The 57671-nt window shown below is 42.9% G+C and carries 49 protein-coding genes, 1 tRNA gene and 1 pseudogene (2 of these 51 only partly in view); 31 read left to right on the top strand and 20 right to left on the bottom strand.

The genetic code is table 11. The features are described 5' to 3' along the window. A protein-coding gene (locus PPIS_RS07265) for a GIY-YIG nuclease family protein (RefSeq protein ID WP_010373817.1) crosses the window boundary here: on the top strand, positions 1-314 show its 3' portion. The gene continues 19 nt to the left of window position 1, outside the view; 314 of the gene's 333 nt are visible here — the last part of the coding sequence; the start codon falls outside the window, past its left edge; its stop codon occupies positions 312-314. Here the strand turns inward: PPIS_RS07265 and PPIS_RS07260 are convergent. The 4 genes from PPIS_RS07260 to ilvC form a co-directional block, all read right to left on the bottom strand. Next, positions 242-1177 (bottom strand): M20/M25/M40 family metallo-hydrolase, encoded by a 936-nt coding sequence (locus PPIS_RS07260; protein ID WP_010373819.1) that lies wholly within the window; start codon positions 1175-1177, stop codon positions 242-244. The two genes, PPIS_RS07265 and PPIS_RS07260, sit on opposite strands and share 73 nt — an antisense overlap. A gap of 8 nt (positions 1178-1185) precedes the next feature. Further along, the gene (locus PPIS_RS07255) at positions 1186-2385 is read right to left on the bottom strand and encodes a tetratricopeptide repeat protein (RefSeq protein WP_010373821.1); all 1200 of its coding nucleotides are present in this window, start codon (positions 2383-2385) and stop codon (positions 1186-1188) included. A 199-nt stretch (positions 2386-2584) separates the two neighbouring features. Continuing rightward, entirely contained in the window at positions 2585-4486 is a 1902-nt protein-coding gene (locus tag PPIS_RS07250; protein ID WP_010373823.1) for a methyl-accepting chemotaxis protein, read from the bottom strand. A gap of 270 nt (positions 4487-4756) precedes the next feature. After that, on the bottom strand, positions 4757-6229 hold the full coding sequence (ilvC, locus tag PPIS_RS07245; protein ID WP_010373825.1) for a ketol-acid reductoisomerase: 1473 nt from the start codon (positions 6227-6229) through the stop codon (positions 4757-4759). A gap of 105 nt (positions 6230-6334) precedes the next feature. On the opposite strand from ilvC, the gene ilvY reads away from it, so the two are divergent. From ilvY to PPIS_RS07215, 6 genes are all read left to right on the top strand, one after another. After that, complete coding sequence (ilvY, locus tag PPIS_RS07240) at positions 6335-7228, top strand: HTH-type transcriptional activator IlvY (protein ID WP_010373827.1); 894 nt, start codon at positions 6335-6337, stop codon at positions 7226-7228. Positions 7229-7291: 63 nt separating this feature from the next. Then, positions 7292-7987, top strand: coding sequence for a response regulator transcription factor (locus PPIS_RS07235; RefSeq protein ID WP_010373828.1), 696 nt, complete (start codon positions 7292-7294; stop codon positions 7985-7987). A gap of 308 nt (positions 7988-8295) precedes the next feature. Beyond that, positions 8296-10122, top strand: a complete 1827-nt coding sequence (locus PPIS_RS07230) for an Ig-like domain-containing protein (RefSeq protein ID WP_010373830.1) — start codon at positions 8296-8298, stop codon at positions 10120-10122. Between the two features lie 82 nt (positions 10123-10204). Next, a complete protein-coding gene (locus tag PPIS_RS07225) occupies positions 10205-11479 on the top strand; it encodes an imelysin family protein (RefSeq protein ID WP_010373832.1) in 1275 nt (424 codons plus the stop codon). Continuing rightward, positions 11472-13679, top strand: coding sequence for a TonB-dependent receptor family protein (locus PPIS_RS07220; protein WP_010373834.1), 2208 nt, complete (start codon positions 11472-11474; stop codon positions 13677-13679). Before PPIS_RS07225 ends, PPIS_RS07220 begins: the two co-directional genes overlap by 8 nt. A 117-nt stretch (positions 13680-13796) precedes the next feature. Further along, positions 13797-14783: a sterol desaturase family protein gene (locus PPIS_RS07215; protein WP_010373836.1), complete on the top strand. Its 987-nt coding sequence runs from the start codon at positions 13797-13799 to the stop codon at positions 14781-14783. Positions 14784-14971: 188 nt separating this feature from the next. On the opposite strand, the gene PPIS_RS07210 is transcribed toward PPIS_RS07215, so the two are convergent. Together PPIS_RS07210 and PPIS_RS07205 are read right to left on the bottom strand one after the other, a co-directional pair. After that, positions 14972-15259, bottom strand: a complete 288-nt coding sequence (locus PPIS_RS07210; protein ID WP_010373837.1) for a hypothetical protein — start codon at positions 15257-15259, stop codon at positions 14972-14974. A gap of 277 nt (positions 15260-15536) precedes the next feature. Continuing rightward, a complete protein-coding gene (locus PPIS_RS07205; protein ID WP_010373839.1) occupies positions 15537-17108 on the bottom strand; it encodes a cation:proton antiporter family protein in 1572 nt (523 codons plus the stop codon). A 131-nt stretch (positions 17109-17239) separates the two neighbouring features. Here PPIS_RS07205 and PPIS_RS07200 point away from each other — a divergent pair, with 131 nt between their 5' ends. Further along, positions 17240-17983, top strand: coding sequence for a sporulation protein (locus tag PPIS_RS07200; protein WP_010373841.1), 744 nt, complete (start codon positions 17240-17242; stop codon positions 17981-17983). A 107-nt stretch (positions 17984-18090) separates the two neighbouring features. Next, complete coding sequence (locus PPIS_RS07195) at positions 18091-18537, top strand: GNAT family N-acetyltransferase (RefSeq protein ID WP_010373843.1); 447 nt, start codon at positions 18091-18093, stop codon at positions 18535-18537. A gap of 35 nt (positions 18538-18572) precedes the next feature. Here PPIS_RS07195 and PPIS_RS07190 read toward each other — a convergent pair. The 4 genes and pseudogenes from PPIS_RS07190 to PPIS_RS07175 form a co-directional block, all read right to left on the bottom strand. Next, positions 18573-19919, bottom strand: a pseudogene (locus PPIS_RS07190) (sodium-dependent transporter). Positions 19920-20141: 222 nt separating this feature from the next. Then, positions 20142-21428, bottom strand: coding sequence for a sensor histidine kinase (locus PPIS_RS07185; RefSeq protein ID WP_010373847.1), 1287 nt, complete (start codon positions 21426-21428; stop codon positions 20142-20144). 21 nt (positions 21429-21449) lie between these two features. After that, positions 21450-22157, bottom strand: a complete 708-nt coding sequence (locus tag PPIS_RS07180) for a response regulator (RefSeq protein WP_010373849.1) — start codon at positions 22155-22157, stop codon at positions 21450-21452. Between the two features lie 119 nt (positions 22158-22276). Continuing rightward, positions 22277-23080, bottom strand: a complete 804-nt coding sequence (locus PPIS_RS07175) for a hypothetical protein (protein ID WP_010373851.1) — start codon at positions 23078-23080, stop codon at positions 22277-22279. Between the two features lie 98 nt (positions 23081-23178). Here PPIS_RS07175 and PPIS_RS07170 point away from each other — a divergent pair, with 98 nt between their 5' ends. Beyond that, complete coding sequence (locus PPIS_RS07170; RefSeq protein WP_010373853.1) at positions 23179-24426, top strand: serine hydrolase domain-containing protein; 1248 nt, start codon at positions 23179-23181, stop codon at positions 24424-24426. Here PPIS_RS07170 and yhbY read toward each other — a convergent pair. Further along, positions 24423-24719, bottom strand: a complete 297-nt coding sequence (yhbY, locus tag PPIS_RS07165; RefSeq protein ID WP_010373854.1) for a ribosome assembly RNA-binding protein YhbY — start codon at positions 24717-24719, stop codon at positions 24423-24425. The genes PPIS_RS07170 and yhbY overlap by 4 nt on opposite strands. 86 nt (positions 24720-24805) lie before the next feature. Here yhbY and rlmE point away from each other — a divergent pair, with 86 nt between their 5' ends. From rlmE to PPIS_RS07120, 9 genes are all read left to right on the top strand, one after another. Then, complete coding sequence (gene rlmE, locus PPIS_RS07160) at positions 24806-25435, top strand: 23S rRNA (uridine(2552)-2'-O)-methyltransferase RlmE (RefSeq protein ID WP_010373855.1); 630 nt, start codon at positions 24806-24808, stop codon at positions 25433-25435. Between the two features lie 67 nt (positions 25436-25502). Then, complete coding sequence (gene ftsH, locus PPIS_RS07155; protein WP_010373856.1) at positions 25503-27455, top strand: ATP-dependent zinc metalloprotease FtsH; 1953 nt, start codon at positions 25503-25505, stop codon at positions 27453-27455. A 147-nt stretch (positions 27456-27602) separates the two neighbouring features. Further along, positions 27603-28448, top strand: a complete 846-nt coding sequence (folP, locus tag PPIS_RS07150; protein ID WP_010373857.1) for a dihydropteroate synthase — start codon at positions 27603-27605, stop codon at positions 28446-28448. Further along, a complete protein-coding gene (gene glmM, locus PPIS_RS07145) occupies positions 28445-29785 on the top strand; it encodes a phosphoglucosamine mutase (protein WP_010373858.1) in 1341 nt (446 codons plus the stop codon). Before folP ends, glmM begins: the two co-directional genes overlap by 4 nt. A gap of 79 nt (positions 29786-29864) precedes the next feature. Further along, the gene (tpiA, locus tag PPIS_RS07140) at positions 29865-30605 is read left to right on the top strand and encodes a triose-phosphate isomerase (protein ID WP_010373859.1); all 741 of its coding nucleotides are present in this window, start codon (positions 29865-29867) and stop codon (positions 30603-30605) included. A gap of 4 nt (positions 30606-30609) precedes the next feature. Then, positions 30610-30957, top strand: a complete 348-nt coding sequence (gene secG, locus PPIS_RS07135) for a preprotein translocase subunit SecG (RefSeq protein ID WP_010373860.1) — start codon at positions 30610-30612, stop codon at positions 30955-30957. 23 nt (positions 30958-30980) lie between these two features. Further along, positions 30981-31065: transfer RNA gene (locus tag PPIS_RS07130), tRNA-Leu, on the top strand. A gap of 554 nt (positions 31066-31619) precedes the next feature. After that, on the top strand, positions 31620-33863 hold the full coding sequence (locus PPIS_RS07125; RefSeq protein WP_010373861.1) for a TonB-dependent receptor: 2244 nt from the start codon (positions 31620-31622) through the stop codon (positions 33861-33863). Between the two features lie 297 nt (positions 33864-34160). Further along, complete coding sequence (locus PPIS_RS07120; RefSeq protein WP_010373862.1) at positions 34161-34565, top strand: PaaI family thioesterase; 405 nt, start codon at positions 34161-34163, stop codon at positions 34563-34565. A gap of 122 nt (positions 34566-34687) precedes the next feature. Here the strand turns inward: PPIS_RS07120 and PPIS_RS07115 are convergent, their stop codons facing one another. Further along, on the bottom strand, positions 34688-36940 hold the full coding sequence (locus PPIS_RS07115) for a TonB-dependent receptor (protein ID WP_010373863.1): 2253 nt from the start codon (positions 36938-36940) through the stop codon (positions 34688-34690). A gap of 253 nt (positions 36941-37193) precedes the next feature. Between PPIS_RS07115 and PPIS_RS07110 the strand changes: the two genes are divergently transcribed. The 3 genes from PPIS_RS07110 to PPIS_RS07100 all read left to right on the top strand — a co-directional run bounded on the left by PPIS_RS07110 (position 37194) and on the right by PPIS_RS07100 (position 41113). Then, on the top strand, positions 37194-38195 hold the full coding sequence (locus PPIS_RS07110) for a LacI family DNA-binding transcriptional regulator (RefSeq protein WP_010373864.1): 1002 nt from the start codon (positions 37194-37196) through the stop codon (positions 38193-38195). 129 nt (positions 38196-38324) lie between these two features. Then, the gene (locus PPIS_RS07105; protein ID WP_010373865.1) at positions 38325-39587 is read left to right on the top strand and encodes an MFS transporter; all 1263 of its coding nucleotides are present in this window, start codon (positions 38325-38327) and stop codon (positions 39585-39587) included. 8 nt (positions 39588-39595) lie between these two features. Beyond that, a complete protein-coding gene (locus PPIS_RS07100; protein WP_010373866.1) occupies positions 39596-41113 on the top strand; it encodes a trehalase family glycosidase in 1518 nt (505 codons plus the stop codon). Here PPIS_RS07100 and PPIS_RS07095 read toward each other — a convergent pair. Further along, entirely contained in the window at positions 41049-41960 is a 912-nt protein-coding gene (locus tag PPIS_RS07095; protein WP_010373867.1) for a helix-turn-helix domain-containing protein, read from the bottom strand. The genes PPIS_RS07100 and PPIS_RS07095 overlap by 65 nt on opposite strands. Positions 41961-42118: 158 nt before the next feature. Between PPIS_RS07095 and exaC the strand changes: the two genes are divergently transcribed. After that, positions 42119-43639 carry an acetaldehyde dehydrogenase ExaC gene (exaC, locus tag PPIS_RS07090; protein WP_010373868.1) on the top strand — a complete coding sequence of 507 codons (1521 nt, stop codon included), beginning with the start codon at positions 42119-42121 and terminating at the stop codon, positions 43637-43639. 61 nt (positions 43640-43700) lie between these two features. Here exaC and PPIS_RS07085 read toward each other — a convergent pair whose 3' ends face one another. Then, entirely contained in the window at positions 43701-45344 is a 1644-nt protein-coding gene (locus PPIS_RS07085; protein ID WP_010373870.1) for an ATP-binding protein, read from the bottom strand. A 114-nt stretch (positions 45345-45458) separates the two neighbouring features. After that, the gene (locus PPIS_RS07080) at positions 45459-46175 is read right to left on the bottom strand and encodes a haloacid dehalogenase type II (RefSeq protein ID WP_010373873.1); all 717 of its coding nucleotides are present in this window, start codon (positions 46173-46175) and stop codon (positions 45459-45461) included. Positions 46176-46322: 147 nt separating this feature from the next. On the opposite strand from PPIS_RS07080, the gene PPIS_RS07075 reads away from it, so the two are divergent. The 4 genes from PPIS_RS07075 to PPIS_RS07060 all read left to right on the top strand — a co-directional run bounded on the left by PPIS_RS07075 (position 46323) and on the right by PPIS_RS07060 (position 49392). Then, positions 46323-47210 carry a LysR family transcriptional regulator gene (locus tag PPIS_RS07075; RefSeq protein ID WP_010373875.1) on the top strand — a complete coding sequence of 296 codons (888 nt, stop codon included), beginning with the start codon at positions 46323-46325 and terminating at the stop codon, positions 47208-47210. A 119-nt stretch (positions 47211-47329) separates the two neighbouring features. Further along, the gene (locus tag PPIS_RS07070; protein ID WP_010373877.1) at positions 47330-47614 is read left to right on the top strand and encodes a hypothetical protein; all 285 of its coding nucleotides are present in this window, start codon (positions 47330-47332) and stop codon (positions 47612-47614) included. A gap of 198 nt (positions 47615-47812) precedes the next feature. After that, positions 47813-48295: a YbaK/EbsC family protein gene (locus tag PPIS_RS07065; RefSeq protein WP_010373878.1), complete on the top strand. Its 483-nt coding sequence runs from the start codon at positions 47813-47815 to the stop codon at positions 48293-48295. A gap of 332 nt (positions 48296-48627) precedes the next feature. After that, positions 48628-49392, top strand: coding sequence for a class II glutamine amidotransferase (locus tag PPIS_RS07060; protein ID WP_010373880.1), 765 nt, complete (start codon positions 48628-48630; stop codon positions 49390-49392). A gap of 64 nt (positions 49393-49456) precedes the next feature. Here PPIS_RS07060 and PPIS_RS07055 read toward each other — a convergent pair whose 3' ends face one another. From PPIS_RS07055 to purM, 3 genes are read right to left on the bottom strand one after another with little or no spacing between them, the layout of a single operon-like run. Next, complete coding sequence (locus PPIS_RS07055; protein ID WP_019647394.1) at positions 49457-50152, bottom strand: DUF3108 domain-containing protein; 696 nt, start codon at positions 50150-50152, stop codon at positions 49457-49459. Between the two features lie 13 nt (positions 50153-50165). After that, positions 50166-50816: a phosphoribosylglycinamide formyltransferase gene (purN, locus tag PPIS_RS07050; protein ID WP_010373884.1), complete on the bottom strand. Its 651-nt coding sequence runs from the start codon at positions 50814-50816 to the stop codon at positions 50166-50168. After that, positions 50816-51868 carry a phosphoribosylformylglycinamidine cyclo-ligase gene (gene purM / locus PPIS_RS07045; protein ID WP_010373886.1) on the bottom strand — a complete coding sequence of 351 codons (1053 nt, stop codon included), beginning with the start codon at positions 51866-51868 and terminating at the stop codon, positions 50816-50818. The genes purN and purM overlap by 1 nt, the downstream gene beginning before the upstream one ends. A 386-nt stretch (positions 51869-52254) precedes the next feature. Between purM and PPIS_RS07040 the strand changes: the two genes are divergently transcribed. Both PPIS_RS07040 and PPIS_RS07035 read left to right on the top strand, forming a co-directional pair. After that, positions 52255-52497 (top strand): HP1242/YdcH family protein, encoded by a 243-nt coding sequence (locus PPIS_RS07040; protein ID WP_010373888.1) that lies wholly within the window; start codon positions 52255-52257, stop codon positions 52495-52497. A gap of 252 nt (positions 52498-52749) precedes the next feature. Then, positions 52750-54252, top strand: a complete 1503-nt coding sequence (locus PPIS_RS07035; protein WP_248694163.1) for a putative bifunctional diguanylate cyclase/phosphodiesterase — start codon at positions 52750-52752, stop codon at positions 54250-54252. Positions 54253-54313: 61 nt separating this feature from the next. Here PPIS_RS07035 and PPIS_RS07030 read toward each other — a convergent pair whose 3' ends face one another. Further along, complete coding sequence (locus tag PPIS_RS07030; RefSeq protein ID WP_010373891.1) at positions 54314-55285, bottom strand: LysR substrate-binding domain-containing protein; 972 nt, start codon at positions 55283-55285, stop codon at positions 54314-54316. A gap of 155 nt (positions 55286-55440) precedes the next feature. Here PPIS_RS07030 and PPIS_RS07025 point away from each other — a divergent pair, with 155 nt between their 5' ends. Further along, a complete protein-coding gene (locus PPIS_RS07025) occupies positions 55441-56421 on the top strand; it encodes a zinc-binding dehydrogenase (protein WP_248694162.1) in 981 nt (326 codons plus the stop codon). A 322-nt stretch (positions 56422-56743) separates the two neighbouring features. After that, a complete protein-coding gene (locus PPIS_RS07020; RefSeq protein WP_010373895.1) occupies positions 56744-57331 on the top strand; it encodes an MlaC/ttg2D family ABC transporter substrate-binding protein in 588 nt (195 codons plus the stop codon). Between the two features lie 78 nt (positions 57332-57409). On the opposite strand, the gene PPIS_RS07015 is transcribed toward PPIS_RS07020, so the two are convergent. Next, on the bottom strand, positions 57410-57671 hold the final stretch of the coding sequence (locus tag PPIS_RS07015) for a 2-hydroxyacid dehydrogenase (protein WP_010373897.1). It continues 719 nt past the right edge of the window; 262 of the gene's 981 nt are visible here — the last part of the coding sequence; its start codon lies off the right edge, out of view — the gene reads right to left on this strand; the stop codon is at positions 57410-57412.

Below are 57671 nucleotides of genomic sequence, written 5' to 3'. Positions count from 1 at the left end.
ATAAGACGGATCACCAAGCTACTTGGAGCTTATATATCCTAGAAACGCGCTTTGGTCATTGGTACACAGGAATAACAACCAATGTAGAGCGGCGCATAGAGCAGCATCAGGCTGGGAAGGGGGCAAAAAATTTAAAAGGTAAAGGGCCTTTAACGTTAAAATACCAATATCGAGTCGGTACTAAATCCCAAGCTGCAAAACTTGAGTGGCATGTTAAGCAGCTTACAAAAGCACAAAAAATTCAGCTAGTAGAGTCAAGTGGTGAGCGAGTTAATGACAAAATAAAGTCATTGATGAGATTTACCCCTGCCTGATACTTATTTAAATCCATATTGTCTAATGTATCTCTCGTAGCGTGATGATGTTTGTCTTCACCCATACCGAAATAAATATAGGGGATCCCTTGGCGATAAAAGGCGTAGTGATCGCTTGCTTTGTGCCAATCAATTCTTGGATTATTTGTATAACGCTCAATTTGTCGTTGTGACGATACTATAGTCAATTTGATTTGATATTTTGCCTTGTTCTGGAGCTCAGTTTTATATTCCTTAAAACCCGGTGAAAACAACGCAAATAAACGGTTGTTGTTATTTACCCCTAACATATCTAAATTAATATTGAGTTCAACTTCCTGAGTAAGGTGTTTGGCATAATATTTTGCACCATGTAAGCCGCGCTCTTCAGCATCGGTTGCGACAAACAATATATCGCGAGCGCGATTTGTTTTACTGAGTTGCCTAGCCATATGTAACATCGCTGCTACGCCAGATGCATTATCATTGGCGCCTGGATAATGTCTTTGTCCTGTAGTTCCTAAATGGTCGTAATGTGCACTGATAACAATGGCCTTGTCACAACGAGGTTGGGTGCAAGGTAAAGTCGCTGTGATGTTGTGACCTGCGTCTTTACTAAAAATGCCGGCTCTAAAGGTAAAGTGCTGATAGCTCGGATTTCCACCTAATTGCTCAAAAGCAGCAAAAATATATTGCGCACTGATGTTAGGCGATTGGGCTCCACTTTTACGGCCTTGGTGGCGAGCACTTGTGAGTGTTTGTAAATCCTGCACCAATATATTATCAACATGAACAATACTTGGATGTTGCGTTTGCGCTACTGCATTCGTGGTACATATCGCGGTTAGCATCATGCCAAGTAGTTGGAAAGGGAGCTTCTTCATTGTTATTGTTATCTCTCATCGTTGTCTGTGGAATTTAACTGGTTGCTTGCAACACCTCTCAACAAGGCCAACTTGCCTTCGTAGCGCGCTTTGTCGTGCTCGAAGACAGATGCTTTGTATGCTTTATTGAGGTAATACTCTGCTTTTTCTCTGTTCCCTTCTTCAAATGCAACTTTAGCTAACCCAAAGAAACTGCCATGAATACTATGGTCGAGTTGATAAGCTTTTTGATAAAAATGCTTAGCGCGACTTAAATTTCCATGCTTAAACGCTTCATTACCCAACACTAGCATATAATAGGGATTGCTCTTTCTTAAGTTGTGAATATTGGCTTCGATCACTTTCGCTTCGTGGTCACGTTCTGTGAGATGGTAAAGTTTTGCAAGATTGCCTAGTGCGTTTCGATTGTCATGATTAATGGCAAGTGCTTGGTTATATGCGCGCTCAGCAAGGTCGTACTGTTGAGTTAGGCGATATAGGATCCCAAGATTACCCCATGCGCCATCGTGATAGGGATCGCTCTCTACCGCTGCTTTGTAGTAACTGTAGGCCATGTCAAGGTCGCCATTAATCATTTCCATGGCGCCTTTGTTGTTATAAAACATGGATAAGATAGTGTTTGTATCTATTGCCGAGGTACTAAAATGTTGTGCTCTGCTATTAGGGTCAAAGTCTACGGTAACGGAAGCGGGTTTGACATACAGTGTCTTTACAGAATCTTGGGTATTATCCACTTCAAAGATTTTTATGTTTACGTGCCCTGTAAGCAAGCTGTAGCCTTGGCTCTCGTCCCAATATTCGGGTATGTGTACACGTTGAAATTGAGTTCTCAAACCCACTTGTCTCGCGATAGCATGGGTTAAAATTGAAAGCGAAAGACAATTGGCATTCATATTACTAAAAGCTTGGTTGGCAGTGAGATTTGCGCCAGATAAATATGACATTGAATCGTCGCCACTATTGACCAAAAACGCCATCAACATTTTTGCGCGTTTAACGCCAATTTCGTCGTGATGAAAATATTGAGCGAGTTTTGCTTTAATTTGATTGTTTAGCTGAAATACCTCTGAGTATGACTCTACAGGCTGGATATTAAATTGATGCTCTGAATTAAGAATTGACGTGTCTATCGTCGCTTTGGGAGTGCTATTACAGGCACTAAGTAAAACACTAAGCACAATAATAGAGAACTGAATTACTATCTTCATACAACCTCCAGATTGGGCATTCGGCTGGCTTTTAGTTATGGCTTAATTGCTTACCTTTGGCCCTTACTATTATTGAATTTAGACTATAATTGCAAAATTTGCGCGGTGTGATTGTTACACCATGTAACAAAGAGACAATTTGAAAGGGTAAGCCTACAAGACGAAACGTGCAGGCTTACTTTAGAGTTGAGCAGAGGTTTTAAAAGCTCGCGACGAGATCATCAAGCGCTTTTGCTGATGCAGCAAGACGCTGAATTGCTTGTTCCGTGTCAAGCTGCTCGTTCATCACTGCATCGCTTATTTCGCTAATTTGCTCGATGTTGCGGCCGACGTCCGCGACGACATTACTTTGCTCTTCTGTCGCTGTTGCGATAAGCGCGGTCATGTCATTTATTTGATTTGCGGTTTCCGAGATTTCCAACATTAACTCCACTGACGATTGCATCGTTTGAACACTTTGCTCTGCTTGTTCACTGGATTGTTGGATTTGGCTTACGACAGCACCAGACACCTGAGTTAATTCAGATATCGTTGCTTGGATCTCGTCAGTTGATTGTGATGTACGGCTCGCAAGCGCTCTCACCTCATCTGCAACGACGGCAAACCCACGACCATGCTCACCCGCACGGGCAGACTCAATCGCGGCATTAAGTGCAAGCAAGTTGGTTTGTTCAGATATGCCCCTGATCACATCAACGATGTTGGCAATGGACTGTGTTTTTTCGGCCAACGTAGCGACTTGACCTGCCATATTTTCGATGTCACCAGCAAGTAAGTGAAGTGTTTCTTGGCTCTCTTGCACACCTTGACGGCTGCGTTTGGTTGACGCTTTACTTTCTTCTGTTAATTTTGCCGTGTTTGTCGCGCTGCTCGCTATCTCTTGTACTGTCGCGCCCATCTCATTGATTGCCGCGGCAACAGACATAGTTTGAGACTTTTGTTCATCCAGAGACTGAGAGTTTTGTTGGCTTTGTTTAAACACGGCTTCGCTCGTCACGCGAATTGAACGGCTCTCTTGTGCAACCATGTGGATAGCTTCTTCGATCTTAGCCATAAACTGGTTGAAGCCGCCAGCCAAAGCATGAAGTTCAGGTTGTGCTGAGTCTGGTAAACGATAATTGAGTTTTGCGTCGCCGCTGCCAAGTTGTTCAAATAAATCCGCCATCTTTTTAAGTGGCGCGCTTAAGTTTTTAGCCAGTAGCATACTAAAAAAGCTCGCCACTAGCGCAATCACCAGCGAAAAACCAATGATTTGCCACTGCAAAGAAGTGATCCCACTATTGATTTCACTGGTTGGCACTTGGGCAATCACAAGCAAATCTGTGTTTGGAATTGGGCTCGCTGCAACTAAATTGGTTTCGCCATCCACTTCCAACTCTTTAACGATAAATCCACGTGTGGAGGTAAAATCGCGACTGTGCTGGCCGTAAAAGTCTTCAATTGAGGACTTTGCGACTTTGCTTGCATCTGGGTGCAATTGCACCGTACCTTGCCTGTTAATGACGAAAACAAAGCCACTTTGCTCGATTTTCATATTAGCAAGCATCGCCTGCATATCATCAATACTTTTCGCAAGTCCAGCTAAACCAACACCGTTTAGCTGTTGATGGTTTACAAACATTTTCACATCGCCCGGCGCTTCTTGATAGATACTAATAGAGTAAGCCGAGCCACTAGTGGTAAAGCCGAAAAACCAACCATCCTGCTCTCTATTTAGTACTCGCAGAAAGCCGTTTTGATTCCAACATTGCTTGGTTTCGCGGTTAGCCCAAGAAGCCGTAACTAAGTCATACTGCGCCGCAATACGCTTGAGTTCGTTGACAAGAAGTTTTTCATCCAAAGTATTTTGTTTGGCACTTTGGGTGATTAATAAATTGCTTGAAAGCTGCTCGGCTGCATTTTTCAACGTGTCTATCTGCTTGCTTAATGATTTATTGATACTTTCTATCTTGCTTGGCAATTCAGATTGCATCATGCGTTCATTAATGAGCGTTTTGGCGCTGTAAAGCGAGGTAAACCCGATTAAACAAGCGACAGCAATCGCAATGAGACTACCCAGAAGGGTAATTCTTTGAGTAATTGTTAAACCTGTGTTTTGCATTCGATTTGTGTGTGTAATCCCGTGGAACCGATTATTCTAGCATAGTAAATAACCAGCTCGGAACAAGTAACAATCCAAGTCACAAAAAAATAATTTTGGTTTATAAAATAAAGTTAACCTCAGTATTTAGTGTTAACTGTATTTGAGTTAAATGGGAAGTTATGTTGAGAAACAGAGATAAAAGGCCACAATCTCAGGGTGGAAAGTGGCCTTGGTTACTAACAAGCGAACTAGTTTGCTAATTTATTGACGCAAATTTATTTCTACTTACTAAACAATCTTTTTCATATCTGACATATAACCGCGAAGGATTTCACCTATTTTTTCTACCGGATGGTTACGGATCGCACGGTTTACAGCGATGAGCTTTTGGTTGTCAGCATAATTGTCACTGTCTAACAAGCCTTCACCAATCTCACGTTTTGTGATTGATTCCATAAATGGCTTCAACAGTGGCAAACATGCGTGATTATACAGGTAGCAACCATATTCTGCGGTGTCTGAAATCGTACGATTCATCTCGAACAGCTTCTTGCGCGCAATGGTGTTCGCGATTAGCGGCGTTTCGTGTAGTGATTCGTAGTACGCTGACTCATCAATAATACCAGCCGCCGTCATGGTTTCGAACGCTAGCTCTACACCAGCTTTAACCATAGCAACCATCAAAATACCTTGGTCGAAGAAAATCTGCTCTGAAATTTCAGCATCAGTATTCGATTGCTTTTCAAACGCAGTTTGTGCGGTTTCTGCACGCCATGTAAGCAATTTATTGTCGTTTTCAGCCCAATCAGCCATCATACCTTCTGAAAACTCACCACTGATGATGTCGTCCATATGCTTGTTATAAAGCGGGCGCATGATGTCTTTTAGTTGCTCGCTCAGTTCAAATGCGCGTAACTTGGCGGGGTTAGACAGTCTGTCCATCATATTAGTGATACCACCGTGTTTTAGCGCTTCGGTGATGATCTCCCAGCCATATTGTACGAGCTTTGATGCATATCCAGGCTCGATGCCTTCTTCTACCATTTTGTCAAAGCATAGTAATGAGCCAGTTTGCAACATACCGCATAGGATGGTTTGCTCACCCATTAGATCTGACTTTACCTCAGCAATAAATGATGACTGCAATACGCCTGCACGATGACCACCGGTTCCGGCAGCGTACGCCTTAGCTTGCGCAAGACCTTTACCCTCGGGGTCGTTTTCAGGGTGAACTGCAATCAGCGTAGGTACACCAAAGCCGCGTTTGTACTCTTCACGTACTTCTGTGCCAGGACATTTTGGTGCAACCATGATTACGGTAATATCTTCACGCACTTGCATACCTTCTTCTACGATGTTGAAGCCGTGAGAGTAAGCAAGTGTTGCGCCTTTTTTCATTAACGGCATGACTGCGTTTACAACAGAAGTATGTTGTTTGTCAGGCGTTAAGTTTAGAACCAAATCAGCTTCAGGAATGAGTTCTTCATAGGTGCCAACAATAAAGCCGTTTTCAGATGCATTAAGAAAAGATTGACGTTTTTCTTCAATTGCTGAAGGACGTAGTGCGTAACTGACGTTCAAGCCAGAATCTCTTAAGTTTAGACCTTGGTTCAAGCCTTGTGCGCCACAACCAACAATGACTAGTTTTTTACCAATCAGAACGTCGACACCTTGTTCGAATTCTTTTGGATCCATGAATTCACATTGAGAAAGCTGAGCTAATTGCTCACGTAAAGATAAAGTATTAAAGTAATTCGACATGATATTTCCTGATTCTGTAGAAATAGATTGAAGTCAGAGTAGGGCGAACTTTTGATTGCGTAAAATGATATATTTGAACTATAGTGTTTCAAAAGGTGAAATACTATGAATCACAAACAACTAAAATATTTTTTGGCACTTGCAGATACGCTGCATTTTTCCCGAGCGAGTGAGCGCTGTTTTGTTAGCCCTCCGACATTAAGTCGTCAAATCAAACAGTTAGAAGAGGAAGTCGGCGCAGCTTTATTTCTACGAGATAATCGCACCGTTGAGCTGACGCAACAAGGCAAAGCGTTTGTTCATTACGCGCAAGCGACATTAGCAAGCTGGCGGCAGTTTAAGAGCGAATGCGTTGATGATGATAAGCCTTTGACTGGTGAGTTGAGTTTATTTTGTTCAGTGACCGCGACTTACAGTTTTATTTATGATCTTTTTTCCAAGTTTCGCCATCTGTACCCGCAAGTAGAGTTAAATCTTATTACCGGCGACCCCGCGCATTCAATAGCAGAAGTTGCCAGTGGTAAAGAAGATGTCGCGGTAGCAGTGAAGCCAAAACATCTACCAAACGGTATAGAGTACTTGCCAATCGGCCGTTCGAGATTGGTGTTTATTGGCCCAACGATGGACTGTCCGCTTAAGTCTATTATTGATGAATATAGTCATAGTGAAATGCCGTGGCAGAGGCTGTCTTTTATTATGCCAGAGCAAGGCGTGTTAAAAGATCGAATCGATAACTTTTGCAAAAAACACAATTTTGTTCCTAAAGTTTATGCGCATGTTTCGGGTCATGAAGCTATGGTTGCGCTCGCGAGTTTAGGGTTTGGTATTGCGTGTGTCCCCGAGATAGTAATTAGTCAAAGTCCATTTAAGAATCAAGTTCAGCTTTTGCAGCTTAGATCGGATGAAATTGAAATTGGACTTGTAACTAAGAATAAACGGTTATATGACCCAGTTGTTAAAGCTCTTTGGGATACGGCAAAAGGATTATTTACGCTGTAAAGCATCCATTCAGGTTGCGTGACTACACTGTGTTCATCCATGTTGAATGAATGAGGTGCGTCCGTGTCCACTATCTTGGTTGCACAAAGCAATAACAATATATTGACATCACAACAAAAAATGCTTGAAGAGCAAGGCTATACTGTTGAGTTGTTGAGGGAATTAGGTCAATTGAATGGTTTTTCAGGGAAGTCTATTAACGGTATCGTGCTTGATCAAGCTATCGCATCCGTACCAACCTGCGATTCAATCAGCCAATTTAGACAAAGATTCAAAGCCCCTGTGATCGTCAGTCTTGACAGCGATGACGAGGATGTTCACAGCCTGTTTTTAGAGCTCGGTGCTGACGAAGTTATTTCCAAAGACGCAAAGCCTAGATTATGGCGAGCTCGACTCGATGCAGTGTTAAGAAGGCAAGCTGCAAACTCGCAGTTTGACGATGAGCCAGAGCAATTAACCTTTGGCCAGTTGCATATCGACAAAAACACCAGACGAGTGAGTTATGGGCAGGAGCGCATTGACCTCACAACCCATGAGTTTGAGTTGCTATGGTTACTTGCGAGCAATGGCGGCAAAGTAGTGAAGCGTGACTTTGTATACGAGCAGATCCTTGGCAAATACTATCGCCCAGATACGCGAACAATAGACGTCCGAATCTCTCGCTTGCGTAAAAAGCTACACGATAATCCAAGTCGACCAGAGAAGATCAAAACGATTTGGCGTCAAGGTTACTTATTTGTTACCGATGTTTGGAACTAAAAAGTAACAATTTGATTTAACGCAAAGATACTTCGAATTTTTCGAATGCTCAATTCGGAGAAATTTGTGAAACAGGTTTCTGATACAAAGGGATAATGCCATATTTATGGTTTTATCCCTTTGTTTTGTATGGAGTATTTATATTGTTTCTGACGCCTAATAGCTCCAGAGTAGTTAGCTGTTACGTAGCATTTTTTAAAAATTGTTATTTATACAATGCAAATAATATTGATTGCTATTTAGGTGTGTGTATACTTTACGCCTAGTTATGAAAATATAAACATAATTAGTCTCAAAGGAACAATTCAATGGCACTTAAAAAGTCTCTGTTAACGACTGCTATTCTCGCTGCAACTTTAGGCCTTACCGCATGTGGTGGCTCTAGCAGCAACTCAAATGACAACGATGATAACAACACAACACCACCTCCAGCCACCAATGCTGCACCTACTATTACTGTAGACAGTGCATCAGTATCTGAAGATACACTTGGTGCTGCTGTTGCAAATATTACTTTTGCTGACGACAACGATGAAGTAAGTGCATTAACACTCACCATCTCTGACAACCGTTTTGAAATTGTCGACGGTGCGGTTAAGCTCAAAGCTGCAAACGCACTAAACTTCGAACAGGTTGAAGGCGGTAAAGTATCGGTAACTATCACGGCAACTGATAGCAAAGGCGAAAAAACAGAAGTTGAAGCTGAAATTGCTGTTCAACAAATTGCTGAAGAAAACAAAGCGGGTGTAAACCGCTATGCTTTTGATAACGCCCAAGGTGAGTCTTCAGTTTCTTATTCTGGCCAAATCGCACGTCACGCAGCTATGGTGCATATTAAGAGCCTAATGGGTAAGCTTAATAATGAAACTGTGGGTAATGCGGCGGAGCAAAAAACAGCTGAAGCGGCAATCACTGAGATCAAAACCTTCTTGATGCCTACAGATACAGTGGTGTTGGACGAAACACTTGATTTCGCTGTTGCCGCAAACGCTGCACAAACCACACTAGGGCAAATTTCAAGCTCACTGAAAAACGTCGCTGGCGAAGGTGGTAAAATTGCAGGGCGTGACACTTCTAACATGCATAAAGCATGGGAAGAGGATGGTGTCATGGCTGGTTGGGTTAACCTTGGTACACAGCCAAAAACACCTGAAGGTTTAGCCCTACACTATTTAGACCTGCTACAAGCGCAACTTCAGCAGTTTGAAAATGGCTCAACAATCAAAGCAGAGCATAATGGCACAGCTATCACGCTGAACAAACTCTACGTAACACCGGAAGGCCTTGATCTTGCCCAGTTAATGCAAAAACATTTAAATGGTGCAGTGTCGCTTTCTCAAGGTGCGGACGATTATCTAGATGATTTACTCATTGGTGAAAAGTCAGCTGATAACGCGACATTAGCGGATGGCAAAAGCTACACAGAACTTGAACACAAGTTTGATGAAGGCTATGGCTATTTCGGTGCGGCTGTTGATTATCTAGACTATACAGATGATGAACTTTCAGCTAAAGGTGGCCGTGAAGCGTATGCAAATGGTTATCATGATTTGGATAATGATGGCAAAATCGATCTACTATCTGAATTTAACTTTGGTAACTCAACAAATGCAGCAAAGCGTGACCGTGGCACTAAATCTAACGCTAACCCAACGGACTTCAGCGCTGAAGCACAATTAGCGTTTATTGAAGCGCGTAAACTTATCAACGCTAATGTTGGTACTAATGTTGCGCAGTGGTCAGACGAGGATAAAGCGCGTTTAGAGACATTGCGTAATCAAGCGTTGTTAGCATGGGAAAAGTCTATCGCTGCAACCGTTGTGCATTATATCAATGATACAATCTCAAATGATGATGGTGATTTAGACGATATCGCATCAGGTGATTTTGATGCTGATCAATTCTATGCAGTAGCAAAGCACTGGTCTGAAATGAAAGGCTTCGCATTAAACTTCCAGTTTAATCCGTTTTCTCCTGTTACAGATGCAGACTTTGTTAAAATCCATGAATTAATGGGTGATAAGCCTGAATTCGCGGCAGATAAAGTGGAAGCTTATAAGACTGCTTTATTGGAAGCGCGAGAAATCATTGCAACTGCATATGATTTCGATGCTGATAATGTTGCCAACTGGTAATCTAAATTTTCGTTTATAACGTTAAAAGGTTAGCCGTTAATTCTGCTAACCTTTTGTTGTATATAGATAATAGAGAATACAAATGAGAGTATCTAAACGTTTAAGTGCCGCTGCCGCTGCCGTCGCTGTGGCTTTGGTATTGTCGGGTTGTGGTGAAAGTACTTCAAGTAGCCAAGGTCCTGGAGTGAAGGATAATAACTCTGGAACGGATAATCCAACTTTACCCACGCAATTTGATGAAGCAGCCTTGGTAAGTAACCTTGTGAATAATGTGCTTACCCCTGCAATTGAGCAATTCAATGAACTCGCTGTAACACAACAACTTGAAGTTGCGAGTTATTGTAGTGCTGAAAAAGTACTGGCTGAAAATACCGCCGGGTTAAAGCAAAATGCTCAACAAAGTTGGCGCAACGCTATGGTTGGGTGGCAGTATGTTGAATTGATGCAAATGGGTCCACTTATTGCCAATAGTAAAGAGCTTAAAAATAATATTTATGTTTGGCCCGCTACAGGCTCGTTATGTGATATCGACTTGGATGTAGTGTATTTTGAGGATGGCGTTATTAACGGTAATGCTAGCAATCCCTATAATATCTCTGAGCGTACTGCAAACCGTAAAGGCTTAACTGCCTTAGAGCACCTTCTATTCAATGCCAATCTTGACCACAACTGTTCGTCAGTGAATGATGCTTTGGCACCATGGAATAGCCGTTCAACTCAGGAAAGAGCGGTTGCGCGTTGTGAGTTTGCGACGGAAGTGGCTAAAGACATTGAAGCACAGAGTAACATACTCCTGTCTCAGTGGACTGGAGAAAATGGCTACGCAGCTAAACTTGTTAATGCAGGACAACCAGGCTCGCCGTTTGACACGCCCCACTTAGCGCTCAATGAAATATCAAAGGCGCTATTTTACATGACCGAAGAGTTAAAAGACGGCAAAATAGCGACGCCGTTAGGCCTAGGTTTTCCGAATGCGTGTGGTTTAGAGGCTTGCCCTAAAGCGGTGGAATCGCCAATTGCAGAACATTCGAAAGAGAATTTACTTGCTAACATCAGAGCATTTAGAAACATCTTCACCGGTAATGGCCAAGATGCTGAGAATACATTGGGCTTTGACGACTTTTTAGATGCTGAGAATGGTAGTGATGTAAAAGAGCGCATGCTTGCAGGACTAGCGGATGCAGAAGCTACACTGCTTGCGATGAATGCGAGCCTTAAAGCTGAGCTTGCAGGGTCTACAGAGCAAGTGACGCAAACACATACAGACGTTAAAAAAGTGACGGATGATTTAAAGACCGAGTTTATCGAAAAGCTCGCCCTAGAACTTCCACAAACTTCGGCAGGTGACAATGACTAAGCGCATGAACATGAAGAAATCTTTATTAACGGTAGCGGTAATCTTTGCACTACCTCAAGCGCAAGCTGCGGATGACAATCAAGATATTGAGCATATCTCTATTATCAGCCACCACGATAAATTGCGAAAAGAAGCTGGCTCTGCAACGTTGTTGTCAGAAGCGCAGTTGGCAGAATACGAATACGATGATATTCACCGTATTCTTTCCAATGTGCCTGGCGTTAATATTCGTGAAGAAGATGGTTATGGCCTGCGACCAAACATCGGTTTTCGTGGTGTAACACCTGAGCGAAGCAAGAAAATCACCATAATGGAAGACGGCGTGCTCATCGGTCCGGCTCCTTATTCTGCGCCAGCTGCTTATTATTTCCCGGTTACGACTCGTATGACTGCAGTTGAAGTGTTTAAAGGACCTGCGGCTATCAAGCATGGCCCGCAAACCGTTGCTGGTGCGCTTAACTTGGTGACTCGCCAAGTGCCAGAATTTACAGAAGGCGGTATTGATGTTGCGGCTGGCAGCGATGGTTATTCCAAAGCGCACGGCTACTACGGTTCAGTCGTAAATAATGTCGGCTTCTTATTCGAAGCGGTTAATCTACAAGCCGATGGTTTTAAAGAGCTTGATGGCGGTGGTGATACGGGGTTTGAGAAGAACGATATCTTAGCCAAGTTTAATTATAAACTTTCACAAGGTGATCTAAATCATACCTTTGGCTTAAAACTCAGCTACGCCGACGAGTTGTCTGACGAAACCTACCTTGGTTTAACGGAGGCAGATTTTGCTGAAAACCCGTATCGTCGATACGCAGCGTCTCAGCCGGCAGAGATGGATACCAAGCATACTCAGGTAATGTTATCCCATGTGCTTGATGGCAAAGACTTTAACGTTACAACAAGACTGTACCGTAATGACTATGAGCGAGCTTGGCTTAAGCTCAATAGTGTGGGTAGCAAAAGTGGACCATCTCTTTCAAAAATCATGGCAAACCCAGAGACTTTTGCAAATGAGTACGGTGTGATCACTGGGGCAAGGGACTCTGTCGTTGCAGGTTCAAATATCTTTTTGAATATGGGGACTAATGACCGTGAGTATTTCTCTCAAGGTCTTCAAGTCGATGCCAATACGAGCTTTAGTCTGTTTAACTTAACCCATGATATTGCTGTTGGCGTGCGTTTCCACGAAGATGAAATTGAGCGCAAACATTTTGAGCAAGCGTATGCAATGGAAGGTGGTTCACCTGTGTTGCTTGAGGGGTCAAAGCAGTTTATATCACTGAATACTGAAAATACCAAAGCGTGGTCGGTATATCTAGAAGATAAAGTACAACTTGATGCGTTGACACTAGGCCTTGGCCTTCGTGGCGAGCTGATGGACATGTCTTACCAAGATAATAAAGATGCCGATGTTTGGATTGATAAAACCACCCGTATTTGGCTACCTAGCCTAAGTGGTTTCTATCAGCTTTCTGATGATGCCGGTCTTTTATTTGGTGTGCACCAAGGTTTTGTGCCTTCTTCACCACAACAAGATCCGGATATAGAGCTTGAGAAGAGCGTTAACTACGAATTTGGTGGGCGCTTTAATGATGGTGTGACTCAGTTTGAGATTGTGAGCTTTTTCAACGATTATGAGAATCTGAACGAAAGCTGTGGTCAGTCTAATTGTGGTGTTAATGACCAACAAGACCAGCAATTCAGTGGTGGTGAGGTGGATGTTTACGGTCTCGAAATGCAGTTTGCACAACGTTACCCTTTGAGCCTTCAATTGGATATCCCTTATAGTCTCACCTACACCTATACGAAAGGTGAATTCCAGAATGAGCGTGCGACAACGTTCGCACAATGGGGTTATATTAAAAATGGTGATGAGCTTCCGTATTTACCATCTCATCAAGCCACTTTTAACATTGGCCTCGCAGCAAATGACTGGAAAGTTAACGTAGCCATCAAATACATCAGTGAGATGAACGAAGCTGCTGGCAGAAGCACTGAAGACTTTGAGCTTGTACTTGAAGGTGCCAAGGTGCCTAGCACAACCATCGTTGATGTATCCGCAAGTTACGAGCTAGGTCAGTATGGTCAAGTTTATGCTAAAATCGATAACTTGTTCGATGAAGCAGAAATTGTCAGTCGCCGCCCGTATGGCGCGCGCCCAGGCAAACCAAGACAATTTAGTTTAGGCTATAAATACCAGTTTTAATTGATTGTCTATGCGGCTCTTAAAATAAGGGCCGCAGCTTCATGGCGCCTGTCGTAAGGCCTATGGAGCTATTCCAAAAATATATGAACTCATTATTTCTTTTTGATGGAAATGACTATGTTAGAGCAATTATGGCAAAGCATTACTGAACTCCCAGGCTACTTGTTCGATGCCAATAAAAGAGTGTATTTGCCATACTTGTTTAGTGCCATTTTGATGGCTGTTCCTGTTTATATCGCCACAGAAAAAGCGCGCTCTGGTAAAGGTTTTTTAAAGTTTCTGTTTCCCAAGCAAGTGTGGTGGTGCAAAAGCGCCAAGCTCGATTACTGTTTATTGGTCACAAATCGATTGATAAAGGCGGCGACGTTCACGCCTATCGTGTTGACTATGGTACCGGTGGCGCTAGGGTTATCCGGTGGGCTTGAAGCGCTTTTTGGTCCAGCTTTACATCTTGAAGCGCCAGAATGGCTGGTGATTGGACTATTTACGTTATTTTTATTTATAGTCGATGACTTCACTCGGTTCTTGCTGCACCTGATCCTACATAAAATCCCATTCTTTTGGGAGTTTCACAAGGTGCACCATTCTGCAAAAGTCCTGACTCCCTTTACCATTTATCGCTCACATCCCGTTGAAAGCTACCTGTACGCCTGTCGTATGGCATTAACTCAAGGAATTGTAGTTGGAATAGGGTATTACGTATTTGGCAGCAGCTTGAGTATGTACGATATTCTTGGTGCGAATGCGTTTGTCTTTTTATTTAATATCTTTGGGGCTAATTTAAGGCATTCACATATATGGCTGAGTTGGGGTAATAGGCTAGAGAATTGGTTTATTAGTCCTGCACAACACCAAGTGCATCACAGTAGCAATCCAATCCATTTTGATACCAACTTAGGTTCAGCACTAGCCATTTGGGACCGTATGTATGGTTCGCTTATTAAGGCCTCGAGTGCGGGTAAAATTACCATTGGAGTTGGGCAATATGATGCAGGGCATGATTCACTGACCGCAATTTACTTGAAGCCATTCAAGCAGGCTTGGAAAACGTTATTACCGAAAAAGAAAAATAACCCGCCACTAAAATCTTCGCAGGGTGACTGATCTCGGTTACTCAGCTCCACTTCTTTGCAGGGAAAAATTGGTGTTGCTAATCACCGTAATAGCTTACGCTATTTATTACTTTATTAGGATGCTTGTGAAAGAGGTGAAAGCTTGTGCTCGGAAGAGGAAAATAGGCTGACGACGGGCATTGTCAGCCTATGTGGGAGAGTAGGCTCCCTAAATCTTTACTAGTGTAGTTGCGATGAAGGCTTGCTGCGGAAAAAGCCTAGCTCATTTAACTTCTCAATTAGTTTTGGATCGTCTAAACGGCTCGGAGTTTCTTCATCTCTTAAATAATGATCGTTTGGTACCGCATGCATATCGAGCATTTTATGAAAGAGGATATTGCGAATTGCCAGCGCTGTCATACCGCTGTCCTGAATTGCGTCTAGTCTTTCTTGGAGGTCTGAAAAAGGCGCAGCCTTGACGTCATCCACTACTGCAGAAAATTGACCATTAGATTTATTCTTAATCATAAAACCCCCAAAGGTATAGCTTGTTCACAATCCAGTGACACGATGTTCAAAGGGCATTCGGTATCAATTTATGTTCATAAAATAGATACTTACGCCATGTCCGATGTGATCAGTTTACTCTGAAGTGGGGGCAAATTACCATCTTGGATGTAAAGCTTTGTAAATCGAATAATGAGAGGAATGAAACAATAAAAATAGACGTCTAGACGTAACGCAATGATCTGAATATGAAAATAGTTCTCAGTACCAATTATGATACTGAGAACCAATATCTAATTTAAGTAAATAATTTCTCTTTTACGTGTTCTGCAAAACCACTACCTGCTTCAAGGTAGAAGTTATAGGTAGAATTCACGCCCATTTCTTCTAATTCCTTCTGTTGATCAGGGTAGTTCGCAATGGCGGTAACTTGGCCGTTATAACCCGATGCTTTGAGCTGCTCTAGTGCGTAAATGTTTTGCATATGCTTTGGCATTGCGAGCATTACCATTTCTACTTCAGAATGATTTACACGTTGCCAAAAGTCAGGATCGGTTGCGTCGGCGGTCAATACTCTGCGGCCTCTGGAAACATGTTTTTCAACCACCTCAGGTTTAATATCTACACCTGCAACGGTATCAGGGAAACTGGCTTGTATTGTTTCATAAGCACCGGTTCCAATTCTTCCCATGCCAAATATTACGATTTTTGTATCGGTCAGGTTTACGGGTAGTTCTTCTTCTAAGCGGTCTTGGCTCTCGAACTTTAATAACCAAGGCTCTAATTTAACGTAGATTTCGTTCGAGCGTTTGTTTAGCGGAGACGCAATCACAAAAGTAATAGAAACAGCAATAGCCACGACCGCTAACCAGTCAGGAGCAACCGCACCAGAAGCAGATGCAACGGCACAGACAATAAGACCAAACTCGCTATAGTTAGTGAGTGTAAAAGCGCTCAATAGTGGTGTACGAGCACGCAATTTGAACATATTGGTGAAGAGATAATAAAGAGAGACTTTAATCGGTAGAACAATTACCAGTAGAATTGCTATTAAAAGCGTGTCCAGTGTAATCGTGGCATTCAAACCAATATTCAAGAAAAACCCAACAAGCAAGATGTCTTTCACATTCAGTAGTGATTTTGATAACTCACCGGCTTTTTTATGTGGGGCAAAAATCATACCCATGATCAGCGCACCGAGATCACCTTTGAGACCCGCAAATTCAAAGGCATGATAACCTGCGACTAACGCAAAGAAGAAGCCAAAAAGAGGGAGTAACTCACCATGCTTTGAACGGCTTAATACCCAAAACATAACTGGACGTACAAGCGGTAGCACTACAAGCAGTGCCAGTGCCCAAATATTGGGTACTTTGCCTGTACTGACGGCGAGAAAGATAACCGCAAAGATATCTTGCATAACCAAAATACCGATTGAGATTTTACCGTGAAGACTTGCCATTTCACCGCGTTCTTCCAGCACTTTTACCGCAAAAACGGTACTGGAAAAGCTAAATGCAAAACCAACCAGTAAAGCGCTTTGCCAGTCTAGGTCGGTAAATAAAGGTAGGCTCATCGCCCCTAGCATCAACAACAGGCTAGCGAAAAACGCCGTACTGGTAATGATGTGCATACTCGCAGGTGCCCAAACCTGAGGCTTTATCAAGTTACCAACTCGCAATTTTAAGCCGATGCTGAAAAGCAGCAGTGTTACACCAAGATCTGCCAGTTGGGTAAGTAAGTCCGTGGTTTTATGGCCAAGTAGGTTTAAGACAAAGCCTGCCATCAAAAAACCAATCAAAGGAGGAAGCTTTAATTGATAAACAGAAAATCCGCATGCAAATGCGACAGCAAAATAGAGCAGTTCCATAACTTTAAATTTTTATCCAAGATATGAGCAGTGTACCAAAACCTCCTGATATATAAATTATAAATTTTCGCTGACAAGTTGGAAAAAATATGGTTATGATGCAGGTAAGGACATACCGGACAGGAGACGTAATGTTTAAGAAGATCCTAGCATCTGTCGGTATCGGTGCGGCAAAAGTAGACACTGTATTGGAAACAGAGCATTTGCACCCGGGACAGAAATTTCAAGCGCAAATTGTAATAAAAGGCGGTGACGTTAGCCAAGAAGTAACAGGTTTAGAGCTTGCGCTAATGACAAGAGTTAAGGTTGAAGGGGAAGACGGAGAATATTTTAGTAATCATGTTATTGACCGTTGGCGTGTAGGTAATAATTTCACGATAGGCCCAGGCGAAGAAAAAGTTATTCCTTTTGAAGCTCGACTTCATTCAGAAACACCAATCACAGAAATCAATGCGGGCTTCAACCGTTGTCATGTTTGGATTGAAACTGGTTTAGACATTGATTTGGCAATCGATCCGTCAGACAAAGATGCTTTACATATTTATCCAAATGAAGCTGTGAAAGCATGTATGACAGCGATGGAGCGTTTAGGCTTCCATTTAGTGAAAGCGGATGTAGAAAAGGGCTATTTACGAGCATCTGAGTTTCAGTCTGTTTCTGGTTGTTACCAAGAACTAGAATACCGACCAAACTCACGTGCATTATTTGGACTACAAGAAGTTGAGCTTTCGTTTGTACCTGAAGCGCATCGAACTCATGTACTGATAGAGTTGGACAGAGCGTTTAGAGGGGATGGTTACGTCGATCTAACAATTGAGCACGATCACGTCAATATCTCTCAATTGTGCGATCAGTTGGAGCGGCTGTTCTCATAATCACTTAATTTACTCTCAAACGCCCAGCTTTGTCTGGGCGTTTTTGTTTCAGGCATAAAGGATACCAATTAGTCTTAATAAAGCTATTTGGTATGACAGAGAAGAATATGAATTGGCAAATTAAAAGTTATGATGCGCTCACTAAAGATGAGCTTTTTGAGATTTTAAAGCTAAGGGTAGAGGTATTCGTTGTGGAACAAGCATGTCCCTATCCAGAAATTGATGATACCGATAGGGCGCCTGAAACTCGACACCTATTTTTAGTTAAAGATGAACAAATTTTAGCGTATGCACGTTGTTATAGAAAATCCGCAACTACTGCATCCATTGGCCGTGTTATCGTTTCGTCAATGCTGCGAGGGCAGGGCATTGCACATAACCTTATGCATCGCGCGATTGCTTGTTGTGAAACGGATATTACCCATGAGGCTTTAGTTATCTCTGCGCAGTGTTATTTAGATAAGTTTTATACGGGGCTCGGCTTTGTGAAGCAAGGTGAAGATTATCTAGAAGATGGGATCCTGCATCAGGATATGTTATTTGTGAAAAAGTAAAAGAGGCTATGCGTAGCCTCTTTTTATGAGCGAAATTATAGTGAGTTTAAAAATACCGCAGCAATGGCAATTGGACAAACAAAGCGGATGTACCAAGGCTATACTTTCCAGAAGAAACTACTACCAACTTCCGGGCATCCTGATTCAATTTCTTTAAGCAGTTTTGCTCTGTGCCAAATCCAACCGACAAATACACAGCACAGCATGCCAAGTAGTGGCTGACCAAACTTTGTTGTCAGGCTAACAGTAAAGCCGAACAGGGTTTCGATGTTTACCAAAATGGTGAAGCTTACGGCTGTTACCAAGGTACCGATGATCCAGGTGGCCTGCACTCTGCCCAGTGCAAAACGTTCAACAGCATAGGAGACGGGCGCTTCTAGCATCGAAATAGACGAGGTGAGTGCGGCAATACTCATCAGAGCAAAGAAAGCGAAGCTTACTAAAAGGCCAATACTACCCATGCTATCAAACAATGCTGGCAATACTTGAAACACTAAGGTGTCTTCGTTTAGTAGTGAGCCGTCAGCCGCAAAAATCTCTACGCCTTGCGCTTGTGCGACATACATGGCGGGAATGATAAGTAAGCCAGCAACGAATGCGATAAAGACGTCGATTAAGGTAACCATGGCACCAAGTGAAACTAAATTCTCTTTTTTACTAATGTATGAGCCGTAAATGATCATCACGCTGGTACCAAGTGAAAGCGAGAAAAATGCTTGTCCTAGGGCATCAACGAGCAACTGTGGATTAAGCACAGAAGAAAAGTCAGGAACAAGGTACACCTTAAGACCTTCAACGGCACCTTCTTGGGTTAATACATACGCAATTAACGAGAATAAAATACCGATAAGAGCAGGCATCAAACGTTTTGACCACTTCTCAATGCCGTTTTCTACGCCTTTACTAATTATAAGCACGGTGAGTGCAATAAAGGCCGCTGTAAAGACGATGTTGCGCGACATAGACGAATCAGCAAGCCAAGATTGCGCTTGAGTCATTGATGCAACTTCCGCGATGGGTTCAAGTGTTGCGCTAAACATCCACCCAGCCACGATTGCATAGAAACTTAAAATGAGACCCGCACAAATTATGCCGCCGAATCCGACAACAAAAGCAAGCTTACTTTGCCATGCTGTATTTGTTAGTTTGCGCAGTGAAGATACGGCATTTGCTTGGCCGTGACGACCAATGACGAGTTCTGCCATTAGTGCTGGATAAGCAAGACAAAAAGCCAAAACCAGATAAACTAAAACAAACGCAGCACCACCATTGGATGCCGTTTGTGTTGGAAACCCCCAAATGTTTCCCAAACCTACCGCCGACCCTGCGGCGGCCATAATAAAACCAAAGCGAGAGCTGAACTCTCCTCGGACATTGCTCATAATTATTATACTTCTCTAAAAATTTCTAACGGCGCTGACAATCTACTGTAATTAAAAAGAAATAAAAAGAGTAAATTACCTTGATTTAGCGCAAGTTTTAGCCTGATATTTAGCCGTAATTAAGTTGTTGCACTCAAAAAGCAAAGCTTAGCTTATAAGCTAATGTTTTCACGATTATTTCTATATGAGATAAGTCGACGTGTAGCGACTTATTTACAATAATTATTTTTCTTTACAGGGTAGCGAAAGCACAAATTTTGCGCCACCTAATCGTTCTGACTGGCTAACGGTGGCTGTACCATGATGCCAATCCATGACTTTTGCAACGATTGCAAGGCCTAAGCCATAGCTTTTACCTGCACGGTTACGGTGAGTTTGCTCTTGAAAGAAAGGACTAAAGACTTTATCCCAATTTTGTCTCGCGATCCCAGGGCCATCGTCTTCAACTGTAATAATGAGCCAATGCTCAGTGCGGTGTGCACTTAATAATACACTGGCAGTGGCAAAATCACAGGCATTGCTGATCAAATTACTTATCGCTCTTGCAAGCCAATGCAAGTCACCATGGATCATTAAGTGTTCCGGAATTTCTACCCGACCAGACAGCTGGTTATTTTGCAGCTTTGGTTGCATTTGCTGCATCAGATCTTGACCATAGCGAGATAGGGTCGTTACTTCATGTTTTAGTAAATGAGACTTTTGTTCAAGCGTCGCAAAAGATAGGTAGCTCGAGAGCATATCTTCCATTTGATCTAGATCTTTTTCCATGCGCGCTAAATAATCGCGAATGGCATCGATGTCACTTTCATCTAATGCTGCATCTAGGCCAAATCTTAAGCACGCAACAGGTGTCCGGATGTCATGAGAAAGACTGGAGGCCATTAGCTTATTCTCAGCCATCAACTTCTCTATTTGGCTTGCCATTCGATTAAAGGTATTTTCTAAGTCACGGATATAAGTGAAATGATTTGGGGCGATGCGCGCGCTTAGATTACCACTGGCAAAGTGTTTTGCTGCAGTATTGAGAACGATCAAGCGTTTAACTAACGGAGAAAGAATAAACCATAATATTGCGCAAATGCCACCGTAGAAAAATAACGTCAGCAATACGTCGTAATCTGCCTGTTCAACCTGAGGCTCCCATTCAAGTTCAACGTAATCAGGCGCCATTTCAGGGGTTGTTTTTAGCAGATATACATTCTCGTTTTCTATCACTAACCCATCAGGTAGTAACATCTGTTGTTTTAATTCGAGCGGCATGGCTAAAGTATCGCCATCTTTATAACGAATGTTGATGTCGAATTGTTGAGCAATTAAAGCCGTTGCATTTTCGCGCTCTTCCTGCTCAATATTTGCAACTTGTTTCGCAAGGCCGGTAATTAGTTTGCTCTGCCACTCAAAACTATCTTCTAAAGGAGCGGTTTGCTGATTATAGGTGTCGATCACCCAACCCAGTGCAAAGATCGAAATCAATGCACCAGCGAGTAAGTAGATGTAGAGTTTCTTCACGATATTAGCTTGCGACCTTCATTACCAAGCTGATGGTACGAGTAGATATCCTTTACCCCACACCGTTTTAATTTTTTCTGGGTTTTGAGGATCATCATTAAACTTTTTACGCAAGGCAGAAATGAGCACATCAACGCTTCTGTCGAGGCCGTCATACTCTCTTCCTTTTGTCGCTTTAAATACCGCATCGCGAGAGACAACTTCACCAGCGTGACTGGCTAAAAATTGTAGTAGTAGATATTCAGCACTAGAAACGATGACTTCTTGGCCAGTAACACTGACTTTGCGAGCTTGAGTGTCGATGCATAGCTGTCCAACTACGAGTTCGTGATTGGCTGCGTGATGATCTTGGGGTTTTTCTTGTGCAGCGCGCACATTTGCTTTGATCCGAGCGAGTAAGGCACGAGGACGAACGGGCTTGATAACGTAATCGCTAGCACCAACTTCCAAACCGATGACTTCATCCATTTCTTCATCTTTGGCAGTGAGCATAATAACAGGCTTGTTATAAAACTGACGTAAGTCGCGGCATACGCTGATACCGTCCTTACCTGGAAGCATAAGATCAAGTAAAACAAGGTCGGGGTCTAGTGACTTAACACGTTCAATAACTTCATCACCGCGATAGCAGCAATGTGTTTTATAGCCTTGGTTATCAAGATATTCAGCGACCCATTGCGCCAATGAAGTATCATCTTCAACCAATAAGATTGTGCCGTATTGCTCCATGTCTTTACTCCGAACTTTTTATTTTTCTGCGTCGAGTATAATCCTAAAAGCGTTATTGTCTGTAAATAAGTGTAGCGCCAGCTTGCAGTTAACCTTTGTCAAACTGGCGAGTACTTATGCTACTTAACGTTTAGTTTCTCAATTAGACTCTCGGCCAAGTGTTTTTGCATATCAGCTGTTAACGCTGACACTTCCGTTTGGGTACATGCACCAGCGGTTTTCTCAAGCGGTGAAACCGTTTTAGTTACCTTGTAAGGAGGAATATCAACAGGCTTCTGGCCACGTTGACGGCGTGCTTCGTCGGTATTTTGGGCGACGATAAACGACAGTACATCGTGTTCATTCTCTATTTTCTCCACCTCGGTAAAGGTGAATTGTAAAGGGATACCTTGGAAGCCCGCGCTATCTACTGAAGATTTAGCAAACCAGACAACATCGGATGATGCTTGGTGTGCCAAACGCATACTGACAGAAGCCACAATATTAGTACATTGAAATGCTGGCGAATTTTGAGCCAGTTCAGCAATATGTGGATGTGGATTTCTTGGCCTATCCAGTGCGTACGTTTTATTAGCTGCAAATTCCAAATCAAGTTGATGAATTGTTAGCGTGTAGTTTGCGTTTTTAGCTGCAACAACTTTCAGGCCTTTTTTCTCAAGTAAAGCAACAATCTGCTTTCTCAGTGTATCAGTCAAACTGACCTTATCGGCATTGATGTAGACTGTGTCACCTTGAGCAAGTGGGTGAGCGGGCAATTGCACTGATTTAATTCGTGCGGAATTAAGTTCGGTACTATAGCTGATTTGATAAACAGACTTTTTTAGTAGTGGCTTCTTAGGTACATCTAACTTTGGCGCTAATGGCGCTGTGGTGACACATCCAAAAAGTAGACTTGTACATAGAGCTGCTAGCACTAAACGCATTAAAATACCTCAATTAAACAGTTATTTTCTTATATTTAGTGAGTTCCGCCAATTCATCATGTTAGTATGGCGGGCGAGTGTTAATGAAATGAGTCATTATGAAGTCGCTAATTCTCACATTAGTTTGTTTTTTTTGCATTAGTTATCCAAAAATAACGATTGCAAAAACCCCAAACCAGCAATGGTCACAATTTTTAAAGAGCTATTCTAAGCAAGTCGAGCGCAAACTAAAAGAAAAATCGGTGCCCGGTGCTGCTTTATCCGTCGTGCATGTCGAGCACGGCAGCTACGCAGAAGGTTTTGGCAAGACAAAAAGTCGTCAAGGAAGTGTGGTCAACGAACAAACTCGCTTTCGCTTGGCATCGGTTTCAAAAACGTTTGCAGGAAGTCTAACGGCTAAATTGGCGAGCGAAGGGTATTTTAATATTGACGATAGAGTGGGTAGCTATTTGCCGCAAGTCGCCAAAGGTGATTATAGCCAACTTAAGCTCTATCATTTGTTAAGTCACTCGAGTGGCTTAGTACCTAATGCCTACGATAATTTAATCGAGTCTCGCATGGACTACCCACAAATTGTTGAGCGCTTACTGCAAGTCAAAGCGTTATGTAAGCCCGGGGAGTGTTATGGTTATCAAAATGTCATGTTTAGCTTAATTGGAGATGTTATCGAGCAGGCGACGAACATTAGTTACAAAACTTGGATGGAAGAGTTTGTTTTCGCGCCACTTAATATGCATGACGCCGGTCTTGGCTACGAACAAATGACAAAAAATGATAATTTTGCGTGGCCGCATGTCAGAGGGCGAAAGCGTTGGCATACCGCTAAATTAAAGCCGCATTATTATAAAGTACTCCCCGCAGCTGGTGTAAACGCCAGTGCTGCTGATATGGCGCAGTGGTTAAAAGCACAATTAGGTATGTATCCAAGTGTTTTATCACCAGATGCTCTGAGTAAGCAATCAGTGCCGTATACGTTGACGAAACGTGAGCTGCGCAGGCGCGTTTGGTGTGGCCACGTAGAAGAAGCTTACTATGGACTTGGATGGCGAATTTATCGTTATGATGGCAAACTGCTCTATTACCATAGCGGCTGGATGCAAGGTTATCGTACCGATGTGGTGATTATTCCAGAGCTTGGAATTGGGTTTAGTCTACTGTTAAATGCAGAGAGTGGCATTATTAATCAGCTTACGAACGACTTTATTGTTGACGCATTGGCGCTTGAGAAGAAATTACTGCCTCAGGTGAGTGAGCAGGAAATTAAGAAAGTAAAAGCAGAAGAAGCGAGTTTATTACAAGAGATTGCGACGTCTTCAGGTGAAAACGTCGCAGACAACAAAGATTAGTTACGAGGTAACTGGATCTTTTTGTCTTCGCTTTGGCGGTACAACACAATGATATGGCCAATGGTTTGTACTTTATGTGCATTTGTTTCACGAACAATTGCTTCAAAAATCAGTTTCTTAGTTTCACGATCATTGGTTGGTACTTTTACCTTGATAAGTTCGTGAATGTTCAGGTTTTGCTCAATTTCAGCCATGACGCCTTCGGTTAGGCCGTTTGCGCCTAGAAGAACAACTGGGTTTAAAGAATGAGCTAGCCCTTTTAGGAACTGCTTTTGTTTATTTGATAAGGTCATATTGATACAATCTTATTTATTAAAAGGCTTGAATTATCGATATTCTAACGCCATCTAGACAATATTACTAATGAGTTGTAGTTAATATGGCAAATAAAAAACATTCCGCCAGTTCGAAACGTTGGTTAAAAGAACACGTAGAAGACCCGTATGTGCATGAAGCCCAAAAACGTGGCTATCGTTCACGAGCGGTTTTTAAGCTGGAAGAAGTCCAGCAAAAGGATAAATTGATCCGTAAAGGAATGACGGTAGTTGATTTAGGGGCGACTCCAGGGAGCTGGTCGCAGTATCTCGCAGAGCAGGTAGATATTGACGGACAAGTTATTGCTTGTGATATCTTACCGATGGACTCATTAGCGGGGGTTGATTTCCTTCAGGGGGACTTCAGAGAAGAAGCGGTATTAAATGCGTTACTGGATAGAATAAACGGTAAGAATGTTGATGTGGTTTTTTCTGATATGGCACCAAATATGAGCGGAAATATGTCAACCGATCAATCTGGCAGTATGTATCTGGTCGAGCTAGCATTAGATATGTGCCATCAAGTGCTAAAACCAAACGGTGCATTTGCGGTTAAAGTTTTCCAAGGAGAAGGCTTTGATCAATTTGTACAAGAGGTACGTAATTGTTTTAAGGTCGTAAAGATCCGTAAACCAAAAGCGTCTCGTCCTCGTTCACGCGAAGTATATGTAGTGGCGACGGGCTACAAACTGTAGTACAGTTGGAAAGCATCAAGTTGAATTTGAATTTTTTTGGATACAAGAGGTTAACTCCTTGAGCGATATGGCTAAAAATCTAATACTCTGGTTAGTGATTGCAGTAGTGCTAATGACTGTGTTCCAGAGCTTTAACGGTGGCGAACAATATGATCGCCAAACGAGTTACACACAATTTGTAAAGGATGTGCGCAATGGCTCTGTAAGAGAAGTCAGTATTGATCGTCAAACCGGCGTGATTAGTGGCGTTCGTTCAAGTGGAGATCGTTTTCAAACAGTAATTCCATTAACTGATTTGGATTTGGTTAATGACTTACTTAAGAACGATGTAAACATCAAAGGCGTTGCCCCAGAAGAGCAATCTTTCCTTGCAAACATCTTTATTTCTTGGTTTCCAATGCTTTTGCTTATTGGGGTATGGATTTTCTTCATGCGCCAAATGCAAGGCGGTGGCGGCAAAGGCGCAATGTCGTTTGGTAAAAGTAAAGCTCGACTAATGAGCGAAGACCAAGTTAAGACAACATTTGCGGACGTTGCTGGTTGTGACGAAGCGAAAGAAGATGTTACTGAGCTAGTAGATTTCTTGCGTGACCCGTCAAAGTTCCAAAAATTGGGCGGTAGCATTCCGAAAGGCGTGTTAATGGTTGGTCCTCCAGGTACGGGTAAAACCCTACTTGCTAAAGCCGTTGCTGGCGAAGCAAAAGTACCATTCTTTACCATTTCCGGTTCTGACTTCGTAGAAATGTTTGTCGGTGTTGGTGCATCTCGTGTTCGTGACATGTTTGAACAGGCAAAGAAAGCTGCGCCTTGTATCATCTTTATCGATGAAATCGATGCGGTAGGCCGTAAACGTGGCGCTGGTATGGGCGGTGGTCACGACGAGCGTGAGCAAACACTTAACCAAATGCTTGTAGAAATGGATGGCTTTGAGGGTAACGAAGGTATTATTGTTATTGCTGCTACTAACCGTCCTGATGTACTAGATCCTGCATTATTACGTCCTGGTCGTTTCGATCGCCAAGTCGTGGTTGGTCTTCCGGATATTCGTGGTCGTGAACAAATCTTAAACGTTCACATGCGTAAAGTGCCTTTAGACGATAATGTTGAAGCGTCAGTGATTGCACGTGGTACGCCGGGCTTTTCTGGTGCTGACTTAGCTAACCTTGTGAATGAAGCTGCACTGTTTGCTGCTCGTGGCAACAAGCGTAAGGTAAGTATGGCGGAATTTGACGCCGCAAAAGATAAAATCATGATGGGTGCTGAGCGTAAGTCCATGGTGATGAGCGAGCAAGAGAAGGAAATGACGGCTTATCACGAAGCCGGTCACGCGATTGTTGGTCGTTTAGTGCCTGAGCATGATCCAGTATATAAAGTGTCGATTATTCCACGTGGTCGCGCATTAGGTGTAACAATGTACTTACCGGAGCAAGACCGTGTAAGTCACTCTAAGCAACACCTAGAATCTATGCTTTCGAGTTTATACGGTGGTCGTATCGCTGAAGCGCTGATTTACGGCGATGACAAAGTAACGACAGGCGCGAGCAACGATATTGAGCGCGCAACCGATATTGCTAAGAAAATGGTTACTCAGTGGGGCTTAAGTCCGAAACTTGGTCCACAGATGTACTTAGAAGAGCAAGGCGAGATGTACATGGGTGGTGGTTCTCACCGCATGTCAGGTATGTCAGATGAAACCGCTAAGCTTATTGATGCTGAAATTAAAGATTTCATCGATCGCAACTACAAACGGGCGGAGCAAATCCTAAAAGATAATATGGATATTCTTCACACGATGAAAGATGCGTTGATGAAATACGAAACGATTGATGCATTGCAGATTGATGATCTAATGGAGCGTCGTGATGTTCGTCCACCAAGGGATGCGCATGACATTAAGCCAGAGAAAAAAGCAGAATCTGCGAAAGTAACAGAAATAAAACCTGAGCCTAAAGCTGAAAAGCCAGCAGAAGAGCAGTCAAACGACACATCATCAAACTCAGAGCTTGATGACAAATCATAAGATTAGGTAGAATACGACAGCCCCGAGCAATCGGGGCTTTTTTGTATCAGTTGATATAAGTTTTATGACATTCGATGCGAGAACTTAAATCAACTGCTATAAGCCTTTCGTTATCACCAAACTTAGACTACAGAAAATAGGTATAGAATGTACGAGTTACGTTTACCCAAAGGGCGCACCCTTAGTTTAGATAAGCCTCAGGTAATGGGGATTTTAAATGTTACTCCCGACTCATTTTCTGATGGTGGACATTTTACTCACCTTGATAGCGCAATCGAGCAAGCAAATTTAATGCTTTCACAAGGCGCTACCATCTTAGACATAGGTGGAGAGTCCACTCGTCCCGGCGCGCCAGACGTAGAATTAGAAGAAGAATTACAGCGCGTAATACCGATTATTAAAGCAATTCGCACACACTCTAACTGTGTGATTTCGGTAGATACTAGTAAAGCCGAGGTAATGAAACAAGCAATAGAGGCTGGTGCTGATATCATTAATGATGTTCGAGCGTTGCAAGAGCCAGGTGCGCTTGAAGTCGCAGCTCAATACAGTGATGTACCAATTTGTTTAATGCATATGCAAGGTCAACCTCGCTCAATGCAAAATAACCCTCACTATGATGACTTATTTTCAGACATCAGTCAGTTTTTCGAAGCTAGGATCAGTGCGTGCAAGCAAGCTGGGATTGATACCAACCGGCTGATTTTAGATCCAGGTTTTGGCTTCGGTAAATCTCTAGAGCATAACTTTCAGATATTAGGTGGATTGGACAAGTTTCATGCTTTCGATTTACCTATTCTGACAGGCCTCTCTAGAAAGTCCATGTTTGGACAACTACTCACTCGGGAAACGCATGAGCGCGTAGCTGCGAGTCTAGCTGGTGCATTGATATGTGCGCAGAAAGGCGCGCACATAATTCGTGTTCATGACGTAAAAGAAACAAGCGACGCGCTTAATGTATGGCTAGCGTCGGTCAATGGAGTTACTCAATGACAACAAGAAAGTACTTCGGTACGGATGGTGTAAGGGGCATGGTGGGCGAGTTCCCAATTACGCCTGAATTTGCAATGAAACTAGGCTGGGCGGCTGGAAAAGTGCTGTCTGAGCGTGGTACCAAAAAGGTAATTATTGGCAAAGATACCCGCATTTCTGGCTACCTTCTTGAAACCGCGTTAGAGGCTGGGTTAATTGCCGCTGGGATCAATGTGATTTTATTGGGGCCTATGCCGACACCTGCTGTTGCTTACTTGACGCAAACGTTCAGAGCTGAGGCTGGTATTGTGATCAGTGCATCTCATAATCCATACCATGACAATGGCATCAAGTTTTTTGGTGGCGATGGTAAAAAGCTCCCTGACGAGGTGGAACTTGCAATAGAAGCAAAGCTGGATGAACCGATGACGTGTGTCGCGTCTGAAAAACTCGGTAAAGCTAAGCGTCTAGAGAGTGCGGATGGTCGCTATATCGAATTTTGTAAAGGCCAGTTTCCTAAAGAGCTATCGCTTGAAGGATTGAAAGTGGTGCTGGACTGCGCAAATGGCGCGACTTATCATATTGCGCCAAGTGTCATGCGTGAACTTGGTGCAGACGTGATCACAACCGCGTGTGAACCTAATGGTGTCAACATCAACGAAAAATGCGGTGCAACGCATGTCGAAGCATTGAAAAAAGCCGTACTTGAACATCAAGCGGATGTTGGTATTGCTTATGATGGTGATGGTGACCGAGTCATGATGGTCGATCACGACGGTCATGTATTTGATGGTGATGACATCGTCTATATTATCGCTTGCCAAGCTCATGCCGATGGCACATTAGGTGGCGGTGTTGTAGGTACGGTAATGTCTAACATGGGGCTCGAAAACGCCCTTAAATCACGCGGAATTGCTTTTGAGCGTAGTAAGGTCGGTGACCGCTATGTAATGGAGCTTCTTGGTGAGAAAGGCTGGAAAATTGGCGGCGAAAGTTCAGGTCACGTTTTAAATCTGGATCTGATCAGCACCGGTGATGGCATTGTCTCTAGCTTACAAGTGCTTGCAGCCATGGTTGCGCAGAATAAAACATTAAAAGATTTGGGTGAAGGTTTTAGCAAATACCCAATGAAGATGATTAACGTGCGCTATAGCACTAAAGATGATCCAACCGAGCAAGACGCTGTTAAAGCAGTCGTCGCTGAAGTCGAAACTCAGCTTGCCGGAAAGGGCAGAGTGCTATTGCGTAAATCTGGTACAGAGCCAGTGGTTCGCGTCATGGTTGAAGCTCAGCAACAGAAGCAAGTTATCGATTTTGCCCAAAAAATCGCTGAAGTTGTTGAATCTGTGAGCAATTAAACCAAAAGTTAAATTTATTTCTTGTAACTTCGGGTGAGTAGAGTTAGTATCTCACCCGCTTTCTACTGCGGAGTATCGTATGACAACTAGAAAGCAAATTGTTGCTGGTAACTGGAAAATGAATGGCTCAAAAGCCCTTGTTGACCAAATATCAGAAGCAGTAAGCAATCAAGCATTTCAAGCAGATGTAATTGTTTTTCCTCCTGCCATGCTCATTGAGCAAGCAGCAAGTAAAGGGCTTACTGTCGGAACACAAACTGTTTCGGAATATAAAGAAGGCGCATACACTGGAGAAATTCAGGCGTCCCTAGCAAAATCGCTAGGTGCAACATATACCTTAGTTGGTCACTCAGAGCGTCGAGCTATTTATGGCGAAAGCGATGAAGATGTTGCTAATAAATTTGCACATGCTCAAGAACAAGGTTTGACACCAATTTTATGTGTTGGTGAAACTGAAGAAGAAAGAGAAAATGGGCAAACAGAGCAAGTCGTTGCTAGGCAAATAAACGCGGTTATTACCAAATTAGGTGTAGCAGCGCTAACTCACTCTGTGATAGCATACGAACCTGTTTGGGCTATTGGTACTGGTAAAACAGCATCTCCTGAGCAAGCGCAGGCAGTACACAAATTTATACGTGATTTGCTTTCAGAAAATGACAAGCAAATCGCACAAGCACTGCGACTTCTTTACGGTGGCAGTGTTAATGAACAGAACAGTGAATTGTTATTCGCACAAGACGATATAGACGGTGGACTTATCGGTGGCGCAAGCCTAAAACCTGAGAGTTTCGCAGCTATATGCAGAAGTGCAAAAGGATAAGTAAATGTACGAAATTCTAATGGTTGTTTACTTAATTGTGGCGTTAGCACTAATTGGTATGGTGTTGATTCAGCAAGGTAAAGGCGCAGATATGGGCTCTTCGTTTGGTGCAGGTGCATCAGCGACAGTTTTCGGCTCATCAGGCGCAGGCAACTTTATGACCAAGACAACAACAATCTTAGCAACGATTTTCTTTGTGCTAAGTATTGTTCTAGGTAACCTAACTACAGGTCAGATTAAAAAGACTAATGAGTGGGAAAATCTAGAGGCACCAGCTGCTGCAACAACAGTTCCAGCAACAAATGATGTGCCAGCGACAGAAGAAAATCCAGCTTCTGACGTACCTAACTAATCGTTAGGAAATACACCGAATTTGCGAATGTGGTGGAATTGGTAGACACGCCATCTTGAGGGGGTGGTGGCTTCGGCCGTGGGGGTTCAAGTCCCCCCATTCGCACCAAATAAAAAAACCAGCTTATGCTGGTTTTTTTTCGTCTATCGTTTGCCACTAAGCCTGTAGAACAACTAAATAGCAGAATTTTCGCCTTGGCTAAATGGATATTGGTACCTCGGCAATAGCAGGATGCGGTAGCGCTGTTATCGACAAGACTTTCTCGCCTCAAAATTTCAGACGAACCTAGCACCACGGCAAAAACCTAGGCAGAAGTTTCACTTTAGTAACATATCATCCAGCTATTCAGTATAATTATTTGTTCTATAACGTTTTTTTACAAAAATTAATTTCCTAATATTGGTTTTGTTTTGGTTACAAAAACCCCAAAAGTAATTTTTATTAAATAATTATTTCAATTTATCCCCATTGTGACTATAATGCCCCTCCAGAGGAAAGAGATGCCCCTAGTGCATCTTTTTTTATGCCCAAAATTTGTAGTGTCCAAATCTATTTAGATTTTACGGATTACAGGGCTAGAAGTAATAACACTGAGCTTGTTGCTTCTCTAGTTTGCGACCTCTCGCGACTAGTACACACACGGTGATTCCTTTGGAGATTATATGATTACAGTTTTACCTCGCCTTGGTTTATCTGCGATTTCAGCTGCAGTGTTAGCAGCAGTAGCCCTTCCTAGTACTGCATTGGCTGAACAAGCTAATGTGGAGCAAGAAAAACAAGTTTTTGAAAAAATAGAAGTGACTGCTCGTAAACGTACAGAAAGCTTGTTCGAAACGCCTACTGCGATTACTTCTATCGGTGCTAGTGATATTGATAAAGCCAATATCAGCAATCTAGACGATATTGGTAAGTTCGTTCCAAACTTAAATATTACTCGCTATGGTGTAGGTAATGCTGCACATGCTTCTGTATTTATCCGTGGTATTGGCCTGCAAGACCATGTGATCACAACAGACCCTGGTGTTGGTGTTTATGTTGATGGTGTATACCTTGGCCGTCAGATGGGTTCTAACCTTTCACTGCCTAATGTTGAGCGCGTAGAAGTACTACGTGGTCCACAAGGCACACTGTACGGCCGCAACACATTAGGCGGTGCGGTAAATGTGATCACTAAACAACCTGGCGCTGGAGAAGTTGCACGCGTTGAAGCTAAAATAGGTTCTCGCGGTCGTTTAGCGACTGATCTTTATACAAGCCAAACGTTAACAGACACACTAAGCTTTTCTGCAAGTGCATCTTATAAAGAGCGCGATGGTGTAGGTAGAGCAATCAACTTAGCAAATCCCGAAAAAGAAATCGGCGAAGAGCAAGAGTTTAGTGGTCGCTTAGCAATTAGATGGCAAGCAACGAATGATTTAGTTGTCACCGCTGCATTTGACGGCGTTGAGAACGAGTCTGGTCAATCACCGTATACTATCGAGTTAACAGATCCACTTGACTCAAATGACCCTTTCAATGGTGACTTCCCATTGCTAGATGAATCTATGCTGCCAAACAATCCTGATGACTTGGCAACAACGGTTGCTGGCATTGAAAGCACCGACTACTCTGGTTGGGGCGGCTCAGTGACTGCTGATTGGCAAGCAAGTGATGTTTACTCGGTTAAATTTATCGCAAGCAAGCGTAGCTCTGAATATACCGGTGGCCTAGATGACGATGCGGTAGCACTTAATCTATCTGAATTCCCAGAAGAGGGCGGTGCAGATCAGTACTCATTTGAGCTACAACTAAACGGTACTTATGACTCTTGGGATTTTGTATCGGGTCTTTATTACTTTAACGAAGACGGTTTTACCAGCTCTGGTCCGTTCGTATTTAGCCCGTGGAACACGCCGAATGGCTTATTAAACGATGGTCAGACTGCTTCTTTTGGTGGCTACGGTTACTTTGACATCAACCAAGAAACTGATGCCTATGCGGCATATATCAATGCAAGCTTTGACGTAACAGAGCTGCTCAGCATTGGTGGTGGTTTACGTTACTCTGAAGATAAAAAAGAGGCAAACGCGCTGTTCCCAAGCTTTGGCACTCGTAAATACGTCAGTGCAGATTTTGACGAAGTAACTTGGGACGTGAATGCGTCATACCAGTTAACTCGTGACATTAATGTTTACGCGCAGGTCCAAAAAGGATACCAAAGTGGCGGCTTCCCACCACGTCCATTTGGTGGCCCAGATCAATTCGCTGCGTTTGATGAAACTAAAGCGATTAACTACGAAATCGGTTTCAAAGGCCAAGTGCATGAAAACGTATCTATGATGGTTGCTGCATTTGTAACGGATTACACCGATCTGGCGTTACCTTTCAACGACCCGACAGCAGGCGGTGGTTTCGTCACTATCGTGGAAAATGCAGGTGAGTCGAAAGCACAAGGTGTTGAACTTGAAACGACAATCGCAATTACTGATGATTTCTCAGTACGCAGCTCAATCGGTTACCTAGACTCAGAAATTACCCATGTTGATGAAGGTGTTATTGGTATTGGTAAAGGCGATGCGCCAGCACTCACACCTCGATGGACTGTGATGGTGGCACCATCTTACTTCCATGACTTAGAGCATGGTGCAACGATTGCAGTTAACGCAAGCTACTCGTACCGCTCAGACATGCAAGGTCAGTCTGTAACACGTGCAAGCGAGCATATTGATTCTCGCGAACTGTTAGGCTTTAACATCTCATACACCAACGCTGAAGGCGATATGGAAGTAACGCTATACGGTGAAAACGTGCTAAACGAAGTGTACGATGTAGGTCGTCTACAGCAAAGTGGCTTTGTTGGTGTCATGCGCAGCAATGACCGCAGTGAGTTTGGTATTAAGTTCAAAAAAGAGTTCTGGTTAGATTAATCCAACCCTTATTTGAAGATAGAAAAAGCCGCTTAGTTTCTAGCTAAGCGGCTTTTTTGTTTTAAGTCTCTCGTCCTAAATTATATTGAAACTCATTCAGCATAACGTAAAGCGATTGATATAACTGCTTGTTTACATTGTGGTTAACCTATGGGAGTCTAGTGATAGACAATATCTCGATTCCAGTTTTGAGTCGTGTTGAGCTAATCATATCGCTGTAACTCGTTTACCTATAAACGTGAAGACTATTCGTGACCTAGAGTCTATTTGAGCGTAAATATTACGAAGGAGAAGAAGTTGAGCAATACTATGTTAGAGGAAGGAAAGGAGATCCTAGCACAGCAGTCTTTTAGTTTATTGTTAGGCGCTGAGTTGGAGGTGTTTGAGGTTGGCGTTGCTGAGTTAAGCCTAGCTATTCGGGATGACCTTAAACAAAACTATGGTTTTGCACATGGCGGCGTGGTTAGCTATCTAGCTGATAATTGTATTACTTTTGCTGGTGCATCGGTGCTGGGCAGCTGTGTTACCTCAGAGTATAAAGTGAATTATGTTAGACCTGCTATTGGCGATAAGCTAATCGCGAAGTCAACTGTTTTGTATTCGGGTAAACGTCAGGCGACATGCGAATGTAAGGTATATGCGCAAAGCGGTGATGAAGAAAAGTTGGTGGCGGTTTCTCTTGGAACAATAACTAAGGTTTAGGGTAGCAGGGGGCACTCTGAAGTGCATTTGCATATAATAAACGTATTAGGTTTTTTAGCGCTACCAACCTTAGAGATTTGATATAAGCAGGCAGCGCTATGTTAAACGCTTAGTTACAGCAACTAGAACGTATACGCAACGCTAAACTTCACACTTCTTGGCATGATATAGCGGCCGTTAGGTGAATCTGGGTTACGTGGATCCCCCTCGGTGATCCCTTGTTTGTCAGTAAGGTTATCTACCGCCAGTTGTAATTTTACGCCCTCTGTAGGTTCTACAATAAGGCCAACATCAAGCTTTTTATAGCCCTCTAACACGACAGTATTTTCATTATCGCCAAAACGGTCATCTACAGCTGAGAGTGTGCCATACAAGGTGGCGTACATACCCGACATTTCAAAGTCATAACTTGGTGTAATACGTAGCATCCAGTCAGGTTGGCGCTGCGCTTTATTCCCTTCATTGGTCGGGCTTTCAGTAATTTCAGTGTCTTGCCATGTGGCATTCAAGTTTACCGATAGGCCCGACTCATGGTTGTAACTGTAATCAAGTTCTACACCAGTTGCTTCGTTGGTTAGAATTTCCGCAGGTACTCCTGGGCGTCTTACAAACGTGTCGCCTTTTACTTCGTTGGTAAATAAAGTAACAAACAGGTCGCCGGTTTCACCCATATATTTATAGCCAAGCTCTGCTTGTGTGACTTCTTTAATCAGCGACTCGCCCGATTCATAGGTGCTATAGTTATCTCTAAAGTCGTCGAAATAAGGCATTTTGTAGCCTTTGTTCATACGCACAAAAACACCTGAATCTAAGTTCAAATTATAGTCAGCACCTAAGGTCCACGAAGTTTTGCGCTCATCATAGTCAACCGCTTTGGTGATAGCCCCATCTAAACCTTCGTCGACCGAATACTCAACCTCGTGTTGCTCGCTACGTAAGCCTAAATCTAACTTAAGGGCTTCCGTTGCTTGGTAACTTTGGGTGGTGTAGATGGCCCATGTTGTCGCATCACCAGAACTGTTAATGTCGTAGTTGAAGGCACAACCCGCAACATCGCTATTACACGCGATACCATTCAATGCTTCGCCACCTTGCTCCAACACATGGTAGGCGGTATTACCTAAGCTCCACCAATCTTTTGCTGAGGTAGTTGCTGTATAAATACCAAAGGCACTTGACCAATCACCAAAGGTTTTGCTTAAGGCTAAGTCATTGGTGAAAGCTTCGATATCCTTTAATACAACCCAGCGACCATATTGTTGTACCATAGTATCGCCCGCGTATTCATCGCCCGTGACGCTACCTGTTGCGGTTTCACCATTGTCCGCCACTTCACTTAAAAGCATCGCACTGCCAGCAGGCACAAGGCCTAGTGTATTTGCATCGCCTTGCGTTAAGCTAAAGCGGTCATTTAATTGCCAGCCGTTTTTGAATTCTACTTTTAAGCTACCTCCAGAAACATGGCCTTTCCAGCCACGACCATCACCCATATCTACGCTCATCGGTGCATTTTCATCACCGACATAAATAATCGCCTTGCGATTATTCGTTCCCAGCTGAGTAAAGCCTGCATCCACACCCTCCACATTAAGTGGGGTTGGCAGATACCATGCGCCTCTGTCATCAGTTTGACGGGTATAAAGGTTAAACTCACCGTCAGCAAACTCTTTGGTTAGGTTTATGGTGAATTGATGACCTTTTTCTGAGGTAAAACCCGCATCACGGACCCCAGAAGAGCGTTTGATATAACCGCCAACCATGTAGTAAAGGTCATTGGAGATCTCACCACTTAACACGCCGTCAATGCGGTTTAGACCATAGTCTGTGGTGGTGTATTTAAACGTCCCTTCGGTGTCGGCTTGGCCGCGTTTAAGTTGAAAGTTAGTTGTTAAGCCCGGCTGACCATTAGACACCACGGGGTTTGGTCCACCACGCAGGCCTTCCATCATACTGATGGTTTCATCGAGTCTGAAAATCGAGGTGTTTTCTAAAAATGAGAGCGTTGGCGCGGGATATATAGGACTGCCTTGCAAACTAACCGTTAAGAATGGTGCATCCCCACCGCCTGGAAAGCCGCGAACAAAAACGTTGGCACCGGATTCACCTCCTGAACTTTCAACCCAGATACCAGGCACCGCTTTAAGCAAGTCAGCGGTACTTTTGGGGGCGAGCTTATCAATTTGCACGGCATCGATGTTAGTCACAGCAAAGCTTGCATCAATTTTTCTGATCCCTGCGCCACCAGGTGTACCTGAGACAATGATGGTTTCTACTTTTTCTTTGTTATTGTTCGGTTGTTGTTCAGCCTGAGCTGACGCACTTAACGCAAGCGTTATAGCAGCAGCGATCAAGCTTAAGGAGTTAGTTTTTATCACGGCTAAAGCCCTCTTGTTGTTGTCATAGACTGGTATTTAACGACTGTCTATTTTTTAAAATAGATCTTAATGCAAACGTTTGCAATGATGTTGTTTAAAAATTTGTCATAAAATGATGTAAGGCGTTACAAATTTACAGTGATTGCTTATCTTTTCTGCTTGGTTAGGGTAGGAGATTCAATTAGTTATGGTTTAAGTATCAAAAAATTGTAAGAATAGCGATGTAATAACGTGTGCTAAGAAGGGGTTTGCGATGGGAACAACACAATTAAAGCTATCGGATCTAGCAAGGCTAGCTGGCGTCTCTACCTCCACAGCTTCCCGTGCACTCAATGATAACCCTCTGATAAAAAAGGAAACTCGAGAGCGCATTCAGGCGCTTGCAAAAGAGCATCACTTTAGTGTTAACGCGGCGGCTAGTCGCTTACGGATGCAAAAAACCAAAGTCATTGCCGTTATTATCAATCTCGAAGCCGAAACCAAACAATCCGTCGACGACCCATTTTTACTTAAAGTAGTGAGCGATATTAATCGTGCAGTGAACCGAAAAGGCTACGAGTTATTGCTCTCCAATTCTTATATGGCGGGGGAAGACTGGCATGGTTATTTTATTTCTGGCCGTCGAGCCGATGGAGTTATTGTCGTCGGCCAAGGCAAGGAGCAAGCACGAATTGAGCGTGCTGCAAGAGCTGGCACGCCGATCGTGGTATGGGGCGACCCTAAAACTTCTGCAAATTATCCTATCGTTGGGAGTGACAATTTTATTGGTGGCCTTAACGCAACGGAGCACTTAATTGCCAGGGGAGCGTCTAAACTTCTATTTTTGGGCGATCCGGGTCATGCCGAACTTGGTGAGCGCTATCGCGGATTTTGCCATGCGGTGGAAAAAGCCAAGGTAGAAGCGAAAATGATTAAAATCGACATTACCTCAGAGGCTGCCTACGCGAGTATAAACGCTTCGTTGCGAGCACAAGGATTAACCTTTGATGGGATCTTTGCATGTAGTGATATGGTCGCGCTTGGAGCACTAAAAGCCCTAAAAGAGCGTTATGTTAGCGTGCCGAATGACGTACGAATAGTCGGCTTTGATGATATTGCCATGGCACAGATCAGCTTCCCTGCGCTATCTACGATTAAACAAGACACCAACGCGGCAGCACAGTTATTGGTGGAAAAGCTGCTCTCTCAGCTAAGTGGTGAGACATGTGCTTCTCAAGAGGTGCCGTCCTCATTGGTGATCAGACAATCTAGTTAACGCAGCACAATATGCGATAACAATCATTAGCTTAAATTGTATTGATGTGATTTGAAATGCAAACGATTGCAAAAATAAGAAAGTCTGTCTAGACTAAAAAGGAATCACAGTGTTTTAACGAGAATAACAATGAATCGAGCACGTATCATACTTGCCATGGCCGTTAGTTACTTCCTATTTGCTATTTTGCTCAATAGCGTAGGGACGGTCATCTTGCAGTCTATTCATAGCTTTGGCATTACAAAAGCGCAGGCCGCCACCTTAGAGGCATTTAAAGATCTTCCCATCGCCATCGTTTCATTTCTAGTTGCGTCGGTTATCCCTAGGGTCGGATTTAAAATCGCTCTGACCGCTGTGCTTGCGGGTGTAGCATTGATTTGCAGTATCACTCCTATGGTCGCTGAGTTTTGGATTCTTAAACTAGTATTTGCTTGCGTGGGTGCGGCATTTGCGGTGGTCAAAGTGTCGGTTTATGCGCTCGTTGGCCAAGTCACTGAAGGAAGCAATCAACATTCAAGCCTGCTTAATTTTATTGAGGGCGTGTTTATGTTAGGGGTCCTCGGCGGTTATTGGATTTTTGCGGCGTTTATTGACAGCGGCGATAACTCTCTTGGCTGGTTAAACGTCTATTTCGTGTTAGCTGTGCTGAGTGCTTTCACCGCGTTTATTGTTTGGGTTTCCCCAATTGCAAAGCCTGAGCCAACGCAAGCCACCGAGTCTAGTGTCTCTGCATTTATGGCTATGCTAAAGCTTGTGGCTAAGCCGCTTGTGCTGGTATTTGTGATTTCCGCATTTTTATACGTATTGATAGAGCAGAGTATAGGCACTTGGTTGCCTACTTTTAATAATGAGATCTTGTCATTACCGGTGAATATTAGCGTGCAAATTACCAGTGTTTTTGCTGCCTGTTTAGCACTCGGTCGGCTTGGTGCCGGCGTTGTGCTCACCAAAGTACATTGGTATGTGGTGTTAAATGTTTGCCTTGCCGCTATGGCAGGATTAGTGATTTTAACGTTACCGATGACTGAGGGTATTGAGAAAACGCTTATTTCTTCGTTATTTGATGCACCCCTTGTGGCTTTTCTGATGCCGCTGATCGGTCTTTTTATGGCGCCTATTTATCCGGTCATTAATTCGGTAATGCTAAGTAGTTTACCCACTACACAGCACGCTTCGATGACAGGGCTAATCGTTGTATTTTCAGCGCTAGGTGGTAGCACAGGCTCAATGATCACAGGTTTGGTGTTTCAACATTTTGGTGGTCAACAAGCGTTTTATGGGGCACTTATTCCCATGCTGGTGATTGCTGTGTGTTTATATTTCTTTAAATCGATGAGTGAGTCTAGCCAATTAAATCATGCTCACACGCCAAATCAACAAAAGGTGAGCTGAGGTTTTACATGCAGTATCAATCAAACTTTTATTCCACAGAGATTTTTAAGGCGGTGCAAAGCGCTGGTTTGTTTTCAGACAGTAAAGTTTTTGCAGATGCCATCGCAAAAATTCCGCTGGCAGAGATAGAAAACCAGTATGTGATGCAAAAGCCGACGGGAGAGGCGTTACTTAGATTTGTGCATGCGCATTTTGACTTTGTTGCCAACAAAGAGTTAGATGCCTTACCAGACTTTACTAGTGCGCAGCAGTATATCAGTGCGCTGTGGTCGCGTTTATCTAGAAAGGCGAGCACCGTTGCTAAAGGTTCCTTGCTACCTTTACCCCATCCGTATGTTGTACCGGGTGGACGTTTTAACGAAATTTATTACTGGGATAGCTACTTTACGGCACTCGGGCTTTTGGATGCGAACAGAAGCGATCTCGTTGAGGGGATGCTAGATAACTTTGTGAGTCTTATTGATCGTATTGGACATGTACCTAACGGCAATCGAGATTATTACCAAAGTCGCTCCCAGCCACCTGTAACGGCATTAATGGTTGATTTACTGTGGCAGGAAAAATCTCATGATAAGCAGTGGCTGTCGCGAGTTACTCAGGCATTACTGAAAGAACATCAGTTTTGGCAGACCGGAGAGGATTTGAGTTGCACGGATAAAAAAGCGCAGTACCGAGTCGTCAACATGCCATGTGGGGGCACACTGAATCGCTACTGGGATCCGCTTGCAGCGCCGCGCCCAGAGTCTTTTATTGAGGATATAGAATTAGCCACAGCGGTTACGGACAGCGAAACGTTTTATCAGCACATTCGTGCGGCTTGTGAGTCGGGGTGGGACTTTAGTAGCCGTTGGTTAGCAAACGCTGACGATTTAGCGAGCATTCGTACAACAGACATTATCCCAGTGGATTTAAATGCACTATTGGTATTGCTTGAGTCGCAAATTGCACGTTGTTTTGAGAAATTAAACGAGCTAACGCAAGCGCAGTACTATGCCAATTTAGCGTCAAATCGCAGTGCACTGATACAGAAATATTGTTGGTGCGATAAAAAAGGTTGGTTTTTCGATGTGGATCTTAATGATTATGCGCGTACCTCCGTTGAATCTCTAGCGGGCGTTGTACCTATGTTTGCAGAGTTGGTTACACCTGAGCAGGCAGAGCATATTGGCAAAAAACTCGAGGCAGAATTTTTGCAGCAAGGCGGATTGGTTAGTACCTTAGTCACTACTTCACAGCAGTGGGACAGTCCTAATGGCTGGGCACCACTGCAGTGGTTTGCGGTGTCAGGCTTTAGGGCATATGGTCAAAATCAGCTCGCGAAGAAGATTATGCAAGCATGGCTTTATGCTGTTGAAACCGGCTTTGAGCAAGCCAGTTGTTTGCTTGAGAAGTATAATGTGGTTGAACCGGATAAACAGGCAAGTGGCGGAGAATACGTGGTGCAACAGGGCTTTGGTTGGACTAACGGAGTAACCAGTCGTTTTTATCGGCTTTTAGTGCCTGAAGTTGATAGTCCTTCGGCGTGATATTAAAAGCTTGTTTAAACGCTCGACTAAATTGGCTTGGATGCTTAAAGCCGAGTGCAAAGCTAATTGCGGTGATCTGAATTCCAGCTTTTAGTTTTGCCTTTGCTTCAGTTAGTCTCCGTGCTTGGAGCCACTGCTGTGGCGTCATCGCAAATGATTTTTTAAATTGATTGAAAAAGCGACTTCTACTCATGCAGCTAAGTTTACAAAGCTTCTCTACATCTAATGGCTCGTCTAAATGCGTCTCCAAATAATGCATCGCTTGATACAAACCGTTTTGATCTGGTGTTTGTTTTACTGCGCCTAACAGCAGATCTCGGCTTTGTTGCTGTAGTAGTCTTGCAATTAGTTCATCCATTGCCAAATCGATAAAGTACCCCCGCTCAGCCTCATTCTCACTGAACAGATGGAGCAATCGCCCCAAGCAGTGCTGGGTTTGCCAGTTATGCTCGGTGTGCACCAGCTGCTTTTGATAATTAAAATCACTAGGAAGCGAAAGCGCTAACTTCTCACTCACGGTATTAATTTTCTCTCGACTGATCTCAATGGCTAAACAGGTGGTGGGAGCGGATAAGCTAGCGTCGGGAAAGTCTATAAATACGGTTTGTTCTGGTGCCAATACGAAGCTTTGATGAGGTAAAAAGGGCTGGTGATAGTCGCAACTGTCTACATGCATCACTTTTTTGCCCGTGATCATTGCACAAAACAACACTTCATTAGAGGCGAGTTTGACTCTATTGGTACTTTCGTATGTGTCATAGACGCTAAGCTCTACCTGATTGGCGGCAAAACTTATTTTGTTTTCAACTAAGCGTTCGACACGACTGCGATGTTTAGAGATCTGCAAACAATGCACTCCTTCTCGGTTACTTTTGGACTGTGCGTATACATTCCGAGACCCTAAGTTAAGTTTTTAAAGGTGAATTTGGCTAATGTCAAATATTAGTAAAAACAAAACTGGGACGAGTGAAGCCCAAATAAATAACACAAGTTGCAGAGGTAAAAATGATATACGCAAATCCAAATACTGAAGGTGCGATCGTCAGCTTTAAGTCGCAATATCAAAACTTTATTGGCGGTGAATGGACGCCACCCGTTGACGGCCAGTACTTCGACAATATTAGTCCTGTTAATGGCGAAGTGTTTTGTCAGATCCCGCGTTCAAATAATGCAGACATTGAACTGGCGCTTGACGCCGCCCATGCTGCAAAGGCGGCGTGGGGTAAAACTTCGGTCACTGAACGAAGCAATATATTACTCAAAATCGCAGACCGAATAGAAGCAAACCTTGAATACCTAGCGGTAGCCGAAACATGGGATAATGGTAAAGCTGTACGTGAAACGCTAGCCGCTGATGTTCCGCTTGCTGCTGATCATTTCCGCTATTTTGCAGGTTGCATTCGTGCTCAAGAAGGAGCCATAGGTGAAATTGACGAGTCAACCGTGGCCTATCATTTTCATGAGCCTCTGGGTGTTGTGGGGCAGATCATCCCATGGAACTTCCCATTACTTATGGCCGCTTGGAAACTGGCACCCGCTCTCGCAGCTGGAAACTGCGTAGTGCTAAAACCTGCGGAGCAAACGCCTGCGTCTATTTTGTTGTTGATGGAATTAATCGCTGATTTATTACCAAATGGTGTGGTTAATGTTGTAAATGGTTTCGGGAAAGAGGCTGGTGAAGCGCTTGCTACGAGTACACGTATCGCAAAAATTGCGTTTACAGGATCGACTCCTGTGGGCTCTCACATCCTAAAATGTGCTGCTGAAAATATCATTCCCTCAACGGTGGAGCTAGGGGGTAAGTCGCCTAATATCTACTTTAGTGATGTGATGCAAGCTGACGATGATTACCTAAGTAAGTGTATTGAAGGCGCTGTGCTGGCCTACTTTAACCAAGGCGAAGTATGTACTTGTCCATCGCGATTGCTCGTGCAAGAAGATATATACGATGACTTTATAGCCAAAGTCATCGAACGCACTAAGGCGATTAAACGCGGCAATCCGCTTGATACAGAAACCATGGTTGGTGCACAAGCCTCACAAGCTCAATTTGATAAAATTCTTAGCTATATTGATATTGGCAAGAAGGAAGGGGCTGAAGTATTAATCGGTGGCGAAGTCGCAGAGCTTGGCGAGGGTTATCATAAAGGTTTTTATATTCAGCCGACGCTGTTAAAAGGGCATAACCAAATGCGGGTATTCCAAGAGGAAATATTTGGTCCGGTGATCTCTTTATGTACTTTTAAAGATGAAGCGGAGGCGTTGGAATTGGCGAATAGCTCTGAGTTTGGTTTAGGTGCTGGGGTGTGGACTAGAGATATGAATCGCGCATATCAATTTGGTCGCCAAATCGAAGCGGGTCGCGTGTGGACTAACTGTTATCATATGTATCCTGCACACGCGGCATTTGGTGGTTATAAAAAATCAGGTATTGGCAGAGAAACTCACAAAAAAGCGCTGGATCATTACCAACAAACCAAGAACCTCTTAGTGAGCTATAGCACCAGTCCTCTAGGATTTTTCTAATTTAATTATTATAGAAGTATCGAGTACTGACCATTGTGACAGTACTCAATCAGTCATCCGGTTAAGAAACAACTTTTAATGGCGTCGCTTGTTTATTAGCAAATGCTATCCTATATTCGAGTCCTTTGCCGGGCTCGCTGACGGTGTGTACATCTCCATCTAGCCCTTGAGTCACCAAGTTATAGATAATATAAGCGCCAAGTCCCATACCGCCACTTCCTCTTTTGGTGGTATAAAATGGCTCGAATAACTTACTTAATTCAAGCTCCGACATGCCTTTACCATTGTCTTTATAAATAAGCCCAATGTGTTCATCATGTTTAAAGAATTCAATGGTGATCTCACCTTGTTCCGACTCTTTAAAGCCATGTGCAATGGAATTTGCGACTAAATTCGAAATGATCTGAAAAATAACACCGGGATAGGTCGTGGCGATAAGGCCGGGATCGCAATGAAACTTGATTTTATGGTCATGCTTTTTAATCTCTGGGCTGAGCGCTGCGATGATCTCTTGAACATAATCATGGACATTAAAGGCTCTCACCTGCTCGCTGGATTGGTCTACAGCGACTTGCTTAAAGCTAGTGATTAAATTGGCTGTCCGTTGGAGGTTTTTTAATAGTATTTTGCAAGCACTGGTTGAATCTGAAATAAAGTATTCTAACACCTCAGTAGAGAGCTCCTTACATTGATACTTCATGGTGAGGTCGTTTAAGTGTTCTTGTAAATAGGTCGTGGATGTAATGCCAATCCCTATTGGAGTATTAATTTCGTGTGCAACCCCAGCGACCAGATCGCCAAGTGATGCCATTTTTTCTCTTTCAAGTAGTTGTGCATGGGTACGGTTGAGGTTGATAACGGTTTCTTCTAATTTTTGATTCGTCTCAACTAACGAGCGAGTGCGCTCACTCACTAACTCTTCTAGCTGCTCTTTATGTTGTTTTAACTCTTGTAAGATCTGCATTCCTTCGACTAATAAAAACCCCAAAGCGACGATATAGGCCATTAGCCTTAAAATGTGCCAACCCCACCAAGCAGCATCCCACAACTTGGATTGCTCAAACATGATAGCGGCTGCGCCAAACAAGAAGCAATGTAAGCAAAATAGCAAATCACTCACATGATGAGAGTCACGATATACAAGAAGGATTTTAACCGCAGCAATAATAAATAGGGCACCACCAATTACGTTTAGCGCCATCGCCGTGCCAGTAAAGTGGCCTTGTTTAACCATATCTGGTAAATCTGCAGGGAAAGCTAAACTGCTAATGCCGATAATAATCGCGGCTGTACAAGCACCAATTAACCAATAACGGTTTTTGAACCAAGTAACTCGGTTGTGGGCAAGCAGAGTGATGAAGGCTAGGCCACCGAAGAAAGTCGCGATACTATGGAGCCAAACGAATGTTTGGCCAACATTTACGGCGGCATGAAATCCATCTAAGATCCCCATTATTAGCAACGCTGTAGCGATTTCAATATTAAAGCTTGTTCCTATATTGTGCTTTTCGAAGAATAATAACGCAAATGCAATAAAAAGGGCGACAGCCGAGCCAAAGCTCTCAACCACTGCATGCGTTTCTATCAGCGGCCACGTAATGTCACTGAACAGAGTATTGCTCAGTAAAAGGGATGCGCCGTGGATAGTTAAGCTAACACCTATGATTATCCAGATCACAATGTGGGTGTTTTTATTTATGTTCATTTAGGCTATTCCTTCGATTTACCTCCTTAAATCTAGTACATTTATTGTGTAGATAAAGCATGCCGAGCATTTTTATCAGCTAGTACTAAGGTACCAGCTGATACATTTCCAATGTTACTCGTTTCCAGAGGTGGCGAGCTCGTCAGCCAAACTTGTTAAGTCCGGTAGCACGTAATCTGGTGCTTTTGCCAGTGGATAAAGTTGCTTTTGTGGTCTTGCAATAAACGCAGTTTGCATGCCCGCGGCTTTAGCGCCGGCAACATCCCAGCCGTGAGCCGCCACCATTAGCGCTTGGTCTGGGCGAATATTTAGTTGCTGTAACGCCCACTCATAGGCTCTAAGGTCGGGCTTATACACTTTAATGTCTTCAATACTCAAGCGTTGATCAAAATAGGTGATTAGACCGGCATTTTCAAACTGCGCTTTAACTCCTGCATTCGATGAATTGGTTAAACTCACGAGTTTAAAGCCTGCTTGTTTGAGCCGCTTTAGCGCTGGAATGACGTCTTCATGCGGGGGCAAAGAGAGCAGGGCGGGCACGATTGCTTGTTTAGCTTGTGAGTCAGTTATCGTTAGGCCTTTGTTCTTTGCAACCATTTGTAGCGAGGCAACGCCTATTTTGCCAAAATCTTGATAATCACCACTTACCGTAGTCACTAACGAGTGATGTAGCATAGTGGAAAACCAAAGGGGTAATAGGGACTCATCACCACCCAAAACTTGGCTAACCGGTTTATTCATTGACTCTAAATCAAGTAAGGTTTCATTGACATCGAAGAAAATAACTTCCGGGCGTTCAACCTTTGAGTTGGCTTGGCTAATATTCGGCATTAGGCCTCCTAACGTAACGAATAGACTAATTAAGGTACGTTGCATTGATAATTCCAATTTAGTTGCGATGAGAAGCAGTATATTTATTTGATAAATTTAAACAAAGCGTGCATATTCGAAAGCAAGATTCGAAAAAATTAAATCAACATGTATTCAATCGCTGAACTCGAAACATTCTTGGCTATTATTAAACATCAAGGAGTGGTTAATGCTGCGAAGCAGTTGAGACTCTCACCCGCGACAGTTAGTCATCGTCTTAATAAGTTAGAGCAACATTTAGGCACGACTTTGCTGTTTAGAGATAGTCGTACGCTAACATTGTCCCCAGCCGGAAGTACTTTTAGAGAGCGGGTGGAGCATATATTAGAGGCGCTTTATGATGCTGAGCACGAAATAGGTGCAAGGGGCTCAGCGGTGAGCGGGTTACTTCGTGTCACTATGCCGCCTTGGGTGTTTTCACAATTTGTGATGCCAAATCTAAGTCAATTTGAGCAAGCGCATCCGCAATTAGCACTCGATTTCCTGATCAACGATCAGTTTGTAAACATAGTTGAAGGTGCTCAAGATGTAGCGATACGCGTTGGACAATTGGCTGATTCTGGGTTGTTGGCGAGAAAACTATGCGATAACCATCGGATATTATGTGCAGCGCCGAGCTATATTGACCGCTATGGCATGCCTGATAATATCAGCGAATTACAAAACCACTTTTTTGTATGCTTACCTTGGCAACGAGAATTTAAGTTAAAAGAACCAAACGGTAGAATTGTACACTTTAACGCAAAAACTCGTTTTACGATTTCAAACTCAGACAATATGACTTCTGCTGCCCTAGCTGGGCATGGTATTGCAGTTAAATCTCACATTGCCATCAGAGATAACCTAAAAAGAGGTGAGTTAGTGCCTATAATTCCAGGTTGTCTCGAAAGTGACGACGCACCTATTTGGTTTGTCAGGCCTCAACACTCGCTGAAGACACGCAAAGCAGAGGCATTCTATGAGTTTATGAAGTCATTGTTCGAAAATAAGGGCTAATACTTTAGTCTGCTTGTGCTTTTAAACTAATAACTCTAAACTCCGTATTAAAATTAGAAACTAGCCAGCGAGATGGTTGTAAAATCAAACTGGTAACACTGATAGCAAACGGAGCTGCTATGTTCAAATTCATTTCTTGGATTTTTTCTATCACCGCATTTTCACTTACTCTATTCTTTATCGTGCAAGGTAGTTATATGCTTTGTTTAGTCATGCTACTTGCTGGATTGATTGCATTGCCAAAACATGAAAAAGAATTGCAACCATTAGGTATGAGATTACATGCTAAGCATTTTTCTCGGGAGTCTCGCTCACTTAGCTCAAAAGAGGTAATGAACTTTTTATTAGCATGCTCATTGGCTGGCGCTAGCCTTGCGTACCAGTGGCATGTGGTAACAATATAGACTTTACTTAATACCTTGAGTGTTTATATACAGCTATAATCCGAGTTCCTATTAATGGGATACTCGGATATTTTTCAATGCTACCCCGAGATAGAGTTAACCTCATATCACAAATAGTATAAAACATACTGGATGTTTAAAATCAGCTCACTAGCTGTTAGATTGGTTTTAACTACCACAGCATGGAAGAGCAATTGAATGTCACAGTCGTTAAAACCCTCATCAATACGTGTTCAAGAGTTCCTAGCCAGTCATGGGCATCACTTCACAGTTACAGAGCTTGCAGACTCTACTCGTACCGCGAAAGATGCTGCAAATGCGATTGGTTGCACTGAGTCTCAAATCGCCAAGTCTCTGATATTTAAAGATAGCAATACAGAAAAGGCGGTCTTGATAATTGCTTCTGGTAGCAACCAAGTGTCCGTGGAAAAAGTAGAAGCTGCAATTAATGTAAAGCTCGAAAAAGCGAACGCAAACTTTGTGCGGGAAAAAACCGGGTTTGCCATTGGCGGTGTGCCTCCTGTGGCGCACACTGACTCTGTGTTGACGATAATAGATAGAGATTTAAAGCAATACGATCGTATTTGGGCTGCTGCTGGCACGCCCAACTCGGTTTTTGAGTTAAAAGCGCATGATCTAGATACGCTTACGGGTGGCACTTGGTTAGATATTGCGAAGTAACTCTCAGTTCGTAATCTACTTTATGTTTAAGTGATCCAACTAGGAATTTACTTGGGGTGGTCATTAAGGTTCTCAACCAATAAAGTGTTTTCTAGATGAGAAGAGCCCGATAGTCATTTAAAATAATCGTATTAATACCGCTCTCAAAGTAGTTGAATTTAAAAAAGTAAAGACACAGAGATACATGATAAACTTACCGCCAATAATTCAGTAGTATGACTATCTAAGATAATCGAGCTACTAGTCATAAGTGTGACCAAACGTGTGACCTTTTGATTTTTGTGATTTGTATTTTAATCATAACTTTATGATATTTAGGGTTTAAGTGATTTATGTGTGAGCTTTTGGGGATGTCGGCGAACGTACCGACGGATATTTGTTTTAGCTTTTCTGGTTTGTTGGAGCGCGGTGGCAATACGGGTCCTCATAAAGATGGCTGGGGTATCACCTTTTACGAGGGGAAAGGATGTAGAACCTTTAAAGATCCTGAACCTAGCTGTCAGTCTGAAATTGCTAAATTGGTCAAAGCATATCCGATTAAAAGCGTGTCCGTAATAAGTCATATTCGACAGGGAAATAGGGGACGAACTTGTCTTGAAAATACCCACCCATTCACTCGAGAATTATGGGGTCGGGAGATCACTTACGCTCACAATGGTCAGCTTTCGGACTATAAAGATTTAAAAACTGACTTCTATCGACCCGTTGGGAACACAGACAGTGAACTTGCCTTTTGTTGGATTTTGGACAAAGTAAGAGAAAAATACCCAAGTCGCCCGTCAAACATGGTCTCAGTTTTCAGGTATATCGCAAAGCTAGCGCACACATTGAGAGACAAAGGGGTATTCAACATGTTGATAACCGATGGCATTTATGTGTTGGCGTATTGCACCAATAACCTATATTGGATAACCCGTAGAGCCCCATTTGGTAAGGCTACCTTAATCGATGCGGATATGGTGGTAGATTTCCAAAAAGAAACCACACCAGATGATGTTGTCACTGTTATTGCAACTCGACCGCTGACCAACGATGAACAGTGGCAGAAGCTTGAGCCCGGTGAGTTTGCTTTATTCAAATTAGGTGAGAAGGTGTAGTTCTGAGTTTTTGTAAGTAAAGGCGGCTTAGTTGAGCCGCCGTGATGAATCAACGATGTTGCTATCAACTCTCTGATTTAGGTTGGTAGGTTTTAAGCTCAATCTGAAACTGCTCCATACCATCTTTACCTTTGTACATTTTAACCAGCATATGATCATAACTTGGTGCAAACCAAGCAATGGCCTGACGATCGCTATCATCATAAACGCGTTTAACTTTGATGGTTTTGACATTGCCAAAAGGTAGAGTGATCATTTCCTCGCCGGCCACCTCAAAATCATAGCTTCGCTGGTCGCCTTTTTTGTCTATGATAGGATAGCTAAACTTGGTCTTTCCCGCCTTTAAATCCTCTCGCAGCTGTACTTGATAACTAATTAAATCTTGCTGATTCTCAAGCCATTTCACTTTCAATGGATACTTTTCTTCACTGGAGGTAATTGCTTGGTTTTGGTGATCAAACTTAATTTTGTAGCTTTTATCTGGACCAGTCCCTTCACGGGTCATACTATAATGTAGTGGGCTGACGGTATGTTCAGCGACTTTAAACAATGATTCTTCAGTTCTTACGTCTGAAAAAATCATCCATTCGATATCGCTTTTGTAACGTACAGCGTATGTTGCGTCCGCTATTTTTGTAAGGTCTCGCGTGGCACTTCCATGAACCTTACCTTTGCGTGAAACTTGGTATTCGGCGTGATATTCAGTGAGTGAGTTTGCGAATGTCGAAGTGGAAAGTAGAGCGCTAATACCAATTAGCACAGCGCTCCATTTTTTATTTTTCTGGGTACGGCGCACCTTGAACTGGTAAGGTTTTGTTATCAAAAACAGCATAGTCTGCTTCCATTGTTAGTCTTTGTTCGCTGAACCATTTGACCACCAAAGGATAAAGAATGTGTTCTTGCTTATGCACACGTTGCGCCAGTGACTCTGCCGTATCATCTGGAAGAATAGTGACCTTGGCCTGACAGACCACAGGACCACCATCTAACTCCTCTGTGACAAAGTGAACGCTAGCACCATGTTCTACATCGTTTGCATCGATTGCTCTTTGGTGGGTGTTCAGCCCTTGATACTTAGGCAACAAAGAAGGATGAATGTTCAACATTTTTCCTCTAAATTTTTGCACCAAGTTTGGAGTTAGAATACGCATAAATCCAGCTAATACAACCAAATCTGGTGTAAAGCTATCAATTAGTTGACCAAGCGCAACGTCATACTCTTCACGAGAAGCGTATTGCTTATGGTCTAAAACAGATGTTGCTATACCAGCCTCTTGCGCTCTGGTTAGGCCGTATGCGTCCGCTTTATTACTAATAACGGCAGCAATTTCACCTTGAATATAGCCCGCTTTGCAAGCATCAATGATTGCTTGCAAATTTGAACCACTACCAGAAATCAGAACAACAAGGCGAGTGGGTGCCATTACTCGGCACCACCTAAGATCTCAACTTGCTCTTCACCAGCCTGAGCGTCTTGAATTTCACCGATGTGCCAAGCGTTTTCGCCTTGTGCTTTCAGGATTTCAAGGCTTTGATCAAGCTTGTCAGCAGGAACAACTAAGATCATGCCAACACCACAGTTGAATGTGCGATACATTTCGTGCGTTGCAATGTTACCGTTTTCTTGTAACCAGTTGAAGATTGCAGGCCATTGCCAGCTATCACCTTTGATTACCGCTTTTGCTGACTCAGGGAGCACGCGAGGGATGTTTTCCCAGAAGCCACCGCCAGTGATGTGAGAAAGCGCGTGAACATCAACTTCTTTTAATAACGCTAAGATTTGCTTTACGTAGATACGGGTTGGCTCTAGCAGGTGTTCGCCTAGAGTTTTGCCTTCGAACTCTGCGTTAGTATCTGCGCCAGATACTTCTAGTACTTTACGGATTAGAGAGTAGCCGTTTGAGTGTGGACCGCTTGAACCCAATGCAATTAGCTGATCGCCAGCCGCAACTTTAGTTCCATCAATGATTTTAGACTTTTCTACCACACCAGTACAAAAACCAGCCATATCGTAGTCATCGCCTTCGTACATGCCTGGCATTTCAGCCGTTTCACCACCGATAAGCGCACAACCAGATAGTTCACAGCCTTTACCAATACCAGATACTACGTCCGCTGCAACATCAACGTCTAACTTGCCTGTAGCATAGTAGTCCAAGAAAAATAGGGGTTCAGCGCCTTGGACAATAAGATCGTTAACACACATAGCAACTAGGTCAATACCTACTGTGTCGTGCTTTTTCAAATCGATAGCTAAGCGTAGCTTAGTACCAACACCGTCAGTGCCAGCAACCAAAACAGGCTCTTTATATCCGGTTGGGAGTTCGCATAGTGCACCAAAACCACCAATACCACCCATTACTTCTGGGCGACGAGTTTTTTTCACTACGCCTTTAATTCTTTCGACCAATGCGTTGCCCGCATCGATGTCAACGCCAGCGTCTTTATAACTAAGAGACTGTTTTTGTTCGCTCACAGGTTTTCCTCAAAAGTTGCTAGATAGATTTGCTTAGAAACGCCGACATTTTACAACAATTGCATCTAGGCGGCTAGCGACTTTGCGAGAAACCCTAAGAATGTGGTCAAAGGTCCTCGATTTTATATCTCGAACAGTATAAAGAAACGACAAAAACTCTGATTGTTTATAACTGAATGTGATTTGCGTTAGATCAATACTCAAGGAAGGTAGCAGCGTACTATGGAAACAGACCCAATCAGACAGTAACTTCAAAAAATGTATTCGAAATCACTGTCACTAACGGCGCATTGATTGGGTCTACCCTAAACTCAAATGCATTTTCAGCCTTAATCTGAGGTTTGTACCCAAACTCAGATTACCTAGCTAATTATGGGAATAAAACGATGAATATTGAACGCCACAGCCTAGCTAAAGAACTGCCAGAGTTTAAAGACAGAATTCACGAATTAAAACTGTCTGATGGACATTTCTCAAAACTCTTTAAAGATTACCATGAAGTAGACAATGAAGTTATTCGAATTGAAGACGGTGTAGAGCACTCAAGTGATGAGTATCTTGAATCACTGAAGAAAAAGAGACTGTGGTTAAAAGATCAACTTTACCGAATTCTAAAAAGTGCAGACTAACTGTTAATCAAGGCCAATCGGTTTATGTGAGCGGGCTGTCAAGTCCGCTACTATATTCCCTGCCAATTGTTGAATAATTTAGCCTGTCCCGAGCAAGGGCATATTTATAATCTATACTCTAACCATTGTATTCCATCCACGACGATTCCTTTGATTGCACTTATATTAGTATTAGCTGGCAGCTTTATCATGGGATTAGCTTTTTCTCCGGCCTTTAAAATATGTCGATTAACCTCGTCGGTCGGGTGGCGAGTGTTGTTAATTCTTATGGCTCTGTTTGAACTCGGATACTTGAGCTTTGCCTACTTCCTGTACGATCACAATAGCGCTAGTTTTATTGAGCAAGGCTTGAGTTTAATCCTGTTTCTTGGCTCCATTTTTGTTTTTGTGGTGAATTGTTTAAGTCTAACTAGCCTGCAAGAATTAAATGAAATTGCAACGCAGGCCAAATATAACGCTGAACATGATTTTTTAACGGATTTGGAGAATCGTCAGCGCTGCATTGATGCCATTAATGAACGTAAACATCAGCAGCTCGACTTTAGTGTTATCTTGGTTGATTTGAATAATTTTAAACAGATCAATGATGCAAAAGGGCACTTCTTTGGTGATAAATTGCTGGTGGAACTTGCCTACAAAATGCGCGCAGCACTGCTTCCTCGTAGCAAGTTATATCGCATGGGCGGCGATGAATTTATCATCCTGATGGACGTGACAGACGTAAATTGTATTTACTCTCAAAATAATGCACTGCTGAGCGAATTAAAGTCAGGTATAGAAATTGAAGAGTTGCAGTTGGACGTGACGTATAGTGCAGGAGCAAGCTTATGGACTAAATCGCGCCAACTTGATGTGTTTGACCTTTTGAAACAAGCTGATATTGCCATGTATTCGGCTAAACATAGCCGTCAAAGCATCGTCATCTTCGATGAAGAGCTCCATGAGGGAATTGAGGCTGAATTCCAACTGTTGGCTAACCTCAAAGTTGCGCTCGCCCGAGGTGAACTGACGCTCTATTATCAACCGATAGTGTGTTCTCAAAGCGGTGATATTCATGGAGTAGAAGCGCTATTAAGGTGGCCTCAGTCCGACGGCACAATGATAATGCCAGATCAGTTTATTGAGTTAGCGGAGCGCAATAATTTGATCAGGCAATTGAGTGCGTTTGTGATTAACCGTGTATTCCAAGACCTCGCAATATTGATTGAAATAGATGACAAGTTGGTTGTGCATATCAATCTTTCCTGCCAAGATTTTGCTGAACAGAATCTAATTAATACCCTTGCCATGCTACTGGATACTCATCGAGTAGACCCAACTCATATAGTATTTGAGCTTACAGAAAGCACCGTAATGGAAGAAGTGGAAAAAGCGAGAAGCTTAATTGAAACATTAATAGATATGGGATTTGCAGTGAGTATTGATGATTTTGGGACTGGTTTTTCTTCATTTTCAATACTAAAAGAATTACCAATTTCACAGATCAAAATAGACGGCTCGTTTGTAAGACTAAGTCATGCAAGTGAAAAAGATCAAGCCATAGTAGAAACCAGTATGTTTTTAGCGCGTAAATTGAACTGCAGTATTGTTGCTGAGGGTGTTGAAAGCGATGCCTGCTTGCAGTATTTGTATAGTCTAGACTGTCCTTATATTCAGGGCTTTCAGATATGTGAACCACTCTCGCTAAGCGAATGCGTAAAGTGGATTAATTCCCAGAATATGGTGAGAGGCGCGATGAAAAGGTTAGACGGTTGAGGTCAATAATCCTTTTCTGCTAAAAGCTTGATACCCAGATATACGAATAAATTGCTGTCGACTAGAAAGTTAACATGGGTTTAGGTGGGATAAAGCCGTACATTTGTTCAAACCCTGGGATCTCAGTTTCCCATATTGGGGTCTCTTCACCGATATATGCCCTGAATGCATCTAAAAAGAGCCTTGTTCTAACAGGCAAGTCGCGGTGGGGGTAGAGCGCATACATAGCAGCAAAATCGACCAGTTTTGTGTTAGTTAAAATCGGTTGTAATTTGTCTTCAGTAATTTCTTTACCGACTAGAAAGGCTGGTGCAACAATATAACAAGTACCAGATAGCACACTTTCCATCAATGTATCTCCGTCGTTGGTTCTGAAGATACTCTTTACAGGCATTTGCTGTTCGATGCCTTGCTCGTCTTGATAGGTGATACTGGTAAACCTTAATGCATCACTGGCGTAGGTTGCTGCAGGTAATTCGCTGAGTTCCTCAAGCGAATTTGGCGTGCTATGGGTTTTTAAGAACGTTGGACTTGCTAATATGAGTAATCGATTGCGTGCAATTCTGCGGGCGATAAGCGATGAATCTTTAGGCTCGCCGACACGAAAAGCTAAATCAAAACCTTCACCCACTAAGTCCACGAGCCTGTCTTCAAGCCTAAGCTCAACCTCAACATGAGGAAAACGTTTTTGAAAGTCATTGATAACAGGTTGTACATAGCGTCGACCTACCACTGTAGAGCTGGCAATTTTAAGCAAACCTTTAGGCTCGGTGTGATAATTCTGTGCGATGCGCTGAGTGTCGTTTAGTAGCAGCCTTAGCTCTTCTGCTTTTTTTACCATTTCGGAACCTGCAGAGGTGAGCGAGAAGGAACGAGTTGTACGATTCATTAATCTTACACCGAGTTCTTCTTCCAGCTTGGTCATCTGCTTAGAAATGACAGAGCGATCGATATTTCTCAGTTGTGCGGCACTGGCAAAGGAACCACGTTCCACAACGTCTAAAAAGATTAATAATCTGCTGCTAATATCCATAATGCGAGAAAGTTCACTAAGACTGATGCCATTGTGACACTAAACAATTGGAATTGCGAGGAGCATATTTACACTAATAAAGTTGTGGCAAAATGCTAACAATGGTTTAATGAATTTAGTCTCACTACTTTATTTTTAACATAACGCAAAGGCATATGATGAAAGCAGTCCGATTCAATCACACAAATGGACTTACCTTCGAGCAGGGAGAAATTAATTTACCTGAGGCAACCGATGATCAAGTCTTGGTCAAAGTTGAATACGTTGGTTTAAGCTTTATCGATACCAAAGTGGCCAATTGTCCCTATGAAGAAACACCGAATAGAGTGTTTGGTGTTGACGCTGTGGGTGTTGTGGAAAAAGCATGTAAAACGGGATTCCCAGAGCCTGGTACACGGGTTTTTTGGCATGGTGACATTCGAGAGCAAGGCACGATGAGTGAATTTGCCTTGGTGCCAAGTCACGCACTTACTGTACTACCAGAAAATGTTGATGGAAAGTTGGCTGCCGCTTCAATTGCACCGGCAATGTGTGCATTAATAGGGCTATTCAAGCTGCAATTAAATGCAGGGGATACGGTTTTAATCGAATCTGCTCATCATCCAGTTGGCCAAATGGCAATACAATTTGCCAAACAAGTTGGGCTTGGGGTGGCGGCATGTTCCGAGTCAAAATATAAAAAGCTGCTTGAAAAGCTAGGTGCGGATCTCGTGTATACCCAGTCTGATTTCGCTGGCTTAGCCGATGCCATGCAGCTTCATTTTGGTGCAGCAGAGGTGCAAGGCGCACTAGATTTAACAGGAACACATACCCAACAATTGATTTCGCATTTGATATTTTGTGGTCGAGTAAGTTGCTTAGCGGGATTACCTGCTATTGAGCAACACGTCTTAATGAAGAAAGCGCCAAACATAGGCATCGTTTCTTTGTGTGGTAGTTGGCTTTCCAATAGTGTTTGTGCGCAGCAGAGAATGGCATTCATCGGAAATACCCTGGCTGAAAAGCTTGAAAAAAATGAAATTACTTTGCAGCAACTTGAATCAATTTCACCGCAGCATGATGCGATAATTGAAACGCTGAAAAAGCTAGAAAGCAACGATAACATCACGTTTTTTGCGGCAGATATGAAACTGTAGTCCCCACTAGCAACAATAACTTATCCCCTTTATGCAATAATACTGGGCTTGGCTTCATTCGCTAGGCTCAGCGTCCAAATAAATTGATACAATTTCTGACATTTTTCATCGCTTGAACACCGTATACTTCCCTACAGGCCTCGCCATGAAGGGAATACGTCTTTTCTTTACGACTTCATAAAGAGTCATTGTCATCGCAAGGCAAAATTTTACATTGCGTTAATTGATGTCAGAGGGGCATCAATTTGGTGCGAATTGATATGTTTATTTGCACTCGTCAAATTGGATAGACTAGTGTCATCAGTTTAATAAGGATTAAACAATGAAAAAGTTACTTGTTATTTTCAGTTTTCTCATCTTCTCAGGTGTCGCGTTTGCGAATGACACACCTTATGAATTAATTAACCAAGTTGGCGATAAGCTATTTGCTGATATAAAAACGGTTAATCAAGATGGCAAGGCAACTGAAACTCAGATGAAGGGCATAGTACGTAGTCGCTTGATGCCACACATCGATGTGAAGTTTGTATCTTTTAAATTGCTTGGTAAACATATTAAAGGGCTAAAAAGAGACGAAGCCATCGAGTTTATTGGTGCGGTTGATAACTATCTTGTATCTACCTACGCTAATGCACTTTTACAGTACAAAGGCCAAGACGTATTGTTTGAAGAGTTACCGGTTTCTGATGGTGCTGATTTTGCGACGGTTAAGGTGGTAATAAGAGAGCAGTCAAAACCAGATATAGACATGCATTTTAAGTTTCGTCAAAGCAAAGATGGAGACTGGAAGGTATATGATATGGTTGCTGAAGGTATTTCTTTATTGAGTGCTAAGCAAAAAGAGATCACGATGAGAATTTCAGAAGTAGGTTTAGCTCAGGTTACGGCTGAATTGAAGAGTAAAGCATAAATCAAATTACTTCCCCCGACTTTGAAGTAACCAAAAGAGCACATCATGATTGATATGCTCTTTTTTTTGGTTCTGAAATCAGACTACTTGGTTTATCAACGGCTTTTCCAGTCTTGCTGCGGCGAGGTTTTCACAGGTTATTGTTGCAATTTGTTTTAGCGCTTCTTTGGTAAAGAAGCCTTGATGCCCTGTAACTAGTACATTGGGAAAGCTAACCAAACGCGAGAAAACATCGTCTTGAATTATCTCTTCACTGTGGTTTTTAAAAAATAGCTCTGACTCTTGCTCATACACGTCTAAACCGAGGTAACCGAGGCGTTTAGACTTGAGCGCGGCGATG

The sequence above is a fragment of the Pseudoalteromonas piscicida genome (assembly GCF_000238315.3).
GTDB classification, from domain to species: domain Bacteria; phylum Pseudomonadota; class Gammaproteobacteria; order Enterobacterales; family Alteromonadaceae; genus Pseudoalteromonas; species Pseudoalteromonas piscicida.
This window is presented reverse-complemented; position numbering and strand designations above follow the sequence as displayed.

What these genes read in the sequence shown, in the direction of transcription:
- PPIS_RS07260 (WP_010373819.1), bottom strand. Translation starts at nt 1,177, where the DNA reads ATGAAGAAGCTCCCTTTCCAACTACTTGGCATGATGCTAACCGCGATA.
- PPIS_RS07255 (WP_010373821.1), bottom strand. Translation starts at nt 2,385, where the DNA reads ATGAAGATAGTAATTCAGTTCTCTATTATTGTGCTTAGTGTTTTACTT.
- PPIS_RS07250 (WP_010373823.1), bottom strand. Translation starts at nt 4,486, where the DNA reads ATGCAAAACACAGGTTTAACAATTACTCAAAGAATTACCCTTCTGGGT.
- ilvC (WP_010373825.1), bottom strand. Translation starts at nt 6,229, where the DNA reads ATGTCGAATTACTTTAATACTTTATCTTTACGTGAGCAATTAGCTCAG.
- ilvY (WP_010373827.1), top strand. Translation starts at nt 6,335, where the DNA reads ATGAATCACAAACAACTAAAATATTTTTTGGCACTTGCAGATACGCTG.
- PPIS_RS07230 (WP_010373830.1), top strand. Translation starts at nt 8,296, where the DNA reads ATGGCACTTAAAAAGTCTCTGTTAACGACTGCTATTCTCGCTGCAACT.
- PPIS_RS07225 (WP_010373832.1), top strand. Translation starts at nt 10,205, where the DNA reads ATGAGAGTATCTAAACGTTTAAGTGCCGCTGCCGCTGCCGTCGCTGTG.
- PPIS_RS07220 (WP_010373834.1), top strand. Translation starts at nt 11,472, where the DNA reads ATGACTAAGCGCATGAACATGAAGAAATCTTTATTAACGGTAGCGGTA.
- PPIS_RS07215 (WP_010373836.1), top strand. Translation starts at nt 13,797, where the DNA reads ATGTTAGAGCAATTATGGCAAAGCATTACTGAACTCCCAGGCTACTTG.
- PPIS_RS07210 (WP_010373837.1), bottom strand. Translation starts at nt 15,259, where the DNA reads ATGATTAAGAATAAATCTAATGGTCAATTTTCTGCAGTAGTGGATGAC.
- PPIS_RS07205 (WP_010373839.1), bottom strand. Translation starts at nt 17,108, where the DNA reads ATGGAACTGCTCTATTTTGCTGTCGCATTTGCATGCGGATTTTCTGTT.
- PPIS_RS07200 (WP_010373841.1), top strand. Translation starts at nt 17,240, where the DNA reads ATGTTTAAGAAGATCCTAGCATCTGTCGGTATCGGTGCGGCAAAAGTA.
- PPIS_RS07195 (WP_010373843.1), top strand. Translation starts at nt 18,091, where the DNA reads ATGAATTGGCAAATTAAAAGTTATGATGCGCTCACTAAAGATGAGCTT.
- PPIS_RS07180 (WP_010373849.1), bottom strand. Translation starts at nt 22,157, where the DNA reads ATGGAGCAATACGGCACAATCTTATTGGTTGAAGATGATACTTCATTG.
- PPIS_RS07175 (WP_010373851.1), bottom strand. Translation starts at nt 23,080, where the DNA reads ATGCGTTTAGTGCTAGCAGCTCTATGTACAAGTCTACTTTTTGGATGT.
- PPIS_RS07170 (WP_010373853.1), top strand. Translation starts at nt 23,179, where the DNA reads ATGAAGTCGCTAATTCTCACATTAGTTTGTTTTTTTTGCATTAGTTAT.
- yhbY (WP_010373854.1), bottom strand. Translation starts at nt 24,719, where the DNA reads ATGACCTTATCAAATAAACAAAAGCAGTTCCTAAAAGGGCTAGCTCAT.
- rlmE (WP_010373855.1), top strand. Translation starts at nt 24,806, where the DNA reads ATGGCAAATAAAAAACATTCCGCCAGTTCGAAACGTTGGTTAAAAGAA.
- ftsH (WP_010373856.1), top strand. Translation starts at nt 25,503, where the DNA reads ATGGCTAAAAATCTAATACTCTGGTTAGTGATTGCAGTAGTGCTAATG.
- folP (WP_010373857.1), top strand. Translation starts at nt 27,603, where the DNA reads ATGTACGAGTTACGTTTACCCAAAGGGCGCACCCTTAGTTTAGATAAG.
- glmM (WP_010373858.1), top strand. Translation starts at nt 28,445, where the DNA reads ATGACAACAAGAAAGTACTTCGGTACGGATGGTGTAAGGGGCATGGTG.
- tpiA (WP_010373859.1), top strand. Translation starts at nt 29,865, where the DNA reads ATGACAACTAGAAAGCAAATTGTTGCTGGTAACTGGAAAATGAATGGC.
- secG (WP_010373860.1), top strand. Translation starts at nt 30,610, where the DNA reads ATGTACGAAATTCTAATGGTTGTTTACTTAATTGTGGCGTTAGCACTA.
- PPIS_RS07125 (WP_010373861.1), top strand. Translation starts at nt 31,620, where the DNA reads ATGATTACAGTTTTACCTCGCCTTGGTTTATCTGCGATTTCAGCTGCA.
- PPIS_RS07110 (WP_010373864.1), top strand. Translation starts at nt 37,194, where the DNA reads ATGGGAACAACACAATTAAAGCTATCGGATCTAGCAAGGCTAGCTGGC.
- PPIS_RS07105 (WP_010373865.1), top strand. Translation starts at nt 38,325, where the DNA reads ATGAATCGAGCACGTATCATACTTGCCATGGCCGTTAGTTACTTCCTA.
- PPIS_RS07100 (WP_010373866.1), top strand. Translation starts at nt 39,596, where the DNA reads ATGCAGTATCAATCAAACTTTTATTCCACAGAGATTTTTAAGGCGGTG.
- exaC (WP_010373868.1), top strand. Translation starts at nt 42,119, where the DNA reads ATGATATACGCAAATCCAAATACTGAAGGTGCGATCGTCAGCTTTAAG.
- PPIS_RS07085 (WP_010373870.1), bottom strand. Translation starts at nt 45,344, where the DNA reads ATGAACATAAATAAAAACACCCACATTGTGATCTGGATAATCATAGGT.
- PPIS_RS07080 (WP_010373873.1), bottom strand. Translation starts at nt 46,175, where the DNA reads ATGCCGAATATTAGCCAAGCCAACTCAAAGGTTGAACGCCCGGAAGTT.
- PPIS_RS07075 (WP_010373875.1), top strand. Translation starts at nt 46,323, where the DNA reads ATGTATTCAATCGCTGAACTCGAAACATTCTTGGCTATTATTAAACAT.
- PPIS_RS07070 (WP_010373877.1), top strand. Translation starts at nt 47,330, where the DNA reads ATGTTCAAATTCATTTCTTGGATTTTTTCTATCACCGCATTTTCACTT.
- PPIS_RS07065 (WP_010373878.1), top strand. Translation starts at nt 47,813, where the DNA reads ATGTCACAGTCGTTAAAACCCTCATCAATACGTGTTCAAGAGTTCCTA.
- PPIS_RS07060 (WP_010373880.1), top strand. Translation starts at nt 48,628, where the DNA reads ATGTGTGAGCTTTTGGGGATGTCGGCGAACGTACCGACGGATATTTGT.
- purN (WP_010373884.1), bottom strand. Translation starts at nt 50,816, where the DNA reads ATGGCACCCACTCGCCTTGTTGTTCTGATTTCTGGTAGTGGTTCAAAT.
- PPIS_RS07040 (WP_010373888.1), top strand. Translation starts at nt 52,255, where the DNA reads ATGAATATTGAACGCCACAGCCTAGCTAAAGAACTGCCAGAGTTTAAA.
- PPIS_RS07030 (WP_010373891.1), bottom strand. Translation starts at nt 55,285, where the DNA reads ATGGATATTAGCAGCAGATTATTAATCTTTTTAGACGTTGTGGAACGT.
- PPIS_RS07025 (WP_248694162.1), top strand. Translation starts at nt 55,441, where the DNA reads ATGATGAAAGCAGTCCGATTCAATCACACAAATGGACTTACCTTCGAG.
- PPIS_RS07020 (WP_010373895.1), top strand. Translation starts at nt 56,744, where the DNA reads ATGAAAAAGTTACTTGTTATTTTCAGTTTTCTCATCTTCTCAGGTGTC.